Below are 46052 nucleotides of genomic sequence, written 5' to 3'. Positions count from 1 at the left end.
TTAAGAACTTTTTTAACCGCAGGTAGCCACAGCGCTCGACGGGAGCGAGTGTCTCTTCCTCGTTTCAAACGAAAGGCGTTTTTTCAACCTAGGCAGAGAAGATGGGAGGAGTACGGGGAAAGTTGGTGGAGCAGAGGGGGATCGAACCCCTGACCTCCGCATTGCGAACGCGGCGCTCTCCCAGCTGAGCTACTGCCCCACGTGCAACGAACTCAATTTTACCCGTCTCGACCGCGAAGTCAAGTTAACGTCGAGCGAGATCACTGCGGCTTGGACCGTTACGCACAAGCGAAAAACGGTGTGCGTGAAACAAGTTCGTGTTCGCGCAAGGGCACTGGACCGCTACGCGCAAGCTTTATGCTGCGACTTTTTCTCACCCGCTCGGTTCCTGAGCATCGGCCCGTTGCCAAAGAACGTAGTAGCTGCACATTCAGCGAGAGAAATGGAAAAATGGCTGCGCCTCCTCTCGGATGCGCAGCCTTGAAAATCTTTCCCAACGGGAGGAATGCGCTTTTTCGGACAGTGGTTTTGCTGGTTGGCAAAACTTTCCGGAAGCCTGCGGCCTCTTTTCGTCCCAGCGATCCGTTCAGACCGGAGCGTCCGAAAAAGGAACCCTCGCCGACGCAATCTGCCCAAACGAATCGCTCGTCGGTTGAGACGCCAACAGAGCTAAGCTGCCTTGACCGAAGCAGCTTACCGCGAAAGCGAGACGGTCTTCCAGAGCGGCTCTAAGGTGGGCTCATCAGAGTTTGAAATCCCCCGTCCAGCCTGCCGCTGCGCTTTAGACCGCCTTGTTCTCCTTCCGGATACCCAGAAGAAAAGGCGAATGGCACCCAGTTTTCAGAAAAGCGCGAGCGTCAGCGCCACTCTCGCGCCAACGCCTTCAGGTGCAGCTTCTCTCGGAAGAGGTAAGTGCAACGAAACAAAAGGCTTTTCCATCGCTACCCGAGTGCCTCCTCGCTGCAAAGAAAGCAACCGCCGCGACGCCAAGATGTGGCCTGAGGTCATCTCCGCAGCCGACGACGCAATCCGGCACCCAGCCCTGCTAGCCCCGATCCCAAAAGCAAAATCGTGCCTGGCTCCGGAACGGCCGTCGGCAAGCAAGTCACCTTGGCGCTCTGCCCCTGGGGTAGCCCTTGGATGTGCGCGATCACGGTCTGTCCGCTCGCGTTCGCCAGATCGAAATTGACTCCCGTCAGGCCGACCACCGTGAACGTGATCGATTCGCCAGCGGAAAGACGGGCCGGATTGGAAGTCGGGAGCGAAATGAGCACGTCGAACCCACTGAAAGGCGAAAGCGACTGATTGTTTGTGCCGATATTGACGACCAAGCTTGAGAAATCGAAAGTGGTTCCTCCAGCGGCGGAAGTGTTGATGATTCCGCCGTTGCCCGTGGTCTTGGTCGCATTGCTCGGCGTCCCGGAGACGCTGAAGGCGATTTTCGAGATGAACGATCCTGCGGGCGGCGCCGTCGGCCCACTCGAAGCCGAAGAGATGGTGAAGGTTGTATTCCCGCTTGATTCGCTGGCCGTGATCGTAAAGAAGCCGCTGACCGTCACCGGAGGAGCGGTCAACGACGATCCCCCAAGGTTACACGTAAGGGGATCGGCCCCGGCCAACGAAGCGAAAACGAGAACAAACAAGGGGGCAAGAGAGAACGTGAGCGTTCTCCGTGAGAAAACGGACCTCATGTTGATCGGACCTCCTTTCAGGGTCGCCATGCGGCGACGCTCACAAAGTCAGGGTGTGAGGCTTCAGTCCGATGGCGAGATCGGACTCCAAAGCCGCTTCTTTGAGCGCATCGTAGGGCAAACAACCTTCAGGTCGGCGAGAAAGAGGGAGCGAAACTCGGTGTTGGGATGGCAGGCCGCACCCTGCAGTCCGCAATAGCCTCTTCTTTTTTCAATCAGCTCGTCGGAGCTTTTCCAACCTCCTCGCACCAAATGTAAAAGTGGAATTCAAAGCGATTTCCAGAAACCTCACGTTTTTTATAAGGGAGCGCAACCGCTTCAACGCAGTACAACCGCGCTTGACATCCTCCCCACGGCTAAAGCCGGGGTCTCCGCGCCGCCGCAATCTGATGAAAGGATGTAAAATCTTGTTAACAAGGCGGTGTAAAACCTTGTCAACAAGACGGCGGTCGACCACCCTCGCTCTCACACCGAACGCAAAGCCCAGCAAGAAGGGAGGATCAAGAAGCGAGCACAAAGCTCGACGGCGCGTGTCGTCTCAGTTCATGGCGCAAGACGCTCAACCTAAACCCCTTCGAAAAGGGGCGTTTCAGTAACGTTCGAGGCTCAAAGGGCGCGGCGCGGTGCCTTCGAAGAACCAACTGGCACCGACCTTCAGTCGGTGATGCCAGGTCGGCAAGCGCGACGTGTAAAGCGCAAAGCGCGCTTGGCGTCCGAGCGCCCCATCAACGACGAGCCCACTCGTAAGCACGGCAGCGCGTTCGGTTCCCAAACTGACAGCTTCGCCGAGCTCATGGAAGCGGCGCGTTTCGAGCGGGCGTCGCTCAATCAGCGCGCGCACGTTCGCGGCGACCAATCCGGCCTGCTGGTAAGCGAGCTGCGCCGTTCCGACCAACCGCGGACTATCAACGGTGGTGCAGAGGGCGATGTCGCCGAGCGCGAAGACGTTGGCGTGATGACGCACTTGAAGCGTTGGTTCGACGACGATCAACCCGTTTCTATTCTTTTCGACGTCGAGACTTTCGACCAGAGGGTTAGGGCGCACACCACCGGTCCAAATGGCCGCGGCTACCTCGATCTCTTGCTGCTGGCCTTTGTGTTCGACGACGACGCGGCCGGGCGCGACGCGCCGGACGGTGGTCTGCGTATGCACTTCGACGCCCGAAGAGCGCAGAGCCTCCTCGACGTGTCGCCTGATCTCATCATCCATCGTCGGAACCACGCGATCGCTCATCTCGACCACGATCACTCGCGGCGCGCCTTGCAAGCCGCGTCGCCTGAAAGCATCGCGGAGGAGATCGGCCATTTTGGTCGAGAGTTCGACCCCGCTCGCCCCGGCTCCGACGACGATGAAAGTCGTTGCCCGGCGCACATCTTGCGGCGCCGCATCGGGCGGAACGCGATCGAGCACGTCGATCATCAGCATGCGCAAGCGATCAGCGTCAGCCAGTTTGCGAAAGGGGAGCGCGTGCTCTGCTGCGCCCTCGACGCCCGCGTAGTTGGTAACGCCGCCCGTGGCAAGCACCAGCACGTCATACGCGATGCGCCGCGCGCGCCCCTCGACGGCCACTTCCTGCGCCGACAGATCCACCCCGGTCACGCGCCCTTGAACGAAGCGCACGTCCGCTTCGAGCAGTTCTTTGTACCGTGGCGCGATATGCCACGCCTCGACTTCACCGCTCAAGTACTCGTAAAGCAACGGCGTGAAGAGGAAATGATCCTCTTGGCTGATCAACGTCGCATGGCCGACGCCGCCGAGGCCAAGTGTCGTGAACAAGCCGCCGAAACCGCCGCCAACAATGACGATGCGCGCGTCGCTCATGCTTCACCTCGCCAGAAAATCTCGTTCTCCCCGCGATCGTTCGTCCCCAATGGGCGTCTTCGACGAACGACGCTTTGAACTCCGGCTTGGATATTAGCAGAGCAGATGCGGCGGCACCTAATGCACTTCTGTCAGCAAAGCTGGGCGCATCTTGAAAGTGGCTCCTAGCGCTTCGGAGCACGGGCGCAAGTTATGACGAAGCGTTTGCGCGTCTCGAAAGCGAAAGTCACTCTAAGCGCGCCCGAAAACTGCGCGAACCAGATGCAGGACAAGATTCGCCGATGAGCCGATCTCCATCCGCAACGCCCAAAGCTTCAGCCGTCGTGCAAGAACGATCCGCCCCATGCTGGACAGCATGCCGAAGCACGTGTTAAATTGTAATCGCTTTGTAAGTTGAACTTAGCGGTTTCCTGAAGAAGTTCAGGAGGACTGCGGAAGAGGAGGACCATTTCAAGCGGTGGCGTTGACGAAGGAAGTCAAGGAACGAATCGTTCAGCAGTTTCGCACACACGAAAACGACACGGGTTCACCCCAAGTTCAGATCGCGCTTTTGACGGAGCGGATCAACGAGTTGACCGAACACTTCAAGGTTCACAAAAAGGACAACCATTCGCGGCGCGGGCTGCTCAAAATGGTCTCACAGCGTCGCAGTCTGTTGGATTACCTTAGGCGTACGGATATTGAAAGCTATCACGATCTCATCAACCGGCTCGGCCTGCGTCGCTGACAAGGCGCACGGCGAAGCGATAGACGAAGCACAGCTTTATCTCGGTGATACATCCGCGCCCTTTTTGCGCGCAGCCCCTTTTTGCCATGCTGCGCGACGCGGCGCGATGTCGGCACAATCGGGCGGCGCGAGCTTTTCAACCGAAGCTCTCGTCGCCCTTTGATCTATCCGACGCTCACACCACGTGAGCTTCGTGGCGAAGCTCGCCGCTCTTCGGGAAATGCACGCAGGACCGAATTTCCGGAAAGAGACAGATGCTCTTTTCCGAAGGAGACATGGGTTATGACGACAAAGAAGTATTTGAAAGAAACGATCCGCGTCGGCGACCGCGATTTGACCGTTGAAACGGGACGGGTCGCCAAACAGGCCGACGGCGCGGTGATCATCCGCTACGGTGATACGATGGTGTTGGTGACCGCCGTCGGCGCGCGCGAGCCGCGCGAAGGCATTGACTTCTTCCCCCTAACGGTCGAGTACCGCGAACACAATTACGCCGCCGGACGCATCCCCGGCAACTACTTCCGACGTGAAGGGCGCCCAACGGAGAAGGAGATCTTGACCTCGCGCCTGATCGACCGCCCGTGCCGCCCGCTCTTTGCCGAAGGCTACCGAAACGAAACGCAAGTGGCCGCTTCGGTCATCTCCGCCGACCCGGAGAATGACCCGGACGTGATCGCGATCACGGGCGCCTCGTGCGCGCTATACTTTTCCGACATCCCCTTCCACAATCCGATCGCCGGGGTGCGCGTCGGCTTGCTCGACGGGCGTTACGTCATCAATCCGACCTACGAGGAGATTCGCCATTCGCGACTCAACCTCGTCGTCGCTGGGACCGAAGAGGCCATCGTCATGGTCGAAGCCGGAGCCCGCGAGGTCTCCGAAGAGATCATGATCGAAGCCCTCATGCTCGCCCACAAAGAGATCAATCGCCTCTGTCGCTGGCAAAAAGAGCTTTACAAGCATCTTGAGATCGAAAAGCGCCCGGTCGAACCGGAACCGCTCGATGAGGAGATGCTCCGTCGCATCGAAGGCGAATACACCGACCGGCTCCGCGCAGCGCTCGATACGTCGCAACAAGGCAAACTCGCCTCTTACGCCGCAGTGGACCAGCTCAAACGCGAGATCGTCGAATCCTACCCGGAAGATCAACTCGAACAGCGCGCCATGGCCAAGCGCGTCTTCGACTACTTGAAAGAGAAGATCTTCCGCGACGACATCTTGAACCACCGCCGACGCCCCGACGGACGACGCTTCTCCGAAATCCGCCCGATCACGTGCGAAGTCGGTTGGCTCCCGCGCGTGCACGGCAGCGCGCTCTTTACGCGCGGCGAAACGCAAGCGATCGTCACCGCTACGCTCGGCACCAAAGAGGACGAACAGTTTCTCGATGACCTCGAACTCGGCGAGGTCCGCCGCCGCTTCATGCTCAACTATAACTTTCCGCCTTACGCCGTCGGCGAGGTCGGACGCTTCGGCAGTCCTGGGCGGCGCGAGATCGGGCACGGCGCGCTGGCCCGCCGCGCGCTGGAAGCCGTGCTGCCGGACGAAGCCGATTTTCCCTACACGATTCGCGTCGTCTCGGACATCACCGAGTCGAACGGATCGAGCTCGATGGCTTCGGTCTGCGGCGGAAGCCTCGCGCTCATGGATGCCGGCGTGCCGATCAAAACGGCCGTCGCTGGCGTGGCGATGGGCCTCGTGATGGAAGGCAATAAGTACGCCATCCTCTCCGATATCGCCGGGGCCGAAGACCACTACGGCGATATGGACTTCAAAGTGGCCGGCACCAAAGATGGCATTACGGCGTTGCAGATGGATATCAAGATCGCCGGAATCAACGCGCAGATCATGGCCGAAGCGCTCGAACAAGCCAAACGCGGCCGCCTTCACATCCTCTCCATCATGGAGAAAACGATCGCCGAGCCGCGCCCCGGCATCTCGCCTTACGCGCCACGCATCATCCAGATCAAGATCAATCCCGATCGCATCCGCGACGTCATCGGACCGGGCGGCAAGATCATCCGCGCGCTCGTCGAAGAGACCGGCGCGAAGATCGATATCGAGGACGACGGCACCGTCTCGATTGCGACCTCCAACAGCGCCGCAGCACAAGCCGCAGTGGAAAGGATTCGCGGGTTGACGGCGGAAGCCGAAGTGGGCCAGACATACTTGGGAACAGTGACGCGCATCGCCGATTTCGGGGCTTTCGTTGAGATCTTCCCCGGCGTCGAAGGGCTGCTTCACATCTCCGAGATCGCTGCCCACCGCGTGCGCAACGTGCGCGATGAACTGCGCGAAGGGCAGCAGATCATGGTCAAATGCATCGGCAAAGAGGGCAACAAGATCAAACTCTCGCGCAAGGCTGTGCTGCGCGAAGAGCGCCAACGAACTGAAGCCGGAGGCAAGGGCAAGTAAACGCTGCCCCATCGGCCCCGGATGCCAACGAAAGGTTCGCTCCCGAGGCGAACCTTTTTCCCTTTCAGGGACTGATCGGCTCAAAGTCGCCGTCTTGCTGGAACTCGCGGCTCGAAGGCGAACCTATTCTTCGTTCAAGGCTCTTCGCTGCATTGACCCTGAGTCGCAGTGCGCGCCCCGCGACCAACCGAGGAAATGTCGCGCTGAGATGGTGGCGGGCGTTACGCCCAGCACATCTGACAAGCCCCCCTAACCGAAGGGAGTTCAAACCGCCACGCTGACTTCAGCCACGATCGTTTTGTCGCTTCTAAACCGTTGCCGGTTCAGTGAAAGCCACCCCCTTCTTTGAACAAACGCTTTTAACACAGACCTATTTCTTTAAAACTTCTTGTATCAAGGCCTGTTCTCTTCTGGAAATATCGCGCTATTTCGCATCTATCAACTAGTGCACAGCGAGAGCGGCGATCAAAAGGGCTTCCCCCGACGAGTCCTTTATCAGAGGTTCTGTTGTGCGCTTCGCAGGCGATATGGCGCTGTCCGTCCCCTTAGCTTTAGGAGCGTCCTCTTCGCCCAGAGCGAGAATATCACTTCGAAGAAGCAACGCTTCGTAGGGAACGACGTAAGGAGATCCTCGCTGTGAAATATATTTGCCCTATCATCCTAACGCTTAGTCTTCTCCTATCTGCACAGGCCGGACCGGTTAGGTATGCTGACGTCGTTCCGGTAATGACAAACGGCGGACAAGAGGTAGACTTGAGCTTGCGCACGCTGCCACAATCCGGCGAGACTTACGCTCCCCCCATTGGCACTCGCACGCAATCTTCACAAGAACAGACGACAACCGCCGCGCAAAGTTCTGGCGGTTCGATCACGGGCACGCCGTCGCAAAGCGGCAAAGTCGAGATGATCGAACTCGGCGAAGTGACCGGCACCATTTGCGATTGCGGCGAGATCGCCGTGCCGACCATTGGCGGAGGGTTTCCAAAGTGGCCGCTGCTTGCACTGGCCGCCGTTCCGCTGGTCTTTCTCGGCAACGGAGGTAAATCTTTAAGTCTCCTCATCCCATCGATCTCCAACCCGACGCCGACAGCGACGCCCATTCCGCCAACGACGCCAATCCCTGAGCCTTTGTCGCTGCTCCTGCTGGGCAGCGGTCTCGTGGCTTTAAGCACGCGCTGCCGGGCACACGCCCTCAAGAGAGAGGAAGCGCAGGGGGGCAAGAGATGAACCTTGTGGACGCGAAAAGCCGTGCCGGAATGCGTCAACATCGCCGCTGGCTACGGAAAGAGATGAACCTTGTGAACGCGAAAATGGCTTGCGCGGTCATCGCGCTGTTGGCTCTCGTCGTGCTCGCACGAGGCGAGGCGTCGGCTCGTGCGGCCACACAGAACGGCAAACCGAACTACGGACGCATCGAGTTATCGACCGAGCCGGGCGGTTATCCGCTTCTGATCGACGGCAATCCGGCAGGCGAGACGAGCGTCGCCGTCCGCTTTCTCGACCTTCCGCCGGGCAAACACACGCTGGAGATACGCTTCCCCAACGGCGTGCGTTGGGTTCGCGACTTCAACGTGATCGCGGGCAAACGCGAGTGCGTCAAGCTGCAGTATCGTCCGCGCACCATCGCCATTCCGCGCTCGCCATGTCCTTTTCCAGTGCGCGTTTCGGCACCTGGATTCGTCAACGAAGGCGATCTCATTACGTTTACGGCCAACGTCGCTTACGAGGGCGAGCGGCAGTTGAATTACACGTGGACCGTCAGCCCATCTTCAGCGCGCATCATCAGCGGCGCGGGCACGTCAACGATCACGGTTGACTCGACCGGACTGGGCCAGCAAAGGGTGGTAGCGGTGCTCATGGTCGCTGATGGGACCGATGATCCGCGTTGCCGTCAGCAGGCAAATGCGGCGACGCGCGTCCTCAAGCAAGCCCCGCCGCCCATTGTGCCGCAGCGTTTCGACGAATTTCCGTCCATCTCATACGACGACGACAAAGCGCGACTGGATAATTTCGCCATTGAGCTACAGAACATGCCGGGCGCGCGTGGCTTCGTCATCGTCTATGCCGGGCGCACGAGCCGGTCCGGTGAGGCCGATCGCTTGGCGGCGCGCGCGCGCGATTACTTGATCGGCGTGCGCGGCATCGACCCGAACCGCATCGTGACGGTCAACGGCGGATACCGCGAGCGCAACGCTTACGAGCTGTGGCTCGTGCCAGCAGGAGCGACGCCGCCGCAACCGACGCCGACCGTGCGCCCCGAAGAGGTACAGCCTGCGCGCCGTCCACGCCGCGCGCGATAGCGATTAACGTGACTCTCGGACGAGCAATAGCTGCGAAGTCTGCCTACAAATCGAACGTTACACACGATAGCGGTCAAAGTGACCCTTGACGAGCGCGCTGGCGCGTGGTAACAAAGCACGGCGTCTTTCGCGGACGTCGTTGGTCGAAATCGAACAAAGGGGGTTCTAGGTTTACAATGGCAGAGGGTGAAAGCTCGGGAAGCGTCGGCATAGTCGCGATCATCGCGATCATCGTGATCTTACTGCTCGTCGCTTTCTTCGTCATCAAAGGTGGCTTGTTCGGTGGACGGAGCGTGCCGTCCAAAGTCGATGTCAACATCCAAACGCCCGGAAGCGGAGGCAAGTAAGCCTTACCCGCTCTCCCCCAAACGGCTTCTGCAACAGGCAAGAAACGGCGTTCTCGCCTTCACCAGAAAGAGCATAAAGCACATAGCCAAAGATAGTGCGAGGGGCAAGAAGCCCTTGTTCTTGCCCCTCAACAGTTGGGTGCACTTCACCGCGCTGGACTCCGCGCTTCCACGCCCCTTAACAGTTGAGTTGATTTGCCGACCCTTCGCCGGAATCGCATTCCGGCCATTCAAACTCTTCGTCTCACTGCGCTTCGCGTAATCATCAAATACGTTGAAACCAAGCCGACAAGATCGAGCGAAAGGCAGCGTCGCGCGCCAACCGTTGCGTCGATATGTTTTTGGACCCGGTCCAGGCAGAAAGGGCCTTTCATCCCTTGCAGCGCGCTCAGCATTGCTGTTAATCTTGGGGCAAATTCCGCCGAAACTTTTGGAAGGAGTCTCGACAGATGAGGAAGAAAGGTGCTTTTGCGCTTCTTTTGGTTGCGCTCTGTGGCGTCGCTGTCGCTTGGCAGAACAGCGGAGCGAAGATGGGCGGCATCAAGCTCGGCGATCGCATGCCCGAAGCCAAGCTCGTTGATCTAAACGGACGGGCGCGCTCGCTCGGCTCGCTTCGCGGCAAAAACGGTACGCTGCTGCTCTTCATCGCCACTCGCTGCCCGGTCTCGAACGCTTATAACGCGCGCATGGCCAAGATCGCCGAAGAATACGGCGCGCGCGGCATCGCCGTAGTGGGCATCAACTCGAACGTGACCGAACCGGCTGACGAAGTGAAACGCCACGCCACCGAGCACAATTTGAAGTTCACCATCCTCAAGGACGATGGCAACAAACTGGCCGACATGCTCGGCGCACAAGTGACGCCCGAAGCCTTTCTCTTCGATGCCAGCGGCAAGCTCGTTTATCATGGACGCATAGACAACGCGCAGGATGAAGCCAAAGTGCAATCACATGACTTGCGCGACGCTATTGAAGCCGTCTTGGCCGGACGCCCTGTCGCCAAAGCGGAAGCGCGCGCTTTCGGCTGCTCGATCAAGCGAGCTTCGTAAGCTCTCACTTGAATCATGAAACATCTGCTGACCATCACCATCGCTTTCGCTCTGTCGATCACCGCTTTCGGAGGATGCACTACATCCTCCGAAAGCAGCTCATCGCAAACACCACAAGCTTCACCCGGCAAAACTGCCGTTGAAAGGAACGACGCCAAAGGCGACGGCGCAGCGGCGGCCAAAGTGACTCAAATTGGCGCCGATGGACTTCGCCAACTCCTCGCGGTGAAGCGCCCGTTGCTCATTAACTTTTGGGCCACGTGGTGCGAACCGTGTCGCGATGAATTCCCCGACTTGGTCGCCATTGACCGCGATTATCGTTCGCACGGCCTCGAATTCATCACCGTTTCGCTCGATGACGCAGCGGAGATAGAGCGCGCCGTGCCGCAGTTCTTGCGCGAAATGCGTGCCACCATGCCGACATACTTGCTCAATGTCGCCGACCCAGAAACGGCGATCACCGCCGTCGATCCAGAATGGAGCGGCGCTTTGCCAGCCACCTTCCTCTTCGATGAAAGCGGACGTATCGTTTACAAGCATTTCGGACGCATCAACCCCGCCGAACTGCGCGCCGCCATCGAACGAACGCTCAAGCGCTGATACGATTCGTCGTCGAGAACACAAAGCGAAATCCGCCCGCTCCCGTCGTTGCGCTTTGCGAGGTCGCCATCCGCGGCTTGAAGCAGCGAAGATCGCGCGGCGAAATCGCTGCACGCTTTCTGGCATTGACGCCGCAAAGGGCGATCCGTTCGAACCAATCGGGACATCCGAGCGACAAACGGTCGAGACCAAGTTTCGCAGTTTACTTGTCCCGCTGTCTTTCGGGGGCAACACGCTGGCGTTGAACGACGAACGGTCGAGCCCCTGTTTAGCGATAAACATCGCGGGCGTCTCAAATGTCCTCGTCGGTTGTCTTGGCTTCCCTTTCGCCTTAAAATTCCCCGTTCATCTTTCCGGGCATGAGACCGGGCATTGAAACATGAAGATCACGCCTGAAGTCATCGCCGCGCACAATTTGACCGCCGAAGAGTACGAGCGCATTCGAGCCGTTTTGGGCCGCGAGCCAAACCTCGTTGAACTCGGCATCTTCTCGGTGATGTGGTCGGAGCATTGCTCTTACAAATCCTCGCGCGTCCACCTGAAGCGACTGCCGACCGCGGGCGAGCGCGTCATCGTGCCGCCAGGCGAGAACGCTGGCGTGGTCGATGTCGGCGACGGCTGGTGCGCCGCCTTCAAGATCGAATCGCACAATCATCCGTCTTTCATCGAGCCTTTTCAGGGCGCGGCGACCGGCGTCGGCGGCATCCTACGCGACATCTTCACGATGGGCGCGCGTCCCGTAGCGGCGATGAACTCTTTGCGGTTCGGCAGACTCGACCACCCAGAACACGGGCGTCGCAACCGCGCGCTCTTCGCCGGCGTCGTCGCCGGCATCGCGCACTACGGGAACTGCTTTGGGGTCGCCACAATCGGCGGCGAGGTCTTCTTCGATGACGTCTACAACTTCAACCCTTTGGTCAACGCCTTCGCCCTCGGACTGGTCCGGCGCGATCAGATCTTCTTTGCGCGCGCCGCGGGCGTGGGCAACCCCGTCCTCTACGTCGGAGCCAAAACGGGTCGAGATGGCATTCACGGCGCGACCATGGCGTCGGCTGAGTTCGACGAAGAGGCGTTGTCGAAACGTCCGACCGTGCAGGTCGGCGATCCGTTTTTGGAGAAGCTGCTGCTCGAAGCCTGTCTCGAAGCGATGCGTTCGGGCGCCGTCGCCGGCATTCAAGACATGGGCGCAGCGGGTCTCACGTCTAGCTCGTGCGAGATGGCAGCGCGTGCGGGCACAGGAGTCGAACTCGAACTCGATCTCGTGCCGCAACGCGAACAGGGGATGTCGGCTTACGAAATCATGCTATCGGAATCGCAAGAGCGCATGTTGCTCGTCGCCCACAAGGGGCGCGAACGCGAGGTGATCGACATCTTTCGCAAGTGGGATCTGGACGCGGTCGTCATCGGTCGCGTCACGGACACAAAACGCTTGGTCGTCCACCACCGCGGCGAAGTGGTCGCCGATCTGCCCGTTTCCGCCCTCACCGACGAAGCGCCGCGTTACGAACGCCCGATGAAGCCGCCCGTCAAACAAGTCGCGTCGAACGAAGAGCAGAAAGTCAGCGATCGAATTTCGCTCGTCGAAGCGGAAGACTGCAACGAAGCGCTCGAAAAGCTGCTCGCTTCACCCAACATCGCCTCGAAAGAGTGGGTCTTCGAGCAGTACGATCACATGGTGCGGACCAACACGGTCGTGCTCCCCGGTGCCGATGCCGCCGTCATACGCATCAAGGAGACGCGCCGCGCCCTCGCCATGTCGCTTGACGGCAACGGGCGTCTGTGCGCCGCCGATCCGCGCGAGGGAGCGAAGTTGACGGTCGCCGAAGCGGCGCGCAATGTCGTCTGCGTCGGCGCAAAGCCCCTCGCTATCACCAACTGCTTGAATTTCGCCTCGCCCGAACGACCAGAAGTGATGTGGGCATTTTCGGAAGTCATCGACGGCATGGCCGAGGCATGTCGCGAACTCGGCACGCCCGTGGTGAGCGGCAACGTCTCTTTCTACAACGAGACGGAAGGGCGTGGCATCTGGCCCACTCCGGTGGTCGGCATGGTCGGCTTGATCGAAGATGTCCGACGCGTAATTCAACCTGGCTTCAAGAGGGGGGGCGACATCATCGCGCTGCTCGGCGAAACCGGCGACGATCTCGCGCTCAGTGAATACGCCACCGTCGTTCAGGAGCGTGACACGGCCGAGCTGGTCCGATGCACGCGCCCGCCGCGCATCAATTGGGAACGCGAGCGGGCCGTGCAGGCGACCGTGCTGCGGGCCGCCGAAGAAGGGTTGCTTCGCGCGGCGCACGATTGCGCCGAAGGCGGACTGGCCGTCGCGCTCGCCGAGATGTGCTTCTCGTCGCTCAATCGCGAAGCGATCGGTGCAGAGGTCGATCTCGGCGGGACGCTGCCTACGGTCGCGCGCCTCTTCGCCGAAACCCCTTCGCGCGTCATCGTCAGCTTCGACGAAGCTGCGCTTGGACGCATGGAAGAGATCGCTGCCGAAGCGCGCTGTCCGCTCACGATGATCGGGCGCGTCGGCGGCACAACGTTGCGCATCACCGTCGATGGACGAGAAGCCATCTCGCGCGACGTGCGCGAGCTTGAAAGGATCTGGCGCTCGGCGATCAAGGAAGCGATGAGGATGGAAACGCTCGTCGGAGCGGCTGAATGAAAGCGCTTGGCGTTTTGAGATGGCATCGCACAGCGCCCATCCGCAGCGACACTCTCAAGAAGACTCGAAGGGGGTGGTAACAATGGAACACACGGAAGGATTTTTGAGGCTCGTCGCGGATGCCAAAACGCGCATCCGCGAGATCAGCGTCGAAGAAGCGCGAAAGCGGCTCGCGGAGAATCCGCAGGCGCGTTTGATCGACGTGCGCGAGGACCACGAGTGGGAGCGCGGCCACGCCGCGGGCGCGCTCCATCTCGGCAAAGGGATCATCGAACGCGACATCGAACGCGCTGTGCCGGACAAAAAGACTGAAATCGTCCTCTATTGCGGCGGCGGTTACCGGTCGGCGCTCGCCGCCGACGCGCTGCAACGCATGGGCTACGAGAACGTCTATTCACTGGCTGGAGGTTGGAAGGCGTGGCAACGAGCGGGCCTTCCGACGGAAGGCGAGAAGGGTTCGAATTAGGGCCCGCGCGATCCAACGCGACTTCACACCGATTGCGTTGACTCGCGCCAGCGCGCTCGCCGTCCAAAGCGGCAGCAAGGTAAAATCTTGAGTCCTGCGTTGAAAACTTTGGAAGAAGGGATCTCTTCACCGATGGCACAAGAAGCGCCCGAACCGAAAGAGCAGACTAAGGGGACGCGCATCGAACGCGACTCGATGGGCGAGATCGAGGTTCCGGCTGACAAGTACTGGGGAGCGCAGACCGCGCGCTCGCTCAAGTACTTCAACATCGGCGATGACTTGATGCCGCGCGAACTCATCCGCGCCTTCGGCATTCTGAAGAAGGCAGCCGCGCTCGTTAACCTAGAACTCGGCAAGCTGCCCGAAGAGAAAGCGCGCTTGATCGTGCAAGCGGCGGACGAAGTGATCGCCGGCAAGCTCGACGCGCACTTCCCTTTGCGCGTTTGGCAGACGGGCAGCGGCACGCAGACAAACATGAACGTCAATGAGGTCATCGCTAACCGCGCGATCGAGCTGGCAGGCGGACAACTCGGCAGCAAAAAACCGGTTCATCCGAACGATGACGTGAACATGTCGCAATCGTCAAACGACACCTTCCCGACGGCGATGCACATCGCAGCCGCCGAACAGATGCACGCCCTGATCCCGGAAGTTGAACGCTTACAGGCAGCGATCGAAGCTAAAGCCCGTGAATTTGCCGACGTCGTCAAGATCGGGCGCACGCATCTGCAAGATGCGACGCCGTTGACGGTCGGGCAGGAGATGTCCGGCTGGGCCAGCCTGCTCGAACGCGACGTGCAACGTTTGAAACAGACGCTCGACGGGCTGTACGATCTGGCCATCGGCGGCACGGCGGTCGGCACAGGTCTCAACACGCATCCCGAATTCGCCGAACGCGCCGCAGCCAAGATCGCCGAACTCACCGGACTGCCTTTCCGTTCTCACCCGAACAAGTTCGCCGCGCTCTCGGCGCACGACGAGATCGTCTTTGCGAGCGGTGCGCTCAAGACGCTCGCCGCCTCGCTGATGAAGATCGCCAACGACATTCGCTGGCTCGCCTCGGGACCGCGCGCCGGCTTGGGCGAACTCATCCTGCCGGAGAATGAACCCGGCTCCTCGATCATGCCGGGCAAAGTCAATCCGACGCAGTGCGAAGCGATGACCATGGTCGCCGTGCAGGTGATGGGCAATGATGCGGCCATCGGCTTTGCCGGCTCACAGGGCAACTTCGAGTTGAACGTCTTCAAGCCCGTGATGATCTACAATCTGCTCCATTCGATCCGGCTGCTGCGCGACGCCTGCCATAACTTCGTCGACTACTGCGTCGTCGGCATCGAACTCAACCGCGAACGCATCGCCGAACACGTGCGCAACTCGCTTATGCTCGTCACGGCGCTCAACCCGTACATCGGCTACGATAACGCGGCGAAGATCGCCAAACACGCCCACCAAAAAGGCATCAGCTTGCGCGAAGCGGCGATCGAACTCGGCATTCTGACGGGTGAGGAGTTCGACCGCTACGTCAAACCCGAAGAGATGACGCACCCCTAGAATGTTGAGAAGTCTTCAAGCTCGTTCATGTGTTAAAATGTCGTCATCGCCGAAGAGCAACGAACGGAGCGCATAGGACATGATGCCTGAAGTTTCGCTGGGACAAGAGGTGGACATTTCGGCGCGATTGGCGACGATCGCGCCGACGCTCGATCTCGAAGCGGAGATCCTGCGCCTGAAAAAAGAGATGAACGCCGTCATCCTCGCTCATTACTACCAAGAGGAGAGCATTCAGGATCTGGCCGATTTCGTCGGCGATTCGCTCGCTCTGGCACAAGCGGCAGCCAAAACGAACGCTGATTGCATCGTCTTCTGCGGCGTCCATTTCATGGCCGAGACGGCGAAGATCCTGAATCCCGACAAACCAGTTTATCTGCCCGACCTCGATGCCGGCTGTTCGCTCGCCGATCGCTGTCCTGCTGATGTCTATGCCGAGTGGTTGAAGCAATATCCGGAGCACATCGTCGTCAACTACATCAACTCGTCGGCAGCGGTGAAAGCCCTCTCCGACGTGATCGTCACCTCATCGAACGCGGTGGAGATCATCCGCCAGCTTCCGCCCGATAAACCGATCGTCTTTGGTCCGGACAGACACCTAGGGCGCTGGGTGGAAAAGCAGACCGGGCGAAAGATGGTCCTCTGGCCCGGCTTCTGCATCGTCCACGAGCAATTCAACGCGCGCCGTCTGATGCAATTGCGCGCCGAATACCCGCAAGCAACGATCATCGCCCACCCGGAATGCGAAGAGGCTGTGCTCCAACAGGCCGAGTTCGTCGGCTCGACGCTCGCGCTTTTGAAGTACGTCGAAAAGCATACGGAGAAGAAACAGTTCATCGTCGCAACGGAAGCAGGGATCATGCACCAAATGAAGAAGGCGCGTCCCGATGCTGAGTTCATCTGCTCGCCGCCCAATTCGGGTTGCAGTTGTGCGATGTGCCCCTACATGCGTTTGAACACGCTGGAGAAACTATACCTTTGCATGCGCGATCGAAGTCCCGAAATCACGCTCGACGAGGAAACGATGCGTCGCGCGCTGCGCCCAGTCCAACGAATGCTCGAGATGAGCAAACATCTTTCTCCAGTGCAGCAGAAAGGCGATTGACCGCGTCGCCGCGCGTACAAGCAAACCTATTGAAGGCAAGGGCCTGAACGCTTTCAGCGCAAAGCGAAAGAGGGCATCTTTTGGCTTGGGCGACCTGCTCGCCATCGCCCAACAGACTCAGAGACGTATCTTTATCATCCCCTCTTCGACGATGACTTCATACGTCTCGATGTCGCAGCCGGGCCGCGTCAAACACTGTCCTGTACCGACATCGAATCGCCAGCCGTGTAGGCAACATTCGACGACGCGCCCGTGAAGCAGACCATCGGCGAGCGGCGCGCCCTTGTGCGGGCAGAAGTTCTCGACGGCGTAGAAGCGACCGCCGACGTTGTAAAGAGCAAGTTCGGTTCCATCCCGCAGCTCGACCGTCGCGCCGCGCCCTTCGGGCAAGTCTTCAACGCGGCCGACGGTGATGAGGCGACCGTCGCGCTTTGGTCTTTTGAAATTAATCGGCCTCTTATCGAAAGACTTCATCCGCTTTAAATGCTAACAAAGCGGCGCGAGTTCGAGCAACCATTTACACGTCGCGCGGCTTCTCTTTTCAGCGCGCGGCGCTGGCTTCGCATCTATCCCCGACGCGCGCCATGCTGGCCGCTCGACATTGAATCAACGAAGGAGAAAAAAGATCATGTCCGCAAGTTCCTCCAAACATTTCCCGCAAATGATTCGGCTCTGTCTGGCGATAGCTTTGCTCGTCGCCATCGGCAACGCCCAGCAAGCGCGCGTGCGCGGGCGATTGATGCGCACCGTCGAACCGGGCGGCTGGATCATCGCTTCGGATTACCAGAAATTCCTCTTGCTCAACGCGCAGCGCTTCGAGCAAGAGACGTGGTTTCGTGAAGGAGTCGAAGTCGAGGCGGCAGGCCAGACGCGCCCCGACGTCGTGACGACGTACCAAGAAGGAGTGCCGTTCGAAGCTAGTACGCTTCGTCCCGTTAACGCTTCGAACCAACGCAGCCTCCTCTCCGGCTTCACGCGCGTCGCCGTCAACGGCGATGCCGATATCGAAGCCCAACCCGATACGGCGATCATCACCATCGCCGTCGTCACGCAGAGCAAAAGCGCTCTTGACGCGCAACAGGAGAACGCGCGCCGCAGCGATGCAGTCCAACGCGCCGTTAAGGCCGTCGCCGGCGCAGGAGCCGAGATCAAGACGAGCGGTTACAGCTTGCAGCCGCAAATGGACTATCGCCCGAATATGCCCCCAACGATTACAGGATACCTTGCGCGCAATTCGGTCATCGCGACGTTGCGCGATTTGACCAAAGTCGGGGCGGTGATCGACGAAGCATCGCGCGCGGGCGCAAACAACATCGATGGCTTGATCTTCACGATCCGACAGGATCGCGAAGTGCGCGCGCGAGCCTTGAGCGAGGCAACGCGCGCGGCGCTCGATAAAGCCCAAACGATCGCGCGCAGTCTCAGCGGACGCGTCATCCGCATTCTTGAAGTGCGAGAGGGCGGGACCATCCGCCCTGTGCCGCAGTACGTGGATGCCGTGGCTGTTCGCAGAGTGGCTGAGGCAGCGCCGCCGACACCCATCGAACCCGGCAAGTTGACCGTTAGCGCCAACGTGCAAATGCTGGTGGAGATCGAGGCTCAACCATGAGCACATAGCTTGAGGCGCTTTGGCTTGCGCGCAAATCCGCCTACAGCGGTTTGACACTCATTGTTATATCGCCCGCAAGCGAGCGGTCAGCGCGATCCGTACGCGTTTCGGATCGTTGCGCCTAACGGCGCGACGGTCCGAAACGCTCTTCAGTGGCGACATGCCTTAACAAGACCGGCGTCAATTCGATCAGCCTTCCGGGGCCAAAACGCTCTTCGGTGGTAACATGCCCTCTCATAACGGACCCCTTTTCAGCTTGTTCGCCTCTCTGGATCCTCATTCGAACACGAAATCACCATGAAAAATCTCGGGAGAATATTCATGCTGCCCCGTCAAACGTTGACCGCGCTTTTCTTCACGCGCCGCTGCTGGTAATTTCCTTCAGGCTCTGTATGCTGGTAATTTCCTTCAGGCTCTGTATAATCACGTGTGCACCTTCCCCCACAGGTCGAAGTGAGAAGTGCGCTTCGTTGAAACTTTTGAAAGAGCGACGCCCCCAAACGACGCAAGATCCAGAGACGGCAGGGAGGTAAATGGAATCATGCCGAGATACCGCGACGAGAGAGATGATTACGAACGCGGGATGAGCTACGCCGAACGGCGTTACCGCGAAGGGGTGAGGCGCGAGGTGCCACGCCCGTACGAAGAGGAGAACGAACGGCGGGGGAGATACGCTGATGACGAACGCGACGACTACGGACGCGCGCGTCCCTTCCACCGCGACGATTACACGGAGACGAGCGGCGCGCTCGGACGTTACTACCGCGATGAATACATCCGCTCGCGCTACGGTGATGAAGGCGACTATCGCGAACCTGGAGATGAAAGGCGCTCGTATCGCGACGCCGAAGAGAGACGTGGGCCATCCCGCTCGCACGTTCGTTGTCGCGAAATCATGACGCGCGATGTCACCGTGGCGACGCGCGACGCGACGCTCGAGCAAGTCGCCAAAATGATGCGCGATGAAGATACGGGCGTCATCCCCGTGGTTGATCCCGTCATCACCGAAGCGCCCGCCACGACGGCTGATCGTCGCGAGGGGCGCAACCACGGCAAGCTCGTCGGATTGATCACGGATCGCGACATCGTCGTCCGGGCGATCGCCGAAGGCAAAGACCCGCGCACGACGCGCGCAGAAGAGATCATGACGACCGACATCTACACGGCACAGCCCAACGATCGTGTGGTGGAAGTCTTACGCACGATGGGCGATAAGCAGGTGCGGCGCATCCCGGTGGTCGATCGCGAGGGGAACTTGCGCGGCATCATCTCCATGGCCGATGTGGCGTTGGAGACGGAGGAGGATCGCGAACTGGCACACGCGCTGGAAGAGATTTCGAGTGGCAAATCCTTCTGGAGCCGCTTGTTCGGCTAGCTGCAAAGACGGAGAACACGAGCAAGCGGTGTGCGTTCTGAAAAGGATGCGCTTTCGGGTTCGCACGCCGCTTTGCTTCTTGATTAGCGTAAGGTAAGCTTTATATCTTCCCTCTGTGTCCGACTGAATCCTGCTCGGGAGATGAAAGATGGCTGGATCGTCCGAAATCTTTTTCCGCTTGATTCCGGCAAATCGGATGAAACGTCCTGCAACCGGAGCCGAATGGCACCCGCCGGCTGATATCTACCGCACCGCTGGCGGATGGATCGTCAAAGTCGAACTGGCCGGCGTCAAACCGGACGATCTCGAGATCACGCTGCGCGATTCAACGCTGCGCATCGCCGGATCGAGACGCGACACGACATGCCATCAAAGCGTCCTCTGCCATCAACTCGAGATAACTTACAGTCGCTTTGAAAAGACGTTGCGGTTCCCTTGCCCCATTGAAGGAGCAGAGATCGAACGCGACTACCGCGACGGGTTGCTCATCCTTCATCTACGCTGCCAAGACTGATCGTCACTGAAAGCGAATCGACCATGAAGGGGATGACTCAAAACGAATTTGCAAGCTACATGGGAGGACCAGGATCAGCTTCCGCACCGTTCGAGATAGCTGTCCTGCCTCTTCAAAGCACGACGCTCTTTCCCGCCACCGTCGTGCCGTTGACGGTCGGGCGCCCGCGCTCTGTGACGGCGGTGGAAGCGGCGCTGGCCACCGAAGAGAAGCTGCTCGCCTGCTTCGGCGTGCGCCCAGGAAATGCCGGCGAACATGAGGCTGGCCCCAATGACCTGTTTCAAGTCGGCACGCTCGTCACCATCAAACGCATGATGCGCGACGACGACTCCCGAACCATGCAGCTCATCGTGCAAGGCTTGGAGCGCATCCGACTCATCGATTGGGTTCACGAACAGCCCTACCTGCGCGCGCGCGTCGAAGTCTTGCCCGCGCTGCGCGTCGAGGACGGAGCTGAAGTCGAAGCGCTGCGCCGCAACATCAACGCGCTGATCCAGCAAGCCCTAGCGATGATGCCGCAGGTTCCGCCCGAAGTTCGCTCCATCATCCTCAACACGCAGGACCCAGTCCAGCTCGCTTACTTTCTCGCTTCGGTGCTCGATCTCGGCCAAGAACAAGAACAGGCCATGCTCGAGGCGAACACGGTGGACCAGTTGCTCCACCTGACCTATTCGGCTTTAGCCCGCGAAGTCGAGATCATGCAGCTTCGCACCAAGATCGCTACCGAAGCGCAGAACGAGATGAACAAGGCGCAGCGCGACTACTTTCTGCGTCAACAACTGAAAGCGATTCAAAAGGAGTTGGGCGAAGACGAGGGAGGCGAAAAGGCCGAGGTCGAAATGCTGCGCGAACGGCTCGCGGCGGCTGACTTGCCGGACGAAGTGCGCGCTGAAGCCGAGCGCGAACTCCGCCGCATGGAACGCCTGCCTTCAGCAGCCCCTGATTATCACGTCATTCGCTCTTATCTCGAATACATTCTCGAACTGCCATGGCGCAAGTCCTCGCCCGACAAGCTCGATCTCGAAGAGGCACGGCGCATCCTCGACGAAGATCACTACGGACTTGAGGACGTCAAAGAACGCATCCTCGAATTCCTAGCCGTGCTCAAGCTGCGCCCTGAAGCCAAGAGCCCGATCCTCTGTTTCGTCGGCCCGCCGGGCGTTGGCAAGACCAGTTTGGGCCGCTCGATCGCGCGCGCGCTCGGTCGGCAATTCGAGCGCATCAGCCTCGGCGGCGTGCGCGATGAAGCGGAATTGCGCGGTCACCGGCGAACGTACATCGGGGCGATGCCCGGACGCATCATCGAAGCGATCCGCCGTGCCGGGACGAACAACCCCGTCCTCATGCTCGATGAAGTGGACAAGCTCGGCATGGACTTTCGCGGCGACCCGGCGGCGGCGCTCCTCGAAATACTCGATCCGCAGCAAAACTACAGCTTTCGTGACCACTACCTCGATCTCCCGTTCGATCTGTCGAAGGTCTTCTTCATCGCGACGGCCAATCAGATCGGCCCGATCCCGCCGCCGTTGCGCGATCGCATGGAGATCATCTACATCGCCGGATACAGCGAACGCGAGAAACTTGAGATCGCTAGACGCTACCTCGTCCCGCGCCAGACGCAAGAGAACGGACTTCGCGCCGATCAATTCGAGATCACCGAAGACGCGCTGAAGACGATCATCGATCGTTACACGCGCGAAGCAGGCGTACGCCAACTCGAACGCGCCATCGCGCAGATCGCGCGCAAGGCGGCGCTCAAGATCGCCACGGGCAAGATCGAGCATGTGCGCGTTGACGCAGATCAGGTCAAAGATTACCTCGGCGCGCCGCGTTTCTTCCCCGAAGAGGCGCGCAAGGAACTGCCTGTCGGCGTCGCTACGGGACTGGCGTGGACCGAGACGGGCGGCGAGATCCTCTTCATCGAAGCGACGCTGTTGCCCGGCGGTTCAGGACTCATCCTGACCGGGCAGCTCGGTGAGGTCATGCAGGAATCGGCGCGTGCCGCTCGTTCTTACCTCTGGTCACACGCTGCTGAGTGGGACATCAAGCCAGAGATGTTCAAAAACTACGGCTTGCACGTTCACGTTCCCGCCGGCGCCATTCCGAAGGATGGACCGAGCGCTGGCGTCGCGATCACGGCGGCGCTCGCTTCGCTCTACACGGGGCGGCGCGTTCGCCCGGATACAGCCATGACCGGCGAGATCACGCTCTCGGGCTTGGTCTTTCCCGTGGGCGGCATCAAAGAGAAGGTCTTGGCTGCACATCGAGCTGGCATCCGGCGCGTGATCCTGCCGGCGCGCAATGAAGCTGACCTTGAAAAAGTGCCCGAAGATGTGCGGCGCGAGATCGAGTTCATCTTCGTCACGCGCATCAACGAAGCGCTGGAAGCTGCGCTCGAAAAGCTGGTCGCCAGTCCGCCGCCACCAGCGCCAGCCCCTTCCGCTGCCGACGGCGAGCGAGAGCGCACGCCAGAAGAGACCGATCTCGAACCCGTGCGCGCCAAAAGTCGCTGACAAGATCGTCTCGCGCAGCCGAACCCAGGAATCGAGCGAACTTCTCCGCTACGGCTCCTTCCCCGACTGCGCCTTACGGCGCAGTTCGTTGACCAACAGGTGGGCCAGTCGCGTCGGCTCCGGAATCCGATAACCGCCGCCGCAGCGAAGCGCAAGCTCGATCGCTCCGTCGAGATCGATCAGGTGGCCCGGCGAAACGTAAACCGGCTGCGTCCCCTTCTTCGTTCTCAGGGCGGCACCGATTACTTCGCCGCGATCAACCAACGGCGTCCATTGACCGCGCTCCGGTCCCGGTGCCTCGTAGCGTCCGACCAACACGGATTTGGCGCAACCGAAAGCGGGGCGCTCAACGAGCAGACCGAAATGCGAGGCGATGCCGATGCGGCGCGGATGCGCGATGCCTTGTCCATCGAGCATCACGGCGTCCGGTTCGGTTTGCAAACGCGCCCATGCCGCGAGCAACGCGGGCGTTTCGCGAAAAGAGAGCAGGCCAGGAACGTACGGGAAACGAGCTTCGCTTCGCACGCCCACTTCTTCGACGATGCTCATCGTCGGCAGAGACAGGACGACGATGCCAGCGAAGACTTCCGTCGAAAATTTGTTGAAAGAGATGTCAGCTCCCGCCACCGTTTCGATCTGGCGCGCGAGCGGCACGAGCGAAACGCGCTCGCGCAGACGCTTCTGCAAAGCGATCGCTTCGCTCCTGGTCCGCGGCCACTCATGAAGCTCTTTGTAGCGCGCCATTGGTCTAGCGGGGTCTTGGGAGCTGGCCGATGCTGGTGGTCCAGCTTCGCGCATCGCTTTCGCACAACAGAAGACCTTCGACGCGGCGGCGATGCGTGCGGCGTCGAAAAGCTCGCCCGCCATCGAACGAGGGAAGAAAAGACGAGATCAATCTTTCACCGGCGACGCGGAGAAGTTGATCCGCTCGCTGCCGACGATCTCTCCGTTGCGCCGTTGAATCGAGTGGAGGCGCCAGCGCTCATCATCGCGCTCGGGGAAATCGGCGCGAAAGTGGGCGCCGCGCGATTCTTCGCGCCAGAGGGCCGCACGCGCGACCAGTTGGGCCACCGTCAAGAAGTTGCGCGAAGCGTAGCTCAACGGCGCGCGTTCGATCTGCGCGAACTCCTCGAGCGCCCGCCGCAAAGAGTCGCGCGAACGTACGATGCCAACTCGCTCCCACATCACGCGCCGCACGCGCTTGCGCACGGCGAAGCCCATACGCCCGCGCGCTTCCAACGCTTCGGTTGCTTTCGACGGCACCGCACGCGGCACCTCCAGTTGCGCGCCATCGCGCGCAGCGGCGCGTCCGGCGCGCGCGCCGAAGACCAATCCTTCGAGCAACGAATTCGAAGCCAAACGATTCGCCCCGTGCACGCCCGTGCAGGCCACTTCGCCGGCGGCGTACAAACCGGCCAGCGTGGTCCGCCCGTCCAGGTCCGTGCGCACGCCGCCCATGAAATAGTGGGCGGCTGGTGACACAGGAATCGGCTCGCGGGCGATGTCCACTCCGTAACGCCGACAAGTCTCGTAGATCTTCGGGAACCTCCGCCGCAAGAACCGCTCGTCGAGCGCCGTCATATCGAGATAGACCGCCTGCGCGCCGGTTCGTTTCATCTCGGCAGCGATCGCCCGACTCACGACGTCGCGCGGCGCAAGTTCGGCCCGCTCGTGATAGCGGGGCATGAAACGTTCCCCTTCCGCGTTGCGCAACACGCCGCCTTCGCCGCGCATCGCTTCGGATAGAAGAAAGCGGGGCGCGCCCGGAATATTGAGCGCGGTCGGGTGGAATTGCACGAACTCCATATCGGCCATCTCCGCCCCAGCCGTATAGGCCATCGCCATGCCATCGCCGGTGGCCACTTCCGGGTTGGTCGTGTGCCAGTAGATTTGGCCCGCTCCACCTGATGCGAGGATCACCGCTCGACCGCGCAATTCGCGCAGCGCGCGCACCAGTGGGTCGCGGTAGAGCACGCCGCAACAGCGCCCTTGAAAGACGATGAGCGACTCAGTGGCCGCGTGCGGAAGGAAGATGATCTTCGCCTCAGCGCTCGCCCGAGCCAACAGCGCGCGCACGATCTCGCGTCCCGTTGAATCCCCATGCGCGTGGAGAATGCGCCGACGCGAGTGTGCGGCTTCCTGCGTGAAGACTAAACGCCCGCCCTCACGATCGAATTCCGCGCCCCACGCGATCAGTTCCTGTATGTACTGGACACCATCTTCGACGAGCACGCGCACGGCCTCTTCATCACACAGTCCAGCGCCAGCGCGCAAGGTGTCCTCCTCATGAAGCTCCACCTCATCGTCTTCGGCAAGCGCCACCGCCACGCCGCCCTGTGCATACTCGGTATTCGATTCCTCCGTGCGGTCTTTGGTCAAGACGGTGACGTGAGCGCCGCTCTTTGCCACTTCGATCGCGGCGCGCAATCCGGCAATGCCGCTTCCGACGATGATGAAATCGGTCTCCAACAAAGCGCTCCTTTCATTCGGATTTCAAGTTGCCGAAGACCACAACTGCTGGTGGTCGCACCACCAAGTCTTGTGCTCCGGATGAAGCCGAGCTTCCCTGACGCACAACATTCTAGCAAGCGATAAAGCGCGCAGACAAAGCGACGCGAGAGAGGAGCTTGAGAAAGATCACGCGCAACGCAGTCCGACGCGGCGACGCTCAACGAGCATGTGACATCGAGCGCTGTTGTGCTCAGCAAAGCTCACGTTGCCAAGAATTCAACGCCGGGCTTTCGCCAAGTTGCACGCTGTTCTACGCAGCGGGGTTCACATCTTCGCTTTGCCGATGAGCAGGCGGAGCATTGTCTGAAGTTGCGTGGTGGTGAACGGTTTGGGGAGGAAGACGACCGCCCCTGCCGCGAAGCTCTCCGTGGAGAGCTTCGGGTTCTGTTCGGCAGTCATCATCATCACGGGAATGCGCATCAAGCGCTTTTCAGTCCGCATGTAACGGAGCAGTTCCGGCCCCTGAATGTGGGGCATTACGACGTCGAAAATCCCGGCGACGAAATTCGCATCCGTCTGGAGTATTTTGAAGGCTTCGCGCCCGTCGCGCGCTTGCACAACGGTGAACCCTTCCTTCTGCAAAACGGCTGTCACCAGCCGTAGGATGGCTGGGTCGTCGTCGGCGACGAGGATGCGACGCGGAGTTTGCGGATCGTTTGCGCTCAAATTTCAACCTCAGCGAACCGGAGCGGACCCCACGCACGGCAAGCGCGCCTTGCGAGCCAAGGAGTTTAATTTAAAGCCAAAAGGGCGCTTCTTTTCAAGCCCCGACCGCTTGATTGGCCTCGTCGGCGCGCGCCAGCCGCGCGGCCAGCCTAATCGCCGCCACCATGCTCGAATGTTCGGCAAGGCCTTTGCCGGCGATGTCGAAAGCCGTCCCGTGATCCACTGAGGTGCGAATGAACGGAAGCCCCAAGGTGACGTTGACCGCTTCGCCGAACGACAGGCATTTGACCGGGATCATAGCCTGATCGTGATAACAAGCGACCACCGCATCGAACTCGCCGCGCGCAGCCCGCAAGAAGACCGTGTCGGCTGAAACCGGCCCGTAAACTTCGATGCCCTCGACCTGTCGGCAGTATTCCACGGCGGGAACGATCTCCGAAGCCTCTTCAACGCCGAACAGACCGCCTTCGGCCCCATGCGGATTGAGCGCCGCCATGGCGATGCGCGGACGTTCGATCCCCCACCGCTGCATCTCGCGGTGCGTGAGACGAATCGTGCAGATGATGCGATCGCGTTCGACCAAGCGGATCGCCTCGGCCAACGGCACATGCGTGGACAACAAGACGACGCGCAAGTTGGCGGCGACAAAAGCCATGGCGTATTCGCGCGCGCCCGTCAGATGGGCGAAGAACTCCGTATGGCCCGGGAAACTATAGCCGCCCAAAAACAGCGCGCGCTTGTTGATCGGTGCCGTCGCCACGCCAGCTATCTTACGCGTCAAGCAAAGGTCCACCGCCGCTTCGATATATTCGCCCGCCGCACGCCCGGCTTCCGCCGATTCCACACCCCATTCGATATGGCCGTGGATGTTGTCGAGATGGTAGATGACTGGGCCGACGAATTCCTCCGGAAAGGGCTCGTCACGGCGGATGATGTCGTAGCCGCAACGCAGATCGAGGGCGCGTGCGGTGTGCGCAAGCCACTGCGCATCGCCGATGATCACCGGCGTGCAAACGCGCAACACGTCCGGCTCGGCCACCGCCTTGAGCACTACTTCCGGCCCGATGCCAGCCGGATCGCCCATGGTGATGCCGATGCGCAGCCTTTGTGCATGTCGGGGCGAGGAACCAGAATTGTGCGGCGTCTCTGCCATCGGCGATGAGAAGAAAGGGGGAAGACGGCGCGAAGAGGTGAAAGCGTCACTCCTCTTCTTCCGTCCTCTCTCCGTTCTGTTCGGCCTTCTTGACGCGATCTTCCGCCTTGTACATGTACTTGATGTTGTGCTTGAGCAGCAGGAGATTGGGCGCCGTCTTGCGATTGACTTTGATCGCCCCGCGATCGTACCACTCGATCGTCCCTTCGATCTCCTCGCCGTCTTGCAACACGATCACCATTGGCGTATGCGCGTCCATCTGCTTCTTGTAGTAGAAGACTTCGGCGAAGGTCTCCACGGGCGGGATGCGCTTGCGAGGTTGCGGCATTGCCGGTGCGGCGACAGCAGCCGAAGCGGATGGCGATGGTTGCGCCGATCTCGTTTGCTGTTGCGCGGCGCTACGCGCAGCGGCGCGCTCGCGCTGCATGGCTTCACGTTCCTTGATCTCCGCTAGACTTGGCCTGATCAGTTTACGGTTCACAGTCGTTCCTACCTCCGCTGCGGGATTGCCTGCGGTCATGCTCTTTCAGTGCCGGGCTCGATCCGCCCGACGTGCATGGGATCAAACCGTTTGCACGAACGAGCCACGTTCAGGCGAGATATTTAACCCGCGATTGATTTGCAAGTACGTAGTTCGAATTGCTCACATGCTACATGACCGCGACGACATTTGCAAGTCTAGAGAGGTCTTTCACCATTGGAGGTGCCCCCTAATCGGCCTTCTTGCGAATAAACGTCGGCACGTCGAGATCATCGGCGCGCGTTTGCCCGGCGGATGAACGCGGCGGCAAATCCTCGGCGGCGCGCGTTGTGTAGCGCGCGGCGACTTGCGGCTGCCCGGCCAAATCGGCCGCCGATTTGTCGAAGCCTGTAGCGATCACGGTGATCTTCATCTCGTCGCGCATGTTCTCATCGATCACCGCGCCGAAGATGATGTTGGCATCGTCATCGGCCTCTTCGCGGATCTTGGAGGCCGCCTCGTTTACCTCGAAAAGCGTCAGGTCCGGTCCGCCCGTGATGTTGATGAGCACGCCCTTGGCCCCTTGAATCGTCGCCTCTTCAAGAAGCGGCGACGAGATCGCCTGTTGCGTTGCCTCGAGCGCGCGATTCTCGCCGCGTGCGCGCCCCGCTCCCATCAACGCCATGCCCATGCCGGCCATGATCGCCCGCACATCGGCGAAATCGAGGTTGATCAATCCTGGCACGGTGATCAGATCGCTGATGCCTTGGACCGCTTGGCGCAACACGTCGTCGGCCATCTTGAACGCATCGGTGAGCGACATGTTGCGATCGACCGTGTGCAACAACCGTTCGTTGGGAATCGTGATCACCGTATCAACGCAACCGCGCAATTCCTGCAGCCCTTGTTCGGCCTGCTGCATGCGCCGCTTCCCCTCGAAGTGAAAGGGCTTGGTGACGACGGCCACCGTCAGCGCGTTCAACTCCGTCGCCAAGCTGGCGATGATCGGTGCCGCTCCCGTGCCGGTCCCACCACCCAACCCGGCGGTGACGAAGACCATATCGGCCCCTTCCAGCACCTCGATGATCTTCTCCGTGTCTTCGAGCGCCGCGTTGCGCCCGATCTCCGGGTTGGCACCAGCGCCGAGTCCTTTGGTCAACTTGCTGCCAAGCTGGATCTTGATCGGCGCGCGCGAACGCTTGAGCGCTTGCAGATCGGTGTTGGCGACGAGGAATTCGATCCCCTCGATGCCCGCCTCGATCATGCGGTTGACGGCGTTGGACCCGCCGCCGCCAACGCCGATGACTTTGATTCGCGCGCCGGTCGGCGGCGGCTCATCATCGATGAAAATATTGATTCCGCTATCCGGCTGTCGGCCATCCGGTATCATCGTTGTCGATCCCCTCTCCTCTGAAATCTCGCCCCGAATTCGAGCCTCGTCCGAAAATCGCTCATCTTGTACCTCTCGCGCTGCAAGCGGCCATATCTTGAGGCCAATATCTTGTGCTCGCTGGCGCGGGAGCATACAACAAATTGTCAGAAAATGCCACTGAAACGGTCACGAAAACGTGACACAAGATGCGTCAAGCGCGTTGTGCCGCGGCGCGCTGCCGCAAGCGCGCGCGCCTCGCGGTCTTGCGCACGTTGCGCGATCAAACACAATCCAGCCGCGGTCACCCACTGCGGGCTTTGTATATCCTCAACGAGACCGCCGAAGCGATCACGCTCCGGGTAACCGATTCGTACCGGAGCATCGAAGACCTGTTCGGCGATCTCGACCATGCCGCCGAGCAATGCGCCGCCGCCTGTTAACACGACGCCGCTTGAAAGTTGCCTCTCCCAGCCAGCCTCGCGTATTTCGTCGGCAACGTGCATCAAGACCTCTTCGGCGCGCGGTTGCAGGATGTCGCATAGTATCTGCCGCGACAGTTGCCGCGGCGGACGTCCGCCCACCGATGGCACTTCGATCAGTTCGCCTCTTGCTCCGTCCGGCAGACTGGCGCTTGAGGCATATCCGTAAGCGCGTTTGATCTTCTCGGCTTCGGGCACGGGCGTGCGCAGACCGAAGGCGATGTCGTTGGTAAAGTGCGCCCCACCCAAGGCGAAAACCGCCGTGTGCTGCACGGCATTGCGTTGATAAACGATCAAGCCGGTGGTTTCAGCGCCGATGGAGACGAGCGCTGCGCCGAACTCCTTCTCTTCTTCGGTCAAAGCGGCTTCGGCAGCGGCCAGTTGACCGAGCACCATGTCATCGACCCTGAACCCAGCGCGATTGACGGCGTTGATCGCGTTCTGTCGCGCCGTCATCGGGCTGGTGATGATGTGGACCTTGACGGCGAGACGCGCGCCGATCATGCCGACCGGATCATTGATGCCATCTTGATCGTCAACGATGAACTCCTGTGGCAGGCGATCGACGATCTCGCGTCCGGCGGGAAGCTGTACTGCGCAGGCCGAATCGATCGCGCGGCGCACGTCATCGGCGGAGATCTCGCGGTCGCGCCCCGAAACGGCGACCACCGCTTGACCGTTCAGTCCCATGATGTGCGTGCCAGCGAGATTGATGGTCACCGCCTCGGCCTCAAGTCCGCTCATGCGCTCAGCCTCTTCAACGGCGCGAATGATCGAATCGACCACCGCTTCCGGATTGACGACCACGCCTTTGCGCAATCCGCGCGATTCGGCCTCGCCGATGCCGACGATCTCCAATAAGCCGGTCTCGCCCGGTTCGCCGATGATGCACGAGATGCGGCTCGTTCCGATATCCAAACCGACCGTGTGCGTCGCGCGTTTCACCATCAGCTCCTTATTCCTCCCTTCGACCGTCGCTCGCCTTGCGCTTGGCTTCGTTTGCGCCCCGCTCAACGCGCCCTCGATCTTGTTGTCCATCGCTCGGCAAACGCGCTCCCGAAGCCAGACCGACGACGATGCGCCGATCTTGCGTCGCGTCCAAACTGACGACTTCGCGCCCAGCTTGGCGCATCTCGGTCAAAGCCTTCAGCGCGCGCTCCAACCGCAGGCCGAAGTCGCGTCCGCCCAAACGAATTTCGATTCCAGCATCTTCGCCTGCAAGCTGCGCTCGCACGTCGCGCAAATCTTCAAGGTTGACTTCGCTCACGCGCTCGATCAACCCGCGCGCGCGCCACTCATCCAGCATCTCGCGATAACGCGCGAGCCTATCGCGGTTGCTGCGATGCGCCGCCTCGGTGGGCGCTTCGTCTAGACCGCGCACGAGAAAGGGCGGCATCTCGTCCGTCGGAGCGAATTGCCCGAGCAGCACCCCCTCTTCATCGACCCAAACGAAACGCCCCGAAGAGATGCGGGCGACGGCAAACGGCGTGCGTTCGCGCACGCGCACGCGCACGGCGGAGGGCAACACGCGCGAGACGACCGCTTCGCGCACCCACGGCAATTTTTCGATCTCTCGCTTGATGCCCCAGACATCAGCGCGCCAAACGCCGTCGCGCCCGACCGCGTTTCTGACTACCGCCTGCACTTGGTCGGGCGGAGTTCGCGCCACGCCTTCCACATCAACGCGCGCAAGCTGAAAGATGGAAGCAGACGTCGCTGCCCTATAGGCCATGAAGAGCAACACGCCTGCCACCGCTGCGATGAGCGCCTTGCCGATCCACGGCGCGGCAGCGCTCCAGCGTTCCGACCATGCGCCACTGCGCGACGCCGCGCGCGCACGCCGCGCTGGACGTTGCGCCGATGCGCTGCGCGGCGAAGCGTGGCGCGCGCGCGGTGAAATGAGTTGTTCTTTGACTGCGCTCAACTTCGTCGTCGCTCCTCGTTGCGATCTACTCGCCCTTCCTCTTCGCGCGCTCGCAGCAAGTCGAGCAACCGTTCGCCCGCGCGATAGACGTTGCCCGCGCCGAGCGTGATCACCATATCGCCCGGGCGCGCTTCATCGAGCAGGGCTTCGGCGGCGCTTTCGAGCGGGCCGATGTACCGCGCATCTTTGTGACCGAAACGCTTGATCGCTTCGGTCAGCGCTTCTGCCGTCACGCCTTCGATGGCATCTTCGCCTGCCGCGTAGATATCCGTCACTAGCAGCACATCAGCGTTGTTGAAGGATCGGGCGAATTCGTCCATCAAATCTTGCGTTCGCGTATAGCGATGTGGTTGAAAGAGGACCACGATGCGTCGTCCTTCGGCTCCCGCCTTCGCCGCTTTGAGCGTAGCGCGGATCTCCGTCGGGTGATGGCCGTAATCATCGACGACGATGATGCCAGCCGCTTCGCCCTTGAACTGGAAGCGGCGTTGCACGCCTGCGAACTCCCCGAGCGCGCGCGCGATCACATCAAACGGCACGCCCCATTCGAAACCGACCGCGACGGCTGCCAGCGCGTTGTAAACGTTGTGCAGTCCGGGCACATGCAACTCCACTTCGCCCACCGCTTCGCCCTCGCGCCAGACGGCGAAGCGCGAACCGAAATTTTCGTTGAACCGAATGGCGTGCGCCGAAACGTCCGCCTGCGCGCTCAATCCGTAGGTGATCCGCCGCCGCTCGACTTGCGGGATGACGGCCTGCACGTGTGGATCGTCCAGACAGAGCACCACTGCGCCGTAGAACGGCACTTTGTTGACGAAATCGGTAAAGCATGTGCGCACGTCCGTCATGTCGCGATAGTGGTCCATGTGTTCGCGATCGATGTTGGTGACGACCGCGATGGTCGGCGTCAACAACAGAAAAGAGCGGTCGCTTTCATCAGCTTCGACCACCATCAGATCGCTCTTGCCGAGTCGCGCGTTCGAGCCGAAAGAGGTAACGACGCCGCCGACGATCACCGTCGGATCCAGACCGGCATGACCGAGCACTGTGGCGATCATTGAAGTCGTCGTCGTCTTCCCGTGCGATCCGGCGACGGCGACTGTGTGTGGCTTCAGCCGCATCAATTCGGCGAGCATTTCGGCCCGTGGAATGACCGGAATCGAACGACGTCGCGCTTCGATGATCTCCGGGTTATCGTCGTGCACAGCGCTCGACCGGACCACCACCTGCGCGCCGCCGATGTTCTCCGGCGCGTGCCCCTCGTAGATCGCCACGCCCAAATTCGCCAAACGGTCGGTCACGTCCGATCGTTTCAGGTCCGATCCGGAGACGCGGAAACCGAGGTTGACCAGAACTTCCGCGATGCCGGACATGCCGCTTCCGCCGATGCCAACCAGATGCACGTGTTGAATGCGCCGAAACATTTCGTTTCAACCTCGGTTTCGCAAAGCTCGCGCAACGCGCCCCTTCGCCGTCGCTTGCGCCTTCCCGCTCACGTTCCAGCGCCGACGGGGCGCGCGCCGGTCGCCAGCTTCTCCATCAAATCGACGATCTTCTCCGCCGCATCGCGGCGCGCCAACCGTCGGCTCGCTCGTTCCATCGCCGTGATCCGTTCCGGGTCCTTCATCAACTCGGTGATCTCGGTAGCCAAGCGTTCCCCCGTCAGCTCTCGTTGCAAGATCATGCGCGCCGCTCCAGCTCGTTCCAACGCCTCAGCGTTGCGCCGCTGATGATCGTCGGCCGCCAAGGGGAACGGGATCATGATCGCCGCTTTGCCAGCGGCGACCAATTCCGCGCTCGTCGTCGCGCCAGCCCGACAGACGATCAAATCGGCTTCGGCAAAGGCCGCCACCATATCGTCGATGTAACGACGAACGTCGCTGCGCTGCCGCCATCCGCGTCGTTCGTACTCGGCGCGCACCCAATCGTAATCGGCATCTCCCGTCTGATGCAGGATGCGCAAGACGGCGCGACTGTCCGCGAGATGATCAAGCGCCGCGACCATCGCTTGGTTGATCGGGCGCGCGCCCTGCGACCCGCCGAAGACGAGGAGCGAAAACCGAGAAGGATCGCGCCTTTTGGGCGGAATGTCAAAGAACTCGGGGCGCACGGGATTGCCGGTGACAACCGCTTTGCCGTGAAAGAACGGGAGCGATTCTTCAAATGTCACCGCCGCCGCGCTCACAAACCGCGCCAGCACGCGATTGGTCCACCCCGGTAGCGCGTTCGATTCCATCACCAACGTCGGGATGCGCAACGACCAAGCGGCTAACAGCACTGGGCCAGCGACGTACCCGCCCGTGCCAACGACCACCTCGGGCCGGAAATCGTGGATCAGACGGCGCGCCGCCAAGATGCTCTTCGGCAATTGCCAAAGGCTGCGCAAACGCGCCTTCATCCCCACCGACTTCAGGCCGCCGATCTCGATCAGATCGAGATCGAAACCGGCGTGCACGACGATGCGCGCTTCCAACCCGCGCCGCGTCCCGACGAAGCGCACGCGCGCGCGCGGATCGCGTCTCAAAACCTCTTTGGCCACCGCGATCCCCGGGTAGATGTGACCGCCCGTGCCTCCGGCAGCGATCAGGACGCGCATCTTCACGAACCTTTGACTTGCCATCGCCATGGCGTCCGCGCAGATGTTTTCAAAGAGCCAAAATCAGCCGATGAGAACTCGCTTGGGCTTTTGCGCTGCTGTGCCCGACAGCGCGCCGAGATGTTCAGCAGCATGCCGACTGAAAAGAGCAGCGGCACGAGCGACGAACCGCCGGACGAAACGAACGGCAACGGAATGCCCTTGGTCGGCACGAGCGAAAGGACGACGCTCATGTTGAAGAGCGCCTGTGTCAGGATCTGCCCGACGATGCCGATGCCCAAAAGCAGCCCGAAACGATCCGGCGCGTTGAGCGCCGCGCGCACGCCGCGCCAGCCAAACAGCAGGAAGGTCATCAGCACGGCGAGCGTTCCGACCAATCCCAGCTCCTCGCCGACGACGGCGAAGATGAAATCCGAATGGGAGAAAGGCAGAAAGAACATCTTCTGCTTCCCTTGAGCGAACCCGAGACCGTGTACTCCGCCGGAACCGAGACCAATGAGCGATTGAACCACTTGATAACCTGCGCCTTGCGGATCGGCCCACGGATCGAGAAAAGCCATCAACCGTCGCATGCGCCACGGGACCAAGACGAGCAACGCCGCGAACCCGATCATCGCCGGAAAGAGCAACGCGCACAGATAGCGCGCGCGCAGGCCAGCGACGAAACAGAGGATCAAACAGGTCGCCAAGAGCATCAGAGCGGTGCCGAGATCAGGCTCGGCGACGATCAACAACGCCAATGCGCCTGTGACCAGCACACACGGGATAAAGGCGCGCAGGCTGTGCTCTTCGCCCGCGTGCCGCTCCAAGTGGCGCGCTAAAAAGAGCACCAGCGCGAGCTTCGCTAGCTCCGACGGCTGCACCGAAAAGCCAAACAGACGAATCCAACGATGCGCCCCGTTGACGCGCGGAAAAGCGAACACGGCGAACAACAACGCGATGACCACCGCCAGCAGACCGTAAACGAGGCGCCGATCTTTGAATCGTTCGTAGTCGAACCGCATGGCGAAGAGCATCGCGCCCAATCCAAGCATCGCCCATAAGGCTTGCCGAACCAAGTAGTGGAAAGGGTTGCTCTGCTCTTCGGCAGCGACCACCACCGAAGCGCTGTAGACCATCACGACGCCGAACAGCGTTAGACCGACCGTCGCCGCGAACAACCATTCATCCACTCGCAATCGTCTTGCCATCTTTGGCCTATGCGCCCTCCTTACTTTCGATCCGCCGTCCCGTCCAGCAACTCTCGAACCGCTGCCTTGAAAGCTCGCCCGCGGTCCTCGAAATCCGCGAACATGTCGTAGCTAGCGCATGCTGGAGCGAGCAGCACGACGTCCTGCGGCTGCGCCAACGCAAAGGCGCGCGCGACCGCCTCACGCATGTCAGCCGCACGCTCGACCGCCGGAGCGTGCGGCCCCAGCTCCTTTGCGATCCGTTCAGCATCCTCGCCGATGAGCACGAGCGCACGCGCTTTGCTTTCGATCAATGGCGCAAGCGGCGCATACGGCGCCCCTTTGCCGCGCCCGCCCATGATAGCGACGATGCGCCCCGCCTCTTCGGTGAAGGCTTCGAAAGCTTTCGCCGCCGCAGCGACGTTGGTCGCTTTGGAATCGTTGTAAAAGCGCACGCCCTTCGCTTCGGCGACCAATTCCAGACGGTGCTCGACGCCGCTGAACCGGCGTACCGTTTCGCACATGGACTCAAACGGCGCGCCGCAAGCGTAGCCCATGCAGAGCGCGGCCATCACGTTCTCCACGTTGTGCGCGCCGCGCAGAACGAGTTCATCCGCACGCAACAACGCTCGTTCGCGGCCATCGAGACGCGCGACCAGCGTGCGCTCGCGCAAGAAGATGCCCTGTTCCACCTCGCGTCGCCGACTGAAGAAGAGCTTGCGCGCCGTCAGCCCGCTGGCCCACGAAGCGACTACCTCATCGTCGGCGTTCAACACAGCCCAGTCCTCTTCGTTTTGCCGCCGAAAGATGCGGTGCTTGGCCGCCGCGTAATCGTTGAAAGTTTCGTACCGGTCCATGTGATCCGGCGTGATGTTGAGCACCGAGGCGACGCGCGGGTGAAAACGGTCCGTGGTCTCCAGTTGGAAACTCGAGATCTCGGCAACGGTCCAGCCGTCGTCGCGCGACGTATCGATGAGCGATATGAGCGGCGTCCCGATGTTGCCGCCGACCTGCACGGGTAAGCGCGCGTCGGCGAGCAACTGGCCCACCAACGCCGTGGTCGTCGTCTTCCCGTTGGTGCCGGTGATGGCGATCAGCTGGCCGCGCAAGAAACGAAAGGCGAGTTCGACTTCGCCGATGACTTCGACGCCAGCTCGTTCAGCATAGCGGACGGCGATGTTTTTGGGCGGCACGCCCGGACTGACGATGAGCAGATCGATGTGGTCCAGTAACCACTGCGGCACGTCGCCCGAAAAGAGCTTGACGCCCAGAGCCTCGAGCGCGCGCGCCTCGGCGCTCCACTCCTCGAGTGGCTTGCGGTCGTTCAGCGCGACACGCGATGCGCGCGCGACGAGAAAACGGGCCGCCGCCGTGCCGCTACGCCCAGCGCCGAGCACGAGCACCTTTTTGCCTGCAAGCTCCATCTCTAGCGCAACTTCAACGTCGAAAGGCTGAGCAGCGCAAACAGGATCGCCAAGATCAGAAAGCGAAAGACGACCTTGGATTCGCGCCAGCCGAGCATCTCAAAGTGATGGTGCAACGGCGCCATCTTGAAGATGCGCCGCCGCGTCATCTTGAACGAGAAAACTTGCAACATCACCGACAGCGCTTCGATGACGAAGACGCCGCCGACCATCAAGAGCATGAACTCCTGTTTAGTCAACACGGCCACCGTGCCGATGGCACCGCCGATCGCCAAGCTTCCGACGTCGCCCATGAAGACTTCGGCTGGCGGCGCGTTGTACCACAAAAAGCCGAGGCTCGCGCCAGCCATCGCGCCGCAAAAGACGGTCAGCTCGGCGATTTCGGGTCGGTGCGTCAACCCAAGGTAATTGGCAAATCTGGCGTGACCGGTGACGTAAGTGAACGCCGTCAACGCCGCCATCGCGATGAACGTCACGCTGATCGCCAATCCGTCCAAGCCATCGGTCAAGTTTACGGCGTTCGACGTGCCGAGCAGCACGAGCGCGATGAACGGTAGATAAAGATAGGGCCCGATGTAGCTGATGCTCGTTCGCGGATTCGGGTCCGCCGTCGCCTTGAAGAACGGCACGTTGACGTTCCACGCGTACTCCGTGCAAAAGTAGAGCACTGCCCAGACCAAAGCGGCGACAAACAGTTGACCGAGCAGCTTTTGCCGACCGGTCAAGCCAAGGCTCTGTTGCCGCTTGATCTTCAGGTAATCGTCGAGAAACCCAATTGCGGCAAAGAGCGTCGTCGCCCCCAATGCGACCCACACGTACAGGTTGTCAAGTCGCCCCCAAAGCAGCGTTGAAACCAGCACCGAACCGACGATCAACACGCCGCCCATGGTCGGCGTGTTCCGCTTCGACATGTGCCACTGCGGCCCCTCCTGGCGAATCTGCTGCCCGATGTTCCATTCGCGCAACCACCGGATCACAGGTTTGCCGAGCAACAACGAAAGCAGCAACGCCGTGACGGCAGCGTAAGCCGTGCGAAAGGTGATGTACTGAAAGACGTTGAGCGCTTTGACGAAATATGACTCCTCGTGCGCCTGTAAGCTGCGATAGAGCCACTCGTAAAAGAGATAGTAGAACATCTTCGCTCGTCACTCGTCTTTCAGCTCGAACCTCGCTTTCACCGCCGCCACGATCTTGTCCGTGCGCACGCCGCGCGATCCTTTGACCAGCACCAGATCGCCCGCACGCAACGCCTCACACAAGGATTTTGCCGCCTCTTCGACCGATGAGAAGAAGCGCGCTTCTGCCAATCCCTCCGCGCGCGCGCCGGCGACCAGTTCTTGCGCCAACCCGCGCACGCCCCACAACGCATCGACCGCCAAACGCGCGATCTCGCGTCCCGCTTCGCGGTGCATCGCCGCAGCATCGGGACCGAGTTCCAACATCTCGCCAGCGACCACGATGCGCCGCGTCGCCTCGGCCTCCGCCACGGCCCGCGCCATCGCCAACAGCGAAGCCGGATTTGAATTGTAAGAGTCATCGATCATGGTGAACCCTGCGGCGAAGCGCAAGACCTCGCCGCGCATCTCTGATGGCGCAGCAGAAGCGAGAGCGTCGGCGATGCGCGCCGGGCTGATCCCGAAACAGGTCGCAACCGCCGCCGCTGCCAAGGCGTTGGTCAAGTTGTGCCGACCGGGCAGCGGCAGCGTCGCCTCGGCCGTGCCGAGCGGCGTTCGCAACCGGAAGCGCGCGAGATCCAATCGCACGCGCGTGACCTCTTCGGCCACAACATCTGCCGGCTCGTTCAATCCGAAGGTCAACACTGGCCCGACATGAAGCCGACGCATGCCGCTCACCCACGGATCATCGGCATTGAGAACCGCCGTGCCGCCAGCTTTCAAGCGTCGCACCAAAGCGCTCTCTTCGCGCGCCACATCTTCGATCGTGCCGAGGAACTCTAGGTGTTCCGGCCCGACGCAAACCTCGACGGCGATATCAGGCGGCGCGATCTGCGCCAAGCGATCCAACTCGCCCGGCATCGAGGTTCCCATCTCCAGCACGACGACGTCAAAATCGGCGGCGCGGCGCCCGCCGGATTCCATTTGCAAGATGGAGAGCGGAACGCCGAGCTCGTTGTTGAAGTTCTTTAGGCTCTTGATCACCCTTTTGCCCGCGACCTGCAGCACCAGCGCCGTCAAATCCTTGGTGGTCGTCTTTCCGGCGCTGCCAGCGATGGCGACCACTGGCCCGCCCCACTCAGTGACGACGTTGCGTGCAAGACGCTGTAGCGCGTCGATCACGTCCTCGACGAGCAACAAGCGGTGTCGCAAACGTCGGAGTTCTTCGTCCTCAGCGATGCGCGCGCGACGCGCGACGGCAGCCAATGCGCCGCGCGATAGCGCTTCCGGAATGAACTGGTGCGCATCGCTGAACTCCTTCGCCGTGAAGCAATGACGCCGGTAGTCTTCGGGCGACAAAGCGAAGAAGAGCTGGCCCGGCTCAACGGCGCGCGAATCGATAGCGAACCCGGTCACGTCGGCGTCGGGCGCGACGCCGACCGCTTCGTCTGCCCCCATCAATTGCGCTGCTTTTGCGAGCCTCACAACTTCTCTCCCGAACGGCGACCATCCAGCGCTCACTGTAACACGCCGACCGCGATCACCGATCTTGCGTCCAGTTCATCTTCGCAGCGAACTTCTTCGCCTTCGTCTGTAGGCGCGCGTTCGAAGTCACGCTCTTTGGCGTGGTTTCGAGCGAGGCGCGCGCGCCGCACGCGCAACCGACAATCTTCGATTCGCCGCTTCAATTCCTCCCGGTGGATTTTATCGTGCGAGTTTTGCGTCATGGATCTTGCCCGCTCATGCGAAACGTCGCCAAAAGTCCCATGGAAGATTCCCGCCTTGAATCCATCATCCGATCGCTTCGGACGCCCCCTTACTCAGCGCGCGCGAAAACGGCGCGCACGCGGCTTCCGACACGCACAGGCGTGCCAGCCGCCGGTTCTTGCAAGACGGCCTCACCTTCGCCCTCGGCTTCAAGCGCTAAGCCCAATTGGGCGCAAACGCGCGCAGCATCGCGCACGCTTTGCCCGCGCAAGTTGGGCATGGCAAACGCTGCTCCCTCGGCCTGGGCCAGCACAAGCTCGCCCTGCCGTTCGATCTCCTCGGGCATCTTTTGCGCCGATCGTTCGGCGCGCGCGGCCAAGAACGGCGCGTCGGCAGACGGGCGCGGGTTCGCATCAGGCGTCACGTTCAGGTATGGCAGCACGCGCTCGGCGATCTCGCGAAAGACGGGCGCCGCCACTTCGCCGCCATGATACGCGCCGCGCGGCTCGTCAATCACGACGATGATGACCACTTGCGGATCGGAAACGGGCGCGAAGCCGACGAAAGAGGCCACGTGTTTGGTTGGCGAATAGGCGCGCGTTTGCGGATCGATTTTTTGCGCCGTGCCAGTTTTGCCTGCCGCCGTGTAACCATCGAGTTGCGCGCGCGTCGCCGTTCCGCGAAGCGTCACCATCTCCAACATGCCGCGCAAGGCGCGCGCCGTCTCGGCGCTGATGACGCGCGTCGTAGCGGGCGCGGCGCGCTGAACCACGGCACCAGTGCTCGCGCGGACCTCGCGCACCAGATGCGGAGCGACGCGCACGCCATCGTTGGCGACGGCAGCAAACGCCGCTGCCACTTGCAGCGGCGTCACACCGATCTCCTGCCCGATGGCGATCGAACCGATGGAACTCGGTTGCCAACGTCGAACGGGACGCAACAGCCCGGCGGTCTCGCCGGGAAGCTCAACGCCCGTCTTTTCGCCGAAACCGAAGCGGCGGATGTAATCGTAAAGCCGCTCGTGGCCGACGCGTAAACCGAGCTTGATCGCGGCGACGTTGGAAGATTTGGCGAGCGCCTCGGTGAGCGTCAATATACCGAACGGATGATGATCGCGCACGGTGCGCCCAGCTACGACGATGGAGCCCATCTGGCAGTCGATGCGTTCATCGGGCCGGGCCACTCCCTCTTCGAGCGCAGCAGCAAACGAGACGATCTTGAAGGTTGACCCCGGCTCGTAGATGTTCTGCAACGCTTCGTTGCGATGCGCTTCAGGCGCAAGCGCGTGAGCGCGGTTCGGATCAAAGCTCGGCGCATTGGCCAAAGCCAAGATCTCCCCCGTCTTCGGATCGAGCACGATGGCCGTGCCGGCGCGCGCTCGGCTGCGCTCGACCGCCGCCTGCAACGCCTGTTCAGTCCAATGCTGCACGGTCTGGTCCAGCGTCAGCACCACTGTGCTCCCTTCGCCCGCGGCTTCTTCCAAACTGCGGTACGGACGCCGATGGGCGTCGCGTTCGACCAAAACGCGCCCCTCCCTGCCTGCCAGCGAAGCGTTCTGAAATTGTTCGACGCCGGCCAGGCCCTGTTCATCCAGCCCGACGAAACCGAGCACGTGAGCGGCGAGCGTCGCGTTGGGGTAGAAACGTTTCGGCTCTTTGAGCGCATAAACACCACGCAGGTTCAACGCCCGCAGCTTCTCGGCTTGCGCTTCGTCAAGCTTGCGCGCTACCCAGACAAAGCGTCGCCCTTGATCGCGCGCGCGCGCCAGACGCGCGGCCAACTCGTCTGCATCCACGCCGATGATCTGGGCAAGATGCCGGGCGACCTCTTTGGGATCAGCTATCTCGTCAGGCACGGCGAAAAAGGAGTCCGTTTCGACGCTGCGCGCAAGTTCGCGTCCCTGCCGGTCAACAATGGTGCCGCGCAACGGCGGCAACTCCAGTTCGGCTATTCGCTGCGCGCGCGCGCGCGCGGCCAACGTCTCGTGCGCGATTAGTTGGAGATAGATCAAACGTCCGGCGATGAGGCACGTCCAGAAAAGAAAGAATCCGAAGACGAGCCACGTGCGCCGTCGGGCAACATCAGGGCGGCTGGATGTGCGTGCCGAGCCTTTGCGCATAGCGACCTGCCGCTTTCGCGTGAAATCCGTCGCGCGGGAAGCGCCGTTCAAACGTCCCGTTGTTTAGGCTCGCCAGTTGGGGAGAGTCGGTTTCACGCTGAGGGCGAGCCCAATTCTCAGCGCCCGAAAGTCGAGGCCGCGCCGACCCACGTCGGCGCAGTTACCGCGCGGTCGATTTGCGAAGCGCGCGCTGGCTCCATGCCTTGCGCGCGGGCGGCCTGTTCGATGGCTTGCGGTGAGCCAGTTTCGGCGAGGACAAGGAGCAGACGGCGGCGCTCTTCGGCTAATCGCGCTCGCTCCTCGCGCAACAACTCCGTTTCGTAGCCCAGCCTCAACGCGGCAAAATGCTGCGTTGTAGCATAGGCGAATCCGATGACCAACACGAATCCGCCTACAGTCCATAGCGCCAAACGACGACAAGCGCACCAGTCCCACTCTCGCCGCACAGCGAAATTGCGATTGGGCTGTGGCATTCTTCTCACCGCTTTCGCTCCCCGGTCTCTTTCCGGCATCACCATTGATCTGCTTTGCGCAGCGCGCGTAGCTTTGCGCTGCGCGCGCGCGGATTCACGCGCGTCTCTTCCGGCGTCGGAACGATTGGACGCTTGGTCAACAACTCAACGCGACCTGCGGCGGCGAGCTGCCGAAAGGTCCGCTTGACGATGCGATCCTCCAGCGAGTGGAAACTGATGATGACCAGACGCCCCGCTGGTTGTAAAAGATCGGCCGCTTGCATGATGAACTGGTCCAGATCATCGAGCTCGCGATTGACAGCGATGCGCAACGCTTGAAAGACGCGCGTTGCCGGATGCGTGCGCCCTTTGCCGCCACGCACGAGCGCAGCGACCAGCTCGGCCAACTCCCGCGTAGTTTGCACGGGCTTGCCGCCGCGCCGACGCTGAACGATCGCGCGCGCGATGAGCCGTGCCCGACGCTCTTCGCCATACTCCCGAAGCAAACGCGCGATCTCGGCTTCGGACAGCCGGGCTAGTAGCTCGGCAGCCGTCTGCGCCTCGCTCCCGACATCCATGCGCATGTCGAGCGGCGCATCGAAGCGAAAGCTGAAACCGCGCTCCGGCGCGTCAAGCTGCAACGACGAAACCCCCAAGTCGGCGATCACGCCCGCCAGTGCGCTCACGCCCGCCGCTTCGAGCACGCGCCTGATATCGCGAAAGTCGGCGTGCACCAGTCGCGCGCGATCGCCAAAACGAGCGAGGCGCGCGCTGGCCACGCGCAAAGCTTCGCGGTCACGATCAACGCCGATCAGACGCGCTTCAGCAGACGCTTCGAGCACCCCCTCGGCATGCCCGCCCGCGCCGACCGTCGCATCGAAGAACCAGCCGCCGCGTTCTGGGGCTAGCGCCCGAAGCGCCTCCTGAAGCAACACGGGGCGATGTCGCTCGTCCCTGCCCCCAACGGACGCCACGCTTTGACTCGCCCCGTGATCCGATGCAAAGAACTGTTCGCGTGGCATCGCTTCGGTTCCGCCGCAGCGGCCTAGACCGACCGCTGCCGCCTCACGTTGGAATCGCCTAGATCCCCAGTCTCGCGATGGCCGCTTCATCCTCCGCCGTGTAGGGTTCGGCCATCAAACGCTGCTCAAATCGCTCGCGATCCCAAACTTCCAAGTAGCTCAAGTAACCGAGCACGGCGACCTCGCCTAAGAGGTTGGCGCTTCGCCGCAACAGCGGGTGAATGAGAACGCGCCCTTGCCCATCCATGCTCGTTTGCTGCCCGTAGTAGTTAGTGCGCTCCAAGAACTTGCGCCGCGCCGGGTCCATTGAAGGCAGCAGCGCCAGCCGCTGTTCAATCGCCTCCCATTCGGGCAAGGGGTAAAGGCGTGCCGCTTCGCCCGTTAAACTGGTCACGTAAAACTCCACGCCGTACTTCTCTTCAATGTACCGGCGAAAGGCCGTCGGCACTTTGAGCCGCCCCTTGGGGTCCAAGCGCGCCGTGTAATTGCCTCGTAACATTGACCTTCGCCGCCGGGTTGGATCGCCATCTGCTTAAAACTTACAGTAGAACTTTAAGCTTCGCCGCCAAGCTCAGGAAGAAAGCCCACTTTAGACCACTTTCTTCCACCCGCCGCGCATAGTACGTCGGTCTTCCAAGCGCTGTCAAGAGGAAATTTGATTTGCTCGCTTAAGCACGAAATGGTGTACTCGACGCCGTTCAACAAACGCTCGTCGCTCCATCCGCAGGCTGGTGGCAAACCGTCCGTCGATCCTGTATAGTTGCTCTCTTTGTCGTCTCCTTAGACTTAGATCGGACTGCTGATGAGCTACTCCAGTTACTTGCTCTTCGGCCTAGCGCTCGCCGCAGCGAACCTGCTCGGCGGGTTGCTAGTGACCTCCTCAGCCTCGCTGGCGCGCAACGCCCGACTTCTCCGTTTCTTGATTGCCCTCGGCGCTGGCTTCATGTTGGCAGCGATTTTCGTCGAAGTCGTTCCGGCGGCGATTGAGCTATGGCAGCGCGAGCGCGGATCTTCGCCCCACGCCGTGTTGCAAGCAACAACGCTGCTGCTTGCCGGTTACCTATTGATACATCTATTCGAACACACCATCGCGCCACACTTCCACTTCGGCGCCGAGACGCACCCTGAGCGGCTGCTCCGCCCGACGGCGGCTTACGCGGCCATTGGCGGATTATCGATTCATACATTCTTCGACGGCGTTTCGATTGCCGCCGCTTTTTCAGTCAACTTCAGGGTTGGGCTGCTAGTTTTCATCGCTGTCCTGCTGCACAAGGCGCCCGAAGGCTTCACCGCCGCCTCGATCATGCTCGCTTCGGGGCGCACGCGCCGCAAGGCACAGTGGGCCACGCTGTTGATCGGCGCGGCGACGCTGCTGGGCGTGATGAGCGTCGCCATTGCACAGGCGCACGTTTCGGCGCTGGTGGCCTACGCGCTGCCCTTTTCGGCGGGCGTGACGCTCTACGTAGCAGCCAGCGACTTGATCCCGGAAGTCAATCACATGGAAGAGAAGAACCCGCTAACGTCGGTGGTCGTCTTCGTCGGCGTCGCGCTCTTTTACCTGCTGCACGCGCTCGTCGGCGAACGTTGATTTGCTGAATTCATGCGCGCGCTGAACGCAATCCCGCTTCACCGAAGCGGGCCGAAGAAGCCCGCCTTGCCGCACGTGCCTGCGACGGATCTTGATTGAACTGGACCAAGCCGATGTGAGACGAGTTGCAACGTTCGCGCCCACGTAGCAGCTTTGCGACTTGATCTTGGCTATGCCGGGCATTTCGCCGCGAGCAGTGTCGGTTTGCAACGAGTCTTTAGCTAACCGGACCAGAACGTCCACTGGCCGGGCAAGCGGCGACGTTTGAAGCGCTTTCTGTTTTATGCCAGGCCGATTGAATCGAGTTCGCTCGCACTGGCCAGTCCGGTTGACGAAAAGCCCTGTTAGCTTTGACCCGTTTAGCGCCCGACGATGCGAGTTCTCCTTCGTCGGATGGATTACAGTGAAGAGTTCTCTTCGGCCTTTTTGGCGACTCGCTCCAGACGAGCGTAGGCGACTGGTCCAGCGCCTCCGCGAGCGCGCGCTCTCTTTCTGTGTCCGCGCTGAAGAACTGCCGCAAGAGACGTGCTTATCGGCGGATTTGCTGCTATATTCTTTTGGCGATGCGCCGAATTCGCGCCTTTCCGCTCGCCCTGCTCCTTGCGTTCGGGCTGCAGCTTGCAGCGCGCGCGCAACGGGCCGAGCTTCCCTCGCCGGTCGGTTACGTCAACGATTTTGCTGGAGTCATAGACCAACCGACCAGAGAGCGCCTTGAAACCATTTTGCGCAACCTCAAAGCACGCGCTGACATCGAGTTCGCCGTCGTCACCGTGCGGACCACAGGCGACGAAGACATCTTCGATTATTCGTTACGACTGGCCCGCACTTGGGGCATCGGTTCGCCCGAGGGTGAGAAGAACGGTCTGTTGTTGCTCATCGCCGTCGATGATCGAAAGTACTTCATTCAGGTGAGCCGCCACTTGGAAGGCGATCTCCCCGACGGGCTCGTCGGCGAGATCGGGCGGCGCATGCGCCCGTACTTTCGCCAAGGCCAGTATGGCGAAGGGATCATGGTGGCGGTGCAAGGGATCATCGCGACCTTGGCTGAAAAACGTGGCTTCGACATGGAAGGGATCGATCGAAGCCAAGCTTATCGAGCGTCCGAGCGAAGAACCGAGGGGCAACCTCTTTCGGTCTTTTCTCTTTGCGCCATCGTTTTTCTGATCTTCTTTCTGCTGCTCATCGCCGGCGGACCGCTCAGCGGTTGCTTGTCTCTGCTCTTTCTCGGGCGCTCGTTCGGCAGCGGAAGCCGCATCCGCCGTTCAACTGGATGGACTTGGGGCGGCGGCGGTTTCAGCGGATGGGGCGGTGGCGGCGGTTTCGGCAGCGGCGGCGGTTTCGGCGGCTTTGGCGGCGGCGGCGATTTCGGCGGCGGCGGTGCTGGTGGCAGTTGGTGATAGGACCGGAGGCTGGACCGAAGTTTGCGGAAACTATTTCGATGATGGACCGATCATGAGCGCTCGCGTTGATAACATCCTGCGCGGTTTCGTCGAAGATCTGAGCGAGACGCATAGCACCAATCTCGTCTCGGTGGTCCTATATGGCTCCG

At 61.1% G+C, this 46052-nt stretch carries 39 protein-coding genes and 1 tRNA gene; 17 read left to right on the top strand and 23 right to left on the bottom strand.

What is annotated here, in order from left to right; all coding sequences use genetic code 11:
* Nucleotides 1–123 precede the first annotated feature (123 nt).
* The 3 genes from C4334_RS02250 to C4334_RS02240 all read right to left on the bottom strand — a co-directional run bounded on the left by C4334_RS02250 (nucleotide 124) and on the right by C4334_RS02240 (nucleotide 3513).
* Nucleotides 124–199 (bottom strand) — tRNA-Ala (locus tag C4334_RS02250).
* Between the two features lie 805 nt (nucleotides 200–1004).
* Nucleotides 1005–1574: a PEP-CTERM sorting domain-containing protein gene (locus C4334_RS02245; protein ID WP_352430453.1), complete on the bottom strand. Its 570-nt coding sequence runs from the start codon at nucleotides 1572–1574 to the stop codon at nucleotides 1005–1007.
* Nucleotides 1575–2280: 706 nt separating this feature from the next.
* Nucleotides 2281–3513 carry an NAD(P)/FAD-dependent oxidoreductase gene (locus tag C4334_RS02240; RefSeq protein ID WP_352430452.1) on the bottom strand — a complete coding sequence of 411 codons (1233 nt, stop codon included), beginning with the start codon at nucleotides 3511–3513 and terminating at the stop codon, nucleotides 2281–2283.
* Between the two features lie 457 nt (nucleotides 3514–3970).
* Here C4334_RS02240 and rpsO point away from each other — a divergent pair, with 457 nt between their 5' ends.
* From rpsO to nadA, 11 genes are all read left to right on the top strand, one after another.
* Nucleotides 3971–4240 carry a 30S ribosomal protein S15 gene (gene rpsO / locus C4334_RS02235; RefSeq protein WP_352430451.1) on the top strand — a complete coding sequence of 90 codons (270 nt, stop codon included), beginning with the start codon at nucleotides 3971–3973 and terminating at the stop codon, nucleotides 4238–4240.
* Nucleotides 4241–4522: 282 nt separating this feature from the next.
* Nucleotides 4523–6655 (top strand): polyribonucleotide nucleotidyltransferase, encoded by a 2133-nt coding sequence (pnp, locus tag C4334_RS02230; RefSeq protein ID WP_352430450.1) that lies wholly within the window; start codon nucleotides 4523–4525, stop codon nucleotides 6653–6655.
* A gap of 726 nt (nucleotides 6656–7381) precedes the next feature.
* Nucleotides 7382–7882, top strand: coding sequence for a PEP-CTERM sorting domain-containing protein (locus C4334_RS02225; RefSeq protein ID WP_352430449.1), 501 nt, complete (start codon nucleotides 7382–7384; stop codon nucleotides 7880–7882).
* A 62-nt stretch (nucleotides 7883–7944) separates the two neighbouring features.
* On the top strand, nucleotides 7945–8955 hold the full coding sequence (locus tag C4334_RS02220; RefSeq protein ID WP_352430448.1) for an OmpA family protein: 1011 nt from the start codon (nucleotides 7945–7947) through the stop codon (nucleotides 8953–8955).
* Nucleotides 8956–9131: 176 nt separating this feature from the next.
* Complete coding sequence (locus C4334_RS02215; protein ID WP_352430447.1) at nucleotides 9132–9302, top strand: hypothetical protein; 171 nt, start codon at nucleotides 9132–9134, stop codon at nucleotides 9300–9302.
* Nucleotides 9303–9751: 449 nt separating this feature from the next.
* Nucleotides 9752–10351 (top strand): thioredoxin family protein, encoded by a 600-nt coding sequence (locus C4334_RS02210; protein WP_352430446.1) that lies wholly within the window; start codon nucleotides 9752–9754, stop codon nucleotides 10349–10351.
* 15 nt (nucleotides 10352–10366) lie between these two features.
* Nucleotides 10367–10951, top strand: a complete 585-nt coding sequence (locus tag C4334_RS02205) for a TlpA family protein disulfide reductase (RefSeq protein WP_352430445.1) — start codon at nucleotides 10367–10369, stop codon at nucleotides 10949–10951.
* A 379-nt stretch (nucleotides 10952–11330) separates the two neighbouring features.
* Nucleotides 11331–13616 (top strand): phosphoribosylformylglycinamidine synthase subunit PurL, encoded by a 2286-nt coding sequence (gene purL, locus C4334_RS02200; RefSeq protein WP_352430444.1) that lies wholly within the window; start codon nucleotides 11331–11333, stop codon nucleotides 13614–13616.
* A gap of 82 nt (nucleotides 13617–13698) precedes the next feature.
* On the top strand, nucleotides 13699–14082 hold the full coding sequence (locus C4334_RS02195) for a rhodanese-like domain-containing protein (RefSeq protein ID WP_352430443.1): 384 nt from the start codon (nucleotides 13699–13701) through the stop codon (nucleotides 14080–14082).
* Between the two features lie 132 nt (nucleotides 14083–14214).
* Nucleotides 14215–15633 (top strand): class II fumarate hydratase, encoded by a 1419-nt coding sequence (gene fumC, locus C4334_RS02190; protein ID WP_352430442.1) that lies wholly within the window; start codon nucleotides 14215–14217, stop codon nucleotides 15631–15633.
* Between the two features lie 79 nt (nucleotides 15634–15712).
* Nucleotides 15713–16735, top strand: coding sequence for a quinolinate synthase NadA (nadA, locus tag C4334_RS02185; protein ID WP_352430441.1), 1023 nt, complete (start codon nucleotides 15713–15715; stop codon nucleotides 16733–16735).
* Nucleotides 16736–16852: 117 nt separating this feature from the next.
* Here nadA and C4334_RS02180 read toward each other — a convergent pair whose 3' ends face one another.
* On the bottom strand, nucleotides 16853–17209 hold the full coding sequence (locus tag C4334_RS02180) for a Rieske (2Fe-2S) protein (protein ID WP_352430440.1): 357 nt from the start codon (nucleotides 17207–17209) through the stop codon (nucleotides 16853–16855).
* 154 nt (nucleotides 17210–17363) lie between these two features.
* On the opposite strand from C4334_RS02180, the gene C4334_RS02175 reads away from it, so the two are divergent.
* The 4 genes from C4334_RS02175 to lon all read left to right on the top strand — a co-directional run bounded on the left by C4334_RS02175 (nucleotide 17364) and on the right by lon (nucleotide 22746).
* Nucleotides 17364–18344, top strand: a complete 981-nt coding sequence (locus tag C4334_RS02175; RefSeq protein ID WP_352430439.1) for an SIMPL domain-containing protein — start codon at nucleotides 17364–17366, stop codon at nucleotides 18342–18344.
* Nucleotides 18345–18885: 541 nt separating this feature from the next.
* On the top strand, nucleotides 18886–19719 hold the full coding sequence (locus tag C4334_RS02170; protein ID WP_352430438.1) for a CBS domain-containing protein: 834 nt from the start codon (nucleotides 18886–18888) through the stop codon (nucleotides 19717–19719).
* A 148-nt stretch (nucleotides 19720–19867) separates the two neighbouring features.
* The gene (locus tag C4334_RS02165) at nucleotides 19868–20233 is read left to right on the top strand and encodes an Hsp20/alpha crystallin family protein (RefSeq protein ID WP_352430437.1); all 366 of its coding nucleotides are present in this window, start codon (nucleotides 19868–19870) and stop codon (nucleotides 20231–20233) included.
* Nucleotides 20234–20292: 59 nt separating this feature from the next.
* Complete coding sequence (gene lon, locus C4334_RS02160; protein WP_502943382.1) at nucleotides 20293–22746, top strand: endopeptidase La; 2454 nt, start codon at nucleotides 20293–20295, stop codon at nucleotides 22744–22746.
* A 48-nt stretch (nucleotides 22747–22794) separates the two neighbouring features.
* Here the strand turns inward: lon and nfi are convergent, their stop codons facing one another.
* From nfi to C4334_RS02065, 19 genes are all read right to left on the bottom strand, one after another.
* Nucleotides 22795–23490, bottom strand: a complete 696-nt coding sequence (gene nfi / locus C4334_RS02155) for a deoxyribonuclease V (protein WP_352430455.1) — start codon at nucleotides 23488–23490, stop codon at nucleotides 22795–22797.
* Nucleotides 23491–23637: 147 nt separating this feature from the next.
* Nucleotides 23638–25215: an L-aspartate oxidase gene (gene nadB, locus C4334_RS02150; protein ID WP_352430436.1), complete on the bottom strand. Its 1578-nt coding sequence runs from the start codon at nucleotides 25213–25215 to the stop codon at nucleotides 23638–23640.
* Nucleotides 25216–25521: 306 nt separating this feature from the next.
* The gene (locus C4334_RS02145) at nucleotides 25522–25923 is read right to left on the bottom strand and encodes a response regulator (RefSeq protein WP_352430435.1); all 402 of its coding nucleotides are present in this window, start codon (nucleotides 25921–25923) and stop codon (nucleotides 25522–25524) included.
* A gap of 94 nt (nucleotides 25924–26017) precedes the next feature.
* Nucleotides 26018–27076: a 4-hydroxythreonine-4-phosphate dehydrogenase PdxA gene (gene pdxA / locus C4334_RS02140; protein WP_352430434.1), complete on the bottom strand. Its 1059-nt coding sequence runs from the start codon at nucleotides 27074–27076 to the stop codon at nucleotides 26018–26020.
* 46 nt (nucleotides 27077–27122) lie between these two features.
* Nucleotides 27123–27557 (bottom strand): hypothetical protein, encoded by a 435-nt coding sequence (locus C4334_RS02135; protein ID WP_352430433.1) that lies wholly within the window; start codon nucleotides 27555–27557, stop codon nucleotides 27123–27125.
* Between the two features lie 229 nt (nucleotides 27558–27786).
* Nucleotides 27787–28926 (bottom strand): cell division protein FtsZ, encoded by a 1140-nt coding sequence (gene ftsZ / locus C4334_RS02130; RefSeq protein WP_352430432.1) that lies wholly within the window; start codon nucleotides 28924–28926, stop codon nucleotides 27787–27789.
* Between the two features lie 146 nt (nucleotides 28927–29072).
* Nucleotides 29073–30335: a cell division protein FtsA gene (ftsA, locus tag C4334_RS02125; RefSeq protein WP_352430431.1), complete on the bottom strand. Its 1263-nt coding sequence runs from the start codon at nucleotides 30333–30335 to the stop codon at nucleotides 29073–29075.
* A gap of 7 nt (nucleotides 30336–30342) precedes the next feature.
* Nucleotides 30343–31311, bottom strand: coding sequence for a cell division protein FtsQ/DivIB (locus C4334_RS02120; protein ID WP_352430430.1), 969 nt, complete (start codon nucleotides 31309–31311; stop codon nucleotides 30343–30345).
* A complete protein-coding gene (murC, locus tag C4334_RS02115; protein WP_352430429.1) occupies nucleotides 31308–32735 on the bottom strand; it encodes a UDP-N-acetylmuramate--L-alanine ligase in 1428 nt (475 codons plus the stop codon). Before murC ends, C4334_RS02120 begins: the two co-directional genes overlap by 4 nt.
* 68 nt (nucleotides 32736–32803) lie before the next feature.
* Nucleotides 32804–33907, bottom strand: coding sequence for an undecaprenyldiphospho-muramoylpentapeptide beta-N-acetylglucosaminyltransferase (murG, locus tag C4334_RS02110; RefSeq protein ID WP_352430428.1), 1104 nt, complete (start codon nucleotides 33905–33907; stop codon nucleotides 32804–32806).
* Between the two features lie 2 nt (nucleotides 33908–33909).
* Entirely contained in the window at nucleotides 33910–35097 is a 1188-nt protein-coding gene (gene ftsW / locus C4334_RS02105) for a putative lipid II flippase FtsW (RefSeq protein ID WP_352430427.1), read from the bottom strand.
* A gap of 20 nt (nucleotides 35098–35117) precedes the next feature.
* On the bottom strand, nucleotides 35118–36500 hold the full coding sequence (murD, locus tag C4334_RS02100) for a UDP-N-acetylmuramoyl-L-alanine--D-glutamate ligase (protein WP_352430426.1): 1383 nt from the start codon (nucleotides 36498–36500) through the stop codon (nucleotides 35118–35120).
* A gap of 2 nt (nucleotides 36501–36502) precedes the next feature.
* The gene (gene mraY, locus C4334_RS02095) at nucleotides 36503–37636 is read right to left on the bottom strand and encodes a phospho-N-acetylmuramoyl-pentapeptide-transferase (protein WP_352430425.1); all 1134 of its coding nucleotides are present in this window, start codon (nucleotides 37634–37636) and stop codon (nucleotides 36503–36505) included.
* Nucleotides 37637–37645: 9 nt separating this feature from the next.
* Nucleotides 37646–39100: a UDP-N-acetylmuramoyl-tripeptide--D-alanyl-D-alanine ligase gene (locus tag C4334_RS02090; RefSeq protein ID WP_352430424.1), complete on the bottom strand. Its 1455-nt coding sequence runs from the start codon at nucleotides 39098–39100 to the stop codon at nucleotides 37646–37648.
* Nucleotides 39101–39132: 32 nt separating this feature from the next.
* On the bottom strand, nucleotides 39133–39342 hold the full coding sequence (locus C4334_RS02085; protein ID WP_352430423.1) for a hypothetical protein: 210 nt from the start codon (nucleotides 39340–39342) through the stop codon (nucleotides 39133–39135).
* 89 nt (nucleotides 39343–39431) lie between these two features.
* Nucleotides 39432–41441 carry a PASTA domain-containing penicillin-binding protein gene (locus C4334_RS02080; protein ID WP_352430422.1) on the bottom strand — a complete coding sequence of 670 codons (2010 nt, stop codon included), beginning with the start codon at nucleotides 41439–41441 and terminating at the stop codon, nucleotides 39432–39434.
* A 116-nt stretch (nucleotides 41442–41557) separates the two neighbouring features.
* Nucleotides 41558–41923 (bottom strand): hypothetical protein, encoded by a 366-nt coding sequence (locus C4334_RS02075; protein ID WP_352430421.1) that lies wholly within the window; start codon nucleotides 41921–41923, stop codon nucleotides 41558–41560.
* Nucleotides 41924–41952: 29 nt separating this feature from the next.
* Nucleotides 41953–42915 carry a 16S rRNA (cytosine(1402)-N(4))-methyltransferase RsmH gene (gene rsmH / locus C4334_RS02070; RefSeq protein WP_502943381.1) on the bottom strand — a complete coding sequence of 321 codons (963 nt, stop codon included), beginning with the start codon at nucleotides 42913–42915 and terminating at the stop codon, nucleotides 41953–41955.
* 58 nt (nucleotides 42916–42973) lie between these two features.
* Complete coding sequence (locus C4334_RS02065) at nucleotides 42974–43414, bottom strand: division/cell wall cluster transcriptional repressor MraZ (protein WP_352430419.1); 441 nt, start codon at nucleotides 43412–43414, stop codon at nucleotides 42974–42976.
* Nucleotides 43415–43717: 303 nt separating this feature from the next.
* Here C4334_RS02065 and C4334_RS02060 point away from each other — a divergent pair, with 303 nt between their 5' ends.
* Nucleotides 43718–44503: a ZIP family metal transporter gene (locus C4334_RS02060; protein ID WP_352430418.1), complete on the top strand. Its 786-nt coding sequence runs from the start codon at nucleotides 43718–43720 to the stop codon at nucleotides 44501–44503.
* Nucleotides 44504–45066: 563 nt separating this feature from the next.
* Nucleotides 45067–45900, top strand: coding sequence for a TPM domain-containing protein (locus tag C4334_RS02055; protein WP_352430417.1), 834 nt, complete (start codon nucleotides 45067–45069; stop codon nucleotides 45898–45900).
* Nucleotides 45901–46052 lie beyond the last annotated feature (152 nt).

It is taken from the genome of Pyrinomonas sp. (assembly GCF_040289685.1).
GTDB lineage: Bacteria > Acidobacteriota > Blastocatellia > Pyrinomonadales > Pyrinomonadaceae > Pyrinomonas.
The sequence above is the reverse complement of the archived record's forward strand: the minus strand, read 5'-3'. Positions and strand labels throughout refer to the sequence as shown.

Bases quoted from the DNA above. Each gene is read 5' to 3' on its own strand.
- C4334_RS02240 (WP_352430452.1), bottom strand. From the start codon at position 3,513: ATGAGCGACGCGCGCATCGTCATTGTTGGCGGCGGTTTCGGCGGCTTG.
- pnp (WP_352430450.1), top strand. From the start codon at position 4,523: ATGACGACAAAGAAGTATTTGAAAGAAACGATCCGCGTCGGCGACCGC.
- C4334_RS02225 (WP_352430449.1), top strand. From the start codon at position 7,382: ATGACAAACGGCGGACAAGAGGTAGACTTGAGCTTGCGCACGCTGCCA.
- C4334_RS02220 (WP_352430448.1), top strand. From the start codon at position 7,945: ATGAACCTTGTGAACGCGAAAATGGCTTGCGCGGTCATCGCGCTGTTG.
- C4334_RS02215 (WP_352430447.1), top strand. From the start codon at position 9,132: ATGGCAGAGGGTGAAAGCTCGGGAAGCGTCGGCATAGTCGCGATCATC.
- C4334_RS02210 (WP_352430446.1), top strand. From the start codon at position 9,752: ATGAGGAAGAAAGGTGCTTTTGCGCTTCTTTTGGTTGCGCTCTGTGGC.
- C4334_RS02205 (WP_352430445.1), top strand. From the start codon at position 10,367: ATGAAACATCTGCTGACCATCACCATCGCTTTCGCTCTGTCGATCACC.
- purL (WP_352430444.1), top strand. From the start codon at position 11,331: ATGAAGATCACGCCTGAAGTCATCGCCGCGCACAATTTGACCGCCGAA.
- C4334_RS02195 (WP_352430443.1), top strand. From the start codon at position 13,699: ATGGAACACACGGAAGGATTTTTGAGGCTCGTCGCGGATGCCAAAACG.
- fumC (WP_352430442.1), top strand. From the start codon at position 14,215: ATGGCACAAGAAGCGCCCGAACCGAAAGAGCAGACTAAGGGGACGCGC.
- nadA (WP_352430441.1), top strand. From the start codon at position 15,713: ATGATGCCTGAAGTTTCGCTGGGACAAGAGGTGGACATTTCGGCGCGA.
- C4334_RS02180 (WP_352430440.1), bottom strand. From the start codon at position 17,209: ATGAAGTCTTTCGATAAGAGGCCGATTAATTTCAAAAGACCAAAGCGC.
- C4334_RS02175 (WP_352430439.1), top strand. From the start codon at position 17,364: ATGTCCGCAAGTTCCTCCAAACATTTCCCGCAAATGATTCGGCTCTGT.
- C4334_RS02170 (WP_352430438.1), top strand. From the start codon at position 18,886: ATGCCGAGATACCGCGACGAGAGAGATGATTACGAACGCGGGATGAGC.
- C4334_RS02165 (WP_352430437.1), top strand. From the start codon at position 19,868: ATGGCTGGATCGTCCGAAATCTTTTTCCGCTTGATTCCGGCAAATCGG.
- lon (WP_502943382.1), top strand. From the start codon at position 20,293: ATGGGAGGACCAGGATCAGCTTCCGCACCGTTCGAGATAGCTGTCCTG.
- nfi (WP_352430455.1), bottom strand. From the start codon at position 23,490: ATGGCGCGCTACAAAGAGCTTCATGAGTGGCCGCGGACCAGGAGCGAA.
- pdxA (WP_352430434.1), bottom strand. From the start codon at position 27,076: ATGGCAGAGACGCCGCACAATTCTGGTTCCTCGCCCCGACATGCACAA.
- ftsZ (WP_352430432.1), bottom strand. From the start codon at position 28,926: ATGATACCGGATGGCCGACAGCCGGATAGCGGAATCAATATTTTCATC.
- ftsA (WP_352430431.1), bottom strand. From the start codon at position 30,335: ATGGTGAAACGCGCGACGCACACGGTCGGTTTGGATATCGGAACGAGC.
- murC (WP_352430429.1), bottom strand. From the start codon at position 32,735: ATGTTTCGGCGCATTCAACACGTGCATCTGGTTGGCATCGGCGGAAGC.
- murG (WP_352430428.1), bottom strand. From the start codon at position 33,907: ATGCGCGTCCTGATCGCTGCCGGAGGCACGGGCGGTCACATCTACCCG.
- ftsW (WP_352430427.1), bottom strand. From the start codon at position 35,097: ATGGCAAGACGATTGCGAGTGGATGAATGGTTGTTCGCGGCGACGGTC.
- murD (WP_352430426.1), bottom strand. From the start codon at position 36,500: ATGGAGCTTGCAGGCAAAAAGGTGCTCGTGCTCGGCGCTGGGCGTAGC.
- mraY (WP_352430425.1), bottom strand. From the start codon at position 37,636: ATGTTCTACTATCTCTTTTACGAGTGGCTCTATCGCAGCTTACAGGCG.
- C4334_RS02085 (WP_352430423.1), bottom strand. From the start codon at position 39,342: ATGACGCAAAACTCGCACGATAAAATCCACCGGGAGGAATTGAAGCGG.
- C4334_RS02080 (WP_352430422.1), bottom strand. From the start codon at position 41,441: ATGCGCAAAGGCTCGGCACGCACATCCAGCCGCCCTGATGTTGCCCGA.
- rsmH (WP_502943381.1), bottom strand. From the start codon at position 42,915: ATGCCACGCGAACAGTTCTTTGCATCGGATCACGGGGCGAGTCAAAGC.
- C4334_RS02065 (WP_352430419.1), bottom strand. From the start codon at position 43,414: ATGTTACGAGGCAATTACACGGCGCGCTTGGACCCCAAGGGGCGGCTC.
- C4334_RS02060 (WP_352430418.1), top strand. From the start codon at position 43,718: ATGAGCTACTCCAGTTACTTGCTCTTCGGCCTAGCGCTCGCCGCAGCG.
- C4334_RS02055 (WP_352430417.1), top strand. From the start codon at position 45,067: ATGCGCCGAATTCGCGCCTTTCCGCTCGCCCTGCTCCTTGCGTTCGGG.